At 67.8% G+C, this 57,671-nt stretch carries 49 protein-coding genes and 1 tRNA gene (2 of these 50 running past the window's edge); 41 read left to right on the forward strand and 9 right to left on the reverse strand.

Annotation, left to right across the window (positions count from 1 at the left end):
- Nucleotides 1-899, forward strand: partial view of a tyrosine-type recombinase/integrase gene (locus GGR48_RS01660; protein WP_183950163.1) — the 3' portion only. The gene continues 187 nt to the left of window position 1, outside the view; only the last 899 of its 1,086 coding nucleotides appear in the window; its start codon lies beyond the left edge, outside the window; the stop codon is at nt 897-899.
- Here the strand turns inward: GGR48_RS01660 and GGR48_RS01665 are convergent.
- Complete coding sequence (locus tag GGR48_RS01665) at nt 892-1,404, reverse strand: hypothetical protein (RefSeq protein WP_206362538.1); 513 nt, start codon at nt 1,402-1,404, stop codon at nt 892-894. The two genes, GGR48_RS01660 and GGR48_RS01665, sit on opposite strands and share 8 nt — an antisense overlap.
- 342 nt (nt 1,405-1,746) lie before the next feature.
- Here GGR48_RS01665 and GGR48_RS01670 point away from each other — a divergent pair, with 342 nt between their 5' ends.
- The 19 genes from GGR48_RS01670 to GGR48_RS01760 all read left to right on the forward strand — a co-directional run bounded on the left by GGR48_RS01670 (nt 1,747) and on the right by GGR48_RS01760 (nt 17,388).
- Nucleotides 1,747-2,220 (forward strand): hypothetical protein, encoded by a 474-nt coding sequence (locus GGR48_RS01670; protein ID WP_183950165.1) that lies wholly within the window; start codon nt 1,747-1,749, stop codon nt 2,218-2,220.
- Nucleotides 2,220-3,530, forward strand: coding sequence for a DNA-packaging protein (locus tag GGR48_RS01675; RefSeq protein ID WP_183950166.1), 1,311 nt, complete (start codon nt 2,220-2,222; stop codon nt 3,528-3,530). Before GGR48_RS01670 ends, GGR48_RS01675 begins: the two co-directional genes overlap by 1 nt.
- Before the next feature lie 151 nt (nt 3,531-3,681).
- Nucleotides 3,682-4,785 carry a phage portal protein gene (locus GGR48_RS01680; protein WP_183950167.1) on the forward strand — a complete coding sequence of 368 codons (1,104 nt, stop codon included), beginning with the start codon at nt 3,682-3,684 and terminating at the stop codon, nt 4,783-4,785.
- On the forward strand, nt 4,782-5,102 hold the full coding sequence (locus GGR48_RS01685; protein WP_183950168.1) for a DUF6127 family protein: 321 nt from the start codon (nt 4,782-4,784) through the stop codon (nt 5,100-5,102). Before GGR48_RS01680 ends, GGR48_RS01685 begins: the two co-directional genes overlap by 4 nt.
- A complete protein-coding gene (locus GGR48_RS01690; RefSeq protein WP_183950169.1) occupies nt 5,099-5,479 on the forward strand; it encodes an HK97 family phage prohead protease in 381 nt (126 codons plus the stop codon). The genes GGR48_RS01685 and GGR48_RS01690 overlap by 4 nt, the downstream gene beginning before the upstream one ends.
- Before the next feature lies 1 nt (nt 5,480).
- Nucleotides 5,481-6,479, forward strand: coding sequence for a phage major capsid protein (locus tag GGR48_RS01695; protein ID WP_183950170.1), 999 nt, complete (start codon nt 5,481-5,483; stop codon nt 6,477-6,479).
- Between the two features lie 198 nt (nt 6,480-6,677).
- Nucleotides 6,678-7,172 carry a hypothetical protein gene (locus GGR48_RS01700; RefSeq protein ID WP_240456150.1) on the forward strand — a complete coding sequence of 165 codons (495 nt, stop codon included), beginning with the start codon at nt 6,678-6,680 and terminating at the stop codon, nt 7,170-7,172.
- On the forward strand, nt 7,169-7,558 hold the full coding sequence (gp17, locus tag GGR48_RS01705; RefSeq protein ID WP_183950171.1) for a tail completion protein gp17: 390 nt from the start codon (nt 7,169-7,171) through the stop codon (nt 7,556-7,558). Before GGR48_RS01700 ends, gp17 begins: the two co-directional genes overlap by 4 nt.
- Nucleotides 7,559-7,570: 12 nt before the next feature.
- Entirely contained in the window at nt 7,571-7,978 is a 408-nt protein-coding gene (locus tag GGR48_RS01710) for a phage major tail protein, TP901-1 family (protein ID WP_183950172.1), read from the forward strand.
- The gene (locus tag GGR48_RS01715) at nt 7,975-8,283 is read left to right on the forward strand and encodes a gene transfer agent family protein (RefSeq protein WP_183950173.1); all 309 of its coding nucleotides are present in this window, start codon (nt 7,975-7,977) and stop codon (nt 8,281-8,283) included. The genes GGR48_RS01710 and GGR48_RS01715 overlap by 4 nt, the downstream gene beginning before the upstream one ends.
- Entirely contained in the window at nt 8,280-8,477 is a 198-nt protein-coding gene (locus GGR48_RS01720) for a phage tail assembly chaperone (RefSeq protein WP_183950174.1), read from the forward strand. Before GGR48_RS01715 ends, GGR48_RS01720 begins: the two co-directional genes overlap by 4 nt.
- Complete coding sequence (locus GGR48_RS01725; RefSeq protein WP_183950175.1) at nt 8,470-9,009, forward strand: tail tape measure protein; 540 nt, start codon at nt 8,470-8,472, stop codon at nt 9,007-9,009. The genes GGR48_RS01720 and GGR48_RS01725 overlap by 8 nt, the downstream gene beginning before the upstream one ends.
- A 170-nt stretch (nt 9,010-9,179) precedes the next feature.
- Complete coding sequence (locus tag GGR48_RS01730; protein WP_183950176.1) at nt 9,180-11,453, forward strand: DUF2460 domain-containing protein; 2,274 nt, start codon at nt 9,180-9,182, stop codon at nt 11,451-11,453.
- Nucleotides 11,450-12,256 (forward strand): DUF2163 domain-containing protein, encoded by an 807-nt coding sequence (locus GGR48_RS01735; RefSeq protein ID WP_183950177.1) that lies wholly within the window; start codon nt 11,450-11,452, stop codon nt 12,254-12,256. The genes GGR48_RS01730 and GGR48_RS01735 overlap by 4 nt, the downstream gene beginning before the upstream one ends.
- Complete coding sequence (locus GGR48_RS01740) at nt 12,253-12,621, forward strand: peptidoglycan endopeptidase (RefSeq protein WP_183950178.1); 369 nt, start codon at nt 12,253-12,255, stop codon at nt 12,619-12,621. Before GGR48_RS01735 ends, GGR48_RS01740 begins: the two co-directional genes overlap by 4 nt.
- Nucleotides 12,621-14,753 (forward strand): phage tail protein, encoded by a 2,133-nt coding sequence (locus tag GGR48_RS01745; RefSeq protein WP_183950179.1) that lies wholly within the window; start codon nt 12,621-12,623, stop codon nt 14,751-14,753. Before GGR48_RS01740 ends, GGR48_RS01745 begins: the two co-directional genes overlap by 1 nt.
- On the forward strand, nt 14,750-15,253 hold the full coding sequence (locus GGR48_RS01750) for a DUF2793 domain-containing protein (RefSeq protein ID WP_183950180.1): 504 nt from the start codon (nt 14,750-14,752) through the stop codon (nt 15,251-15,253). The genes GGR48_RS01745 and GGR48_RS01750 overlap by 4 nt, the downstream gene beginning before the upstream one ends.
- Nucleotides 15,254-15,369: 116 nt before the next feature.
- Nucleotides 15,370-16,497 (forward strand): OmpA family protein, encoded by a 1,128-nt coding sequence (locus tag GGR48_RS01755; protein WP_183950181.1) that lies wholly within the window; start codon nt 15,370-15,372, stop codon nt 16,495-16,497.
- Nucleotides 16,498-16,809: 312 nt separating this feature from the next.
- The gene (locus GGR48_RS01760) at nt 16,810-17,388 is read left to right on the forward strand and encodes a hypothetical protein (protein WP_183950182.1); all 579 of its coding nucleotides are present in this window, start codon (nt 16,810-16,812) and stop codon (nt 17,386-17,388) included.
- A gap of 43 nt (nt 17,389-17,431) precedes the next feature.
- Here the strand turns inward: GGR48_RS01760 and ygfZ are convergent, their stop codons facing one another.
- On the reverse strand, nt 17,432-18,211 hold the full coding sequence (ygfZ, locus tag GGR48_RS01765; protein WP_240456151.1) for a CAF17-like 4Fe-4S cluster assembly/insertion protein YgfZ: 780 nt from the start codon (nt 18,209-18,211) through the stop codon (nt 17,432-17,434).
- Nucleotides 18,212-18,258: 47 nt separating this feature from the next.
- Here ygfZ and GGR48_RS01770 point away from each other — a divergent pair, with 47 nt between their 5' ends.
- Nucleotides 18,259-19,578: a dihydroorotase gene (locus tag GGR48_RS01770; RefSeq protein ID WP_183950183.1), complete on the forward strand. Its 1,320-nt coding sequence runs from the start codon at nt 18,259-18,261 to the stop codon at nt 19,576-19,578.
- The gene (locus GGR48_RS01775; RefSeq protein ID WP_183950184.1) at nt 19,575-19,976 is read left to right on the forward strand and encodes a hypothetical protein; all 402 of its coding nucleotides are present in this window, start codon (nt 19,575-19,577) and stop codon (nt 19,974-19,976) included. Before GGR48_RS01770 ends, GGR48_RS01775 begins: the two co-directional genes overlap by 4 nt.
- A 120-nt stretch (nt 19,977-20,096) precedes the next feature.
- Here GGR48_RS01775 and GGR48_RS01780 read toward each other — a convergent pair whose 3' ends face one another.
- Nucleotides 20,097-20,858: a DUF1134 domain-containing protein gene (locus GGR48_RS01780; protein ID WP_183950185.1), complete on the reverse strand. Its 762-nt coding sequence runs from the start codon at nt 20,856-20,858 to the stop codon at nt 20,097-20,099.
- Between the two features lie 165 nt (nt 20,859-21,023).
- Between GGR48_RS01780 and GGR48_RS01785 the strand changes: the two genes are divergently transcribed.
- The 9 genes from GGR48_RS01785 (at nt 21,024) to GGR48_RS01825 (ending at nt 36,491) form a co-directional block, all read left to right on the forward strand.
- Nucleotides 21,024-21,113: transfer RNA gene (locus GGR48_RS01785), tRNA-Ser, on the forward strand.
- A 294-nt stretch (nt 21,114-21,407) separates the two neighbouring features.
- Complete coding sequence (locus GGR48_RS01790) at nt 21,408-22,346, forward strand: helix-turn-helix domain-containing protein (protein ID WP_183950186.1); 939 nt, start codon at nt 21,408-21,410, stop codon at nt 22,344-22,346.
- 346 nt (nt 22,347-22,692) lie between these two features.
- Entirely contained in the window at nt 22,693-30,459 is a 7,767-nt protein-coding gene (locus GGR48_RS01795; protein WP_183950187.1) for an Ig-like domain-containing protein, read from the forward strand.
- Between the two features lie 15 nt (nt 30,460-30,474).
- A complete protein-coding gene (locus GGR48_RS01800) occupies nt 30,475-30,924 on the forward strand; it encodes a hypothetical protein (RefSeq protein WP_183950188.1) in 450 nt (149 codons plus the stop codon).
- A gap of 201 nt (nt 30,925-31,125) precedes the next feature.
- Entirely contained in the window at nt 31,126-32,715 is a 1,590-nt protein-coding gene (locus GGR48_RS01805; protein ID WP_206362540.1) for a TolC family protein, read from the forward strand.
- Nucleotides 32,712-34,445, forward strand: coding sequence for a type I secretion system permease/ATPase (locus tag GGR48_RS01810; RefSeq protein ID WP_240456152.1), 1,734 nt, complete (start codon nt 32,712-32,714; stop codon nt 34,443-34,445). Before GGR48_RS01805 ends, GGR48_RS01810 begins: the two co-directional genes overlap by 4 nt.
- Nucleotides 34,445-35,761 carry an HlyD family type I secretion periplasmic adaptor subunit gene (locus tag GGR48_RS01815; protein ID WP_183950190.1) on the forward strand — a complete coding sequence of 439 codons (1,317 nt, stop codon included), beginning with the start codon at nt 34,445-34,447 and terminating at the stop codon, nt 35,759-35,761. The genes GGR48_RS01810 and GGR48_RS01815 overlap by 1 nt, the downstream gene beginning before the upstream one ends.
- A gap of 161 nt (nt 35,762-35,922) precedes the next feature.
- Nucleotides 35,923-36,075, forward strand: coding sequence for a hypothetical protein (locus GGR48_RS01820; protein ID WP_183950191.1), 153 nt, complete (start codon nt 35,923-35,925; stop codon nt 36,073-36,075).
- A 47-nt stretch (nt 36,076-36,122) separates the two neighbouring features.
- Nucleotides 36,123-36,491 (forward strand): DUF4440 domain-containing protein, encoded by a 369-nt coding sequence (locus GGR48_RS01825; protein WP_183950192.1) that lies wholly within the window; start codon nt 36,123-36,125, stop codon nt 36,489-36,491.
- Between the two features lie 96 nt (nt 36,492-36,587).
- On the opposite strand, the gene GGR48_RS01830 is transcribed toward GGR48_RS01825, so the two are convergent.
- Nucleotides 36,588-37,970, reverse strand: a complete 1,383-nt coding sequence (locus GGR48_RS01830; protein WP_183950600.1) for a TonB-dependent receptor domain-containing protein — start codon at nt 37,968-37,970, stop codon at nt 36,588-36,590.
- On the reverse strand, nt 37,930-39,459 hold the full coding sequence (locus GGR48_RS01835) for a TonB-dependent receptor plug domain-containing protein (RefSeq protein WP_183950193.1): 1,530 nt from the start codon (nt 39,457-39,459) through the stop codon (nt 37,930-37,932). The genes GGR48_RS01830 and GGR48_RS01835 overlap by 41 nt, the downstream gene beginning before the upstream one ends.
- 232 nt (nt 39,460-39,691) lie before the next feature.
- Between GGR48_RS01835 and GGR48_RS01840 the strand changes: the two genes are divergently transcribed.
- The 4 genes from GGR48_RS01840 (at nt 39,692) to GGR48_RS01855 (ending at nt 45,159) form a co-directional block, all read left to right on the forward strand.
- Nucleotides 39,692-40,648, forward strand: a complete 957-nt coding sequence (locus GGR48_RS01840) for a ferritin-like domain-containing protein (protein ID WP_183950194.1) — start codon at nt 39,692-39,694, stop codon at nt 40,646-40,648.
- A 32-nt stretch (nt 40,649-40,680) separates the two neighbouring features.
- Nucleotides 40,681-41,724, forward strand: a complete 1,044-nt coding sequence (locus tag GGR48_RS01845) for a ferritin-like domain-containing protein (protein ID WP_183950195.1) — start codon at nt 40,681-40,683, stop codon at nt 41,722-41,724.
- A gap of 237 nt (nt 41,725-41,961) precedes the next feature.
- Nucleotides 41,962-42,456: a nucleoside deaminase gene (locus GGR48_RS01850; RefSeq protein WP_183950196.1), complete on the forward strand. Its 495-nt coding sequence runs from the start codon at nt 41,962-41,964 to the stop codon at nt 42,454-42,456.
- A 159-nt stretch (nt 42,457-42,615) separates the two neighbouring features.
- Entirely contained in the window at nt 42,616-45,159 is a 2,544-nt protein-coding gene (locus GGR48_RS01855) for a PAS domain-containing protein (protein ID WP_183950197.1), read from the forward strand.
- A gap of 14 nt (nt 45,160-45,173) precedes the next feature.
- Here the strand turns inward: GGR48_RS01855 and GGR48_RS01860 are convergent, their stop codons facing one another.
- The gene (locus GGR48_RS01860) at nt 45,174-46,445 is read right to left on the reverse strand and encodes an MFS transporter (protein ID WP_183950198.1); all 1,272 of its coding nucleotides are present in this window, start codon (nt 46,443-46,445) and stop codon (nt 45,174-45,176) included.
- A gap of 163 nt (nt 46,446-46,608) precedes the next feature.
- Between GGR48_RS01860 and GGR48_RS01865 the strand changes: the two genes are divergently transcribed.
- Complete coding sequence (locus tag GGR48_RS01865) at nt 46,609-49,107, forward strand: PAS domain-containing protein (protein WP_183950199.1); 2,499 nt, start codon at nt 46,609-46,611, stop codon at nt 49,105-49,107.
- A 23-nt stretch (nt 49,108-49,130) separates the two neighbouring features.
- Nucleotides 49,131-49,481: a VOC family protein gene (locus tag GGR48_RS01870; protein WP_183950200.1), complete on the forward strand. Its 351-nt coding sequence runs from the start codon at nt 49,131-49,133 to the stop codon at nt 49,479-49,481.
- Nucleotides 49,482-49,643: 162 nt separating this feature from the next.
- Here the strand turns inward: GGR48_RS01870 and GGR48_RS01875 are convergent, their stop codons facing one another.
- Nucleotides 49,644-49,823, reverse strand: coding sequence for a hypothetical protein (locus GGR48_RS01875; RefSeq protein ID WP_007403839.1), 180 nt, complete (start codon nt 49,821-49,823; stop codon nt 49,644-49,646).
- A gap of 156 nt (nt 49,824-49,979) precedes the next feature.
- Here GGR48_RS01875 and GGR48_RS01880 point away from each other — a divergent pair, with 156 nt between their 5' ends.
- The 4 genes from GGR48_RS01880 (at nt 49,980) to GGR48_RS01895 (ending at nt 55,958) form a co-directional block, all read left to right on the forward strand.
- Nucleotides 49,980-52,115 carry a TonB-dependent receptor gene (locus GGR48_RS01880; protein ID WP_183950201.1) on the forward strand — a complete coding sequence of 712 codons (2,136 nt, stop codon included), beginning with the start codon at nt 49,980-49,982 and terminating at the stop codon, nt 52,113-52,115.
- Nucleotides 52,116-52,309: 194 nt separating this feature from the next.
- On the forward strand, nt 52,310-53,608 hold the full coding sequence (locus GGR48_RS01885; RefSeq protein WP_183950202.1) for an MFS transporter: 1,299 nt from the start codon (nt 52,310-52,312) through the stop codon (nt 53,606-53,608).
- Complete coding sequence (locus tag GGR48_RS01890; RefSeq protein WP_183950203.1) at nt 53,605-54,711, forward strand: metallophosphoesterase family protein; 1,107 nt, start codon at nt 53,605-53,607, stop codon at nt 54,709-54,711. Before GGR48_RS01885 ends, GGR48_RS01890 begins: the two co-directional genes overlap by 4 nt.
- Nucleotides 54,708-55,958, forward strand: a complete 1,251-nt coding sequence (locus GGR48_RS01895; protein WP_206362561.1) for an SLC13 family permease — start codon at nt 54,708-54,710, stop codon at nt 55,956-55,958. The genes GGR48_RS01890 and GGR48_RS01895 overlap by 4 nt, the downstream gene beginning before the upstream one ends.
- A gap of 160 nt (nt 55,959-56,118) precedes the next feature.
- Here the strand turns inward: GGR48_RS01895 and GGR48_RS01900 are convergent, their stop codons facing one another.
- Together GGR48_RS01900 and GGR48_RS01905 are read right to left on the reverse strand one after the other, a co-directional pair.
- Complete coding sequence (locus GGR48_RS01900) at nt 56,119-57,342, reverse strand: threonine synthase (RefSeq protein WP_183950205.1); 1,224 nt, start codon at nt 57,340-57,342, stop codon at nt 56,119-56,121.
- A 59-nt stretch (nt 57,343-57,401) separates the two neighbouring features.
- Nucleotides 57,402-57,671: the 3' end of a DUF2238 domain-containing protein gene (locus GGR48_RS01905; RefSeq protein WP_183950206.1), read on the reverse strand. The gene runs 360 nt beyond the window's last position; the window shows 270 of its 630 coding nt (coding positions 361-630); the start codon falls outside the window, past its right edge; its stop codon occupies nt 57,402-57,404.

Below are 57,671 nucleotides of genomic sequence, written 5' to 3' on the forward strand. Positions count from 1 at the left end.
GCCTGTACGAGGACAAGGCGGGCGATCTGCCATCGTGGCCCGACGCCGAACGGACGATCAAGATCCTGATCGCCGCGATCGGCGAGGGCAATCTGCTGTCTGAGATAACGCAGCGCGATCTGCTGTCCCTGGTCGCCAAGCGCCGCCCCAATCTGGAAAACTCCTCGGTCAACCGAGAGGTAGAGGTATGGCGCGCCATCTGGCGCTGGGCGGATAAGAACCGCTATGACGTCGGCGAGATGCCCGATTGGGGGGCACTCATGCTGAAGGTGGTGACCAAGGCCCCGCGCGAGTTGAGCGCGACCGAGGAAACCTCCCTGTTCGAAGAAATCCGCGACGACTTATATTCGTTCTGCGAATTTGCCTTGAAGACCGGCTGGCGCAAGAGCGAGGTCATGGGCCTGCGCTGGTCGGACGTCGACCTCGGCGCCCGCACAGCCGGCACCAAGATAAAGGGCGGTGACATCGTCCGTCGGCCGCTGACCCAGGACATGCTGGTCATTCTCGCCAACCAGCCCAAGGTCGGGCCGTTCGTCTTCACCTATAAGGCGGTGCGCACAAAACCAGAATTCGTCGACAAGCTCGGTCGCAAACAGCCGGGCCGGAAAAAGGGCGATCGATACCCGATGACCGCGACCGTGATCCGCAAGCCCTGGGCGGCCGCGCTGGCGGCGGCCGGCGTCGAGAACTTCCGCTTCCATGATTTGCGGCACACACGCGGCACCCGCATCCTGCGCGCGACCGGCAACCTGAAGGCTGCCCAGCGCGCCCTGGCGCACAAGTCGATCAAGACGACCCTGCGCTACGCCCACGCCACCGATGATGACGTGCGGCAGGCACTCGACGCCAGCGAAAGCAGTGTCCGTTCACCCCAGGGGAAGCGACGAACCTCTACGTGATGACGGGCACCCCGCCGATAAAAGGATGCATTCCGTTGGGCCTCATCTGCATCATGCCGTCGATACGACCCCGCTTCTCTTCGGATTGTTCGGCGGCTTTCAACCACTCCTCTGCACCACTGAGGATCGCAGGTGCCAGCTTATCCAACATGACGGTGTGAGCTGGTTTGGTGGTGGGGCCGATGATCGAGATATTGTGAATGCCCGTATTCTGCGGGTTGGGCGGCATAACGAGAAGCCGATCGGTATCGAAACCGCTGGTCCGCCAGTTCATCGCGCTTTCGTGGATCAGTGCGTTTCGCACCATCCAAGCCAACTGCCCGTCCATGCCTGCTTCCAGGGGCGTCACATATTCATCGAACCACCTCGTATAGCGGTCGACGTTCTTGTCTTTCGGATACTCGATCGCGCCAGCGATATCCGGGACCGCAAACAGGCTGATCATCGCCGGCATGTACAGCCTGATCTTTAAAGCTGCTCGTATCTCGCTGATCAAAATGCGCACAAATGGACCTCCCACGGCCTATTCGACCGGATAGTCCCGAACTATTCCCGAACCGCAACCGTCAGTAAACCAAAAAACCTAGCATTTCTGCGGGTTTGAGCGCGTCTAGAAAACTCGGTGTAAACGAGACGCTCTACCAACTGAGCTAATCGCCCCCTCTCGGGAAGCCATGCCTAATGCCGATGCGCTTGGCGTCTGGCAAGCCGCTTTTATGCGGCCAACCCATCTGGTTCGTTTGTTGGATACAAACCCCACCGCGGATGGTACATAACAGGAACATCGAGAGGTGGATGCGACCGGGGGAGCGGTCGGGTTCGCGCTCGATGCTTCGGGGGAGTGGGAATGGCCGGAACGGGGGAGGGCGCGCGATGGACGCTGGCGCGGCGACGGCAATTCCTGGCGGCGCTGGCGGTCAGCGCCGATGCGGGGGCGGCGGCACGGGCGGTGGGAGAGACGCTGCGTACCGCCCGCACCTTGCGGGCACGCGACCGAGGCTTTGGCGAGGCCTGGGACGCGGCGATCGGCGCGGCACATGTGCTGGTCGAGGAAGGGCTGTTGCGCCGGATGCTCGCCCTGTTGGCCGGGGAGCAGGAGGGGGGAGAGGTCGGTGCGGGGGCCACCGGCCTCTCCATCACCCCGCCGCTCTCGGCCACCGAAGTCCAATTCTATCTGAAGCTGCTCGCCCGCCGCGATGCGCTGGCCAAGACCGGTGATGGCGTGAGCGAGGCGGCGCGGGCCGATGCGGCCGAGACCGATGCGGCGCTGGAACGCGCGCTCGATGGCTTGGCGCGGCGGCGGTTGAAGGGGATGGCGTGATGGCGGGACAGGATGCGGCAACGCGGCTCGCCACGCTGGCGATGCTGGAACCGGGCGCGCGCGAACAGGCGCTGGCCGCGCTGACGGCGGCGCAAAAGCGCGAGCTGGTCGAGCGATGGGAATTATGGGCGCATGACGGACAGATCGCGCCGCCGGGCGACTGGCGGGTCTGGCTGATCCGGGCAGGGCGTGGCTTCGGCAAGACGCGCGCGGGGGCGGAATGGGTGAGTGCGCTCGCCCGCGACAATCCGGCGGCGCGGATCGCGCTGATGGGCGCGACCTGGCGCGATGTCGAGCGGGTGATGGTGCGCGGCGAAAGCGGGCTGCTGGCGGTGGCGCGCAAAGGCGAGACGCCGAAATGGATCGGCAGCTTGGGGCAGCTGCATTTCGCGTCCGGCGCGATCGGTTTCGCCTATTCGGCCGCCGCGCCCGAGGCTTTGCGCGGGCCGCAGCATCACGCCGCCTGGTGTGACGAGCTGGGCAAATGGAAGGGGGAGGCCGGGTGGGACAATCTGATGATGACGCTCCGGCTGGGCGAACGGCCGCGCGTGCTGGTCACGACCACGCCGCGCGCCACGCCCTTGATGCGCAAGGTCATGGCGCTGCCCGATTGCGTCGAGACGATCGGGCGGACCAGCGACAATGCGCATCTGCCCGACAGTTTTCAGGACGCGATGCTGGCGCAATATGGCGACACGCGGCTGGGGCGGCAGGAACTGGACGGCGAGATGGTCGACGACCGCGAGGGGGCCTTGTGGACCCGCGCTTTGCTCGACCGGCAGCGGGCGAAGACGGTGCCTGCGCTCGACCGGGTGGTGGTCGGCGTCGACCCGCCCGCGACCAGCAGCGGCGATGCCTGCGGGATCGTCGCGGTCGGGCTGGGGCGCGACGGCCATGGCTATGTGCTGGAGGACGCCAGCGAGGCGGGATTGTCGCCGGAGGGCTGGGCGGCGCGGGTGGCGGGCTGTGCCCGGCGCAACCGCGCGGACCGGGTGGTGGCGGAGCGCAACCAGGGCGGGGATATGGTCGAAAGCGTGCTGCGGCTCGCCGACCCGAGCCTGCCGGTGCATCTGGTCTATGCCTCGATCGGCAAAGCGGCGCGGGCGGAGCCGGTGTCCTTTCTCTATGCGCAGGGGCGGGTGTGGCATTCTCGCGGGTTCCCGGCGCTGGAGGATGAACTCTGCGGGCTGGGGGTGGCGGGGGCCTATGACGGGCCGGGTCGCTCGCCGGATCGCGCCGATGCGCTGGTCTGGGCGCTGACCGAGCTGATGCTGTCCGGGCGGGGCCCGCCGGGCATACGGAATTTGTGAGCTGATCCTCCCCGCTCGCGGGGAGGGGGACCGCCGCGCAGCGGTGGTGGAGGGGGATCGCCGCTGGGCGAGTCCCGTGTGGAAGCCCCCCTCCGTCAGCGCTGCGCGCTGCCACCTCCCCGTGCCGGGGAGGAGCTAGAGGAGTTCGATCATGAGGATGTTCGGTCGCAAGGCCGGGCGGGGGGCGGCGCGTCCTTTGCTCGGGCTGGGGTTGGCGCGGTCTGGGGTGCCTTTGACGGGGGCGGCCCCTTCCTATGAGACGCAGGTGCGCGAGGGGTATCTGCGCAACCCGGTGGCGCAGCGGGCGGTGCGGATGGTCGCGGGTGGCCTCGCCGACGCGCCGTTGATCGCCTCGCACCCCGACCTGATCGCGTTGGTCGCCGCACGCAGCGAGGGGCAGGCGCTGCTGGAGACGGTGGCGACGCACATGCTGTTGCACGGCAACGCCTATGTGCAGGTGCTGCGCGATGCCGATGGCGTCGTGGCGGAGCTGTTCGCGCTACGCCCCGAGCGGGTGACGATGGAGCTGGACGCGAGCGGCTGGCCCGCCGCGTATCTCTACCGCGCGGGCGGTCGCGTGACGACTTTGCCGGTCGATCCGGTGAGGCCATCGGTGGTGCATTTGAAGAGCTGCCACCCGCTCGACGATCATTATGGGCTGGGCTGTCTCGGCGCGGCGGCGGGGGCGATCGCGATCCACAATGCGGCGGCCGCTTGGAACCGCGCGCTGCTCGACAATGCGGCGCGGCCTTCGGGGGCGCTGGTCTATGATCCGGGTGACGGCTCGACGCTGACCCCGGACCAGTTCGAGCGGCTGCGTGCCGAGATGGAGGGCTTTGCCGGGAGCGGCAATGCGGGGCGTCCGCTGCTGCTGGAGGGCGGGCTGAAATGGCAGGCGATGAGCCTGACGCCCGCCGAACTCGACTTCATCGCGGCGAAGGCGTCGGCGGCGCGCGAGATCGCGCTGGCCTTCGGGGTGCCGCCGATGCTGCTCGGCCTGCCGGGTGACAATACCTATGCCAATTACCGCGAGGCCAATCGCGCGCTGTGGCGGCAGACGATCCTGCCGCTGGCGGGGGGTATCCTCAGTGGCCTGGCGCAGGGACTCACGGGTTGGTTCGAGGGGGCGAGCCTGTCGGTCGACGTCAACCGCGTCACCGCGCTGGCCGAGGAACGCCAGATGCTGTGGGCCATGGCGGCGAGCGCCGACTTTCTCGATTCGGCGGAGAAGCGCGCCATGGTCGGCCTGGCATGAGCGGGCCCCAACTTGACACCAACGTTCTGGCGCGGCTGCTGGCGCAGGCGGCGGATAGCGGGGCGGATCTCGTGACGCTGCGCGCGGTCGCCGAGGAGGCAGGTGAGCTGGGTGCGACGCGGGCGCTGACCCGGCTGGGCCTGTCGGATGCCGATGCCGCCGAGGATGTCGCGGAACTGCGCGAGCTGTTGTCGGCGTGGCGCGAGGCCAAGTCGTCGGTGTGGAAGAGCGCGGTCGGCTGGCTGACGCGGCTGCTCGGTGCGTTGCTGCTGGCGGGAATCGCGATGCGGCTGGGGATGGAGGACTGGCTGAAATGAGCCTGACCTTCACCGGCTATGCCGCGATCTGGGACCGGATGGACCGGGCGGGCGACGTCATGCGGCGCGGGGCCTTTGCGGGGGCGGGCGATGTGCCGCTCCTCTGGCAGCATCGCGGTGGCCCGATGGGGCGGATCGCGACCTTGACCGAGGACGACAGGGGCCTGTCGGTCGAGGGGCGGGTCGACGACCCCGCACTCGCCGCGCTGGTTCGCACAGGCTCGGTCGCCGGGCTGTCGGTCGGGTATCGGCCGCGCGTCGTCCATCAGGGGGCGGCCCGCGCGATCCTGTCGGCCGAACTTCTGGAGATCAGCCTGGTGACGGTGCCGATGCAGCCGCTCGCCCGCGTAACTCATGTTTTGACCAAGGGGGACTGATATGGACGTGATCGAACGACCTGTGCTGGACGGCGCGCGGACGACGACGAACGGGGCTTTCGACGGCTATGTGCGCAGCGGCACCACCGTCGAGCTGAAGGCCTTTACCGGCACCACCGGCGACAGCGGCGGTTTCGCCGTGCCGCGCGAGATCGATGCGGCGATCGCCTCGGTCTTGAAGAGCGTTTCGCCGATCCGGGCGATCGCCAACGTCGTGACGGTGGGCTCGGCGGGCTATCGCAAGCTGGTGACCACCGGCGGCACGCCCTCGGGCTGGGCGAGCGAGACGGCGGCGCGGCCCGAAACGGCGACGCCCAGCTTCGTCGAACTCGCGCCGCCGATGGGCGAGCTCTACGCCAATCCCTCCGCCAGCCAGGCGATGCTCGACGATGCGGCATTCGACGTCGAGGGCTGGCTCGCCGGTGAGATCGCCACCGAGTTCGCGCGTGCCGAGGGGCAGGCGTTCGTCGCCGGCTCGGGCGTCAACCGGCCCAAGGGGTTTCTGACCAACCCGGTCTCGGCCGCCAGGGACGGGGTGCGCCCCTTCGGCACGCTGCAATATCTGGCGAGCGGCGCGGCGGGCGCGTTCGGGGCGAACGCCGACGAGCGGCTGGTCGATCTGGTCCAGTCGCTGCGTGCGCCCTATCGCCAGGGGGCGTGCTTCGTGATGAACGCCGCGACCTCGGCGCGCATCCGCAAGATGAAGTCGGCGGACGGCCAGTTTCTCTGGGCACCGGGTCTGGTCGCAGGACAGCCCGCCACGCTGCTCGGCTATCCGGTGGTCGAGGCGGAGGACATGCCCGACATCGCCGCCGACGCCCCCGCCATCGCCTTCGGCAATTTCCAGGCGGGCTATCTGATCACCGAGCGCGTCGAGACCGCGATCCTGCGCGATCCGTACAGCAACAAGCCGTTCGTGACCTTCTACGCCACGCGCCGCGTCGGCGGCTGCGTCAGCGATTCGGAGGCGATCAAGCTGATGAAGTTCGCGGCGAACTGAAGGTCCTGAAAAGTCGGGGCAGCCCTTCACAGGCTGCCCCGTAGTTCAGGGAGGATGCCGGACCCGGCCGGGGGGCGCGGGGTCGGCATGGCCGGTGCCCAGGGGGGGCGGGCAGCGGCTGATCCCGTCTCTGCGCCCCGAGTGTGACGCCCGTGTGTCGGACCTGTCGCAACCTGTATCGGTGAAGGAGAATTCATGATGAGCGGGACGAGGGAGCCCATGCCGCCCGCGACCGTCGCAGGCGCGGCCGGCGCGGTGCGCGCGCTGTTGCGGCTGGAGGAGGGGAATGAGGCCGCGCTGGTCGCGCAGGTGGCGGGCGTCGCGCTGGGACTGGCCGAGGCCTTTTGTGGGCAGATGCTGATCGAGCGGGGGGTCGAGGACTCGTTGCCCGGCTCGGTCGCGTGGCAACCGCTGTCGGCGATGCCGGTGCGCGCGATCCTGTCGGGTGGCGAAGGGGCGGTGGACCGTGACGGGTGTGGCTGGGTGCGTACCGGCGACGCGCTGACCGTGCGCTACCGCGCGGGACTGGCGGTGGATTGGGCGGGCCTGCCGCCAGAGATCGCGCATGGCGTGGCGATCATGGGCGCGCATCTGTTCGACAATCGCGATGCCGCCGCCGTGCCGCCCGCCGCCGTCGCCGCCTTGTGGCGGCCCTGGCGGCGGATGCGCCTCGATAGGGCCAAGCGGGCATGACCGCGCGCGAGGCCCTGCGGGCGGGGCTGATGGCCGGACTGCGCATGACCTTGCAGCCGCTGGGCGTAGCGGTGTTCGACGCAGTGCCGGTGCGCGCGAGCGTGCCGCAGGCGGTGCTGGGCGAACCGGGCGACAGCGACTGGGGGGCGGCGGGGATCGAGGGGCGCGAACTGCGCGTGACCGTGAGCGTGAGCGACGAGGGGGAACAGCCCCGGCGGCTGCGCGCCTGTATCCAGGCGGTCGAGGCGATCAGGCTGCCGGAGGTGCTGGCCGATGGCTGGCGGGTCGTTGGGCTGAGCGTGATCGCGACGCGCATGGCGAAGACGGGCGTGCGCTGGACCGCGAGCGTCGAATGGCGCGCCCGGCTGTGGCGCGTGGGACAATAGGGGGAAGCAAACATGGCAATCGAAAAGGGAAGCGCCTTTCTGCTCAAGATCGGCGACGGGGCCGAGCCGCCCGCCTTCGCGACGATGGCGGGGCTGCGCACCACGCAGCTGTCGATCAATGGCGAGACGGTGGTGGTGACCAACAAGGATTCGGGCGGCTGGCGCGAACTCTTGTCGGGCGCGGGTGTGCGGCATGTCAGCGTGGCCGGCGCGGGCGTCTTCACCGGATCGGCGGCCGAGGCGCGGATGCGCGGCCATGCGCTGGCGGGCACGATCGAGACCTATCGGCTGAGCTTCGAGAGCGGCGGATCGATGACCGGGCGGTTCCTGGTCACGCGGCTGGATTATAGCGGCGATTTCGGCGGCGAGCAGACCTATACGCTGGCGCTGGAAAGCTCCGGCGCGGTGGTGTCGGCATGAGCGCGAATCCGGTGCGCGGCGAGGCGGCCTTGCAGGTCGGCGGTGCCGAACTGGTCGTGCGGCCGAGCTTCCAGGCGCTGGTCGCGGCGGAGGGCGAACTGGGGCCGTTGTTCGAACTGGTCGAGCGGGCGGGCGAGGGCAAATTGTCGCTGGCCGAAGCGGCGGCGCTGATCTGGCACTGCCTGCGCGAGGTGCCCGAGGGGCTGAGCCGCGAGCAGCTGGGCGAGGCGCTGGTCGAATTGGGGCTGGCGGCGCTGGCGCCCGTGCTGCGCCAATTGCTGCGCCAGATACTGGGCGGCCAATGACCTTCGCCGAGGAAGCGGGGCGGCTGGCGGGGATGGCGGGGGCGATGCTGGGCTGGTCGCCCGACCGCTTCTGGCGTGCCACCCCCGCCGAGCTTCGGGGAATCGTGACGGCGATGACGGGTGGAGACGGCGGCAGCGAACCGCCTTCGTCCGCCACGCTCGCCCGGTTGCGGGAGATGTATCCGGATGGATGAGCAGGATGTCGCGCCGCGTATCGATATGCGCGGCTTCACCGCCGACATGGCGGCAATGCGCGCCGAATTGTCGCGCGGGCTGGGCGATGCCGCCGAACTGGGCGCGCGTTCGGTCGAGGGCGCGCTGCTGCGCGCGGCGCGGACCGGCAGGTTCGGTTTCGAGGAGCTGAAGGCGACCGCTTTGTCGGTGCTCGACCAGATCGCGCGGGCCGCGTTGCGGCAGGGCGTCGGGGCGGTCGGCGGCGGATCGGGGTTGGCCGGGTTGCTCGGCGGGCTGGTGTCGGGCCAGCCCGGCCGGGCGACCGGGGGACCGGTATCGCCCGATCGCCCCTATCTGGTCGGCGAGCGTGGGCCGGAGGTCTTCGTGCCGACCAGCAGCGGGCGGGTCGAGACGCTGCGCGCCGGGGGACCGCCGCGCGAGGTGCGGGTGGCGATCACGATCAATGCCGGGGCGGGCGAGGCGGGCGGCGTGCTGCAACGCTCCAGCCGTCAGGTCGCACGCGCGGTGCGTGCGGCGCTGGCCGAGGATTGAGGGCGCGGGGGCCTTGCCCCTCCACCACGTCCTGCGGACGCGGTCCCCCTCCCCATCAGAGATGGGGAGGATTTGAAGGACCCATTCCTCCCCAAGCTCGGCTTGGGGAGGGGGACCGCCGCGAAGCGGTGGTGGAGGGGCGGCAGCCTCGCAGTTTGGGAGACGAACCCATGCCATGGTGTCTGCACGACCAGCGTCGCGACCAGCGGAGCGACGTGTTGTCGCGCTTCGATCCGCGATACTGGACGGTCGATTTCCCGCGCCCGATGATGGCGTCCGTCGTCGCGACCGCGCCTGACGCCTTGCGCGTCGATACGGTCTTCTATCGCACCGACGATCTGGCGGGGCTGATCTGGGAGTCCGCCGACCGGCACGACCATGTTCTGCTTCGCTATGACACCGTGCGCGACTATCGGGACTGTCGGTTGCGGTTCCGCTGGCGCTCGGGCGGGATCAAGCCGCTCGATGCGCGGCACGGCCCGACGCTGACCATCGAGGGGCGCGACGAAAGCGGCAAGGCCCGGGCATGGTATGTTCGGTTGTGGAACTATGCGAGCGGTACGCCGGAGGATGCCGAGGTCGCGATCGACTTCGCCGACCTGGCCGGCGGGTTCCGCTTTCCCGAGGATCGCGATCCCGTCTGGGCGGGCGATGTCGACCGGATGTTCGTCTCGCTGGTCGCGCCCGATTATGACGCGGGTGCGGGTTTCCTGACGCAGCCGCAGGAGGGTTGGGTCGAACTGACCGGCATCGCCTGCGACGGTCCCGGCGCGGTGATCGGCATCGGCGCGGCGGTGTTGCCCGAACAGGGGTTCCGGATCGCCAGCGGCTATGACGACAGCTATCACCTGACGCCGCAGCGTCTGCTGCGCAACATGCTGCATCTCGGCTACCGTGACGCCATCGTCCATTATGTCGGGATGAGCCATTACTTCCGGCTCGAACGCAGCGGCGACGGGTTGTACGCCAGCCTGAACGGCGGGGTGCTGAACGTCGCCTGTGCGGCCTGGCAACGCGCCTTCGCGGGCGAGGCGAAGGCGCTGGGCTACGACCTGATCTGGTCGCTGTCCTATGAGCTGTTCGACGCGCATTGCTGGGGCGACTGGAAACAGCGCTCGTTGGACGGGGCGCCGGCATTGACCGGCTGGGAGCCGCCCTCGACGCTGCTCAGCCCCGCGCATGGCGGCGCGATGGCCTATCTTCAGGCGGTGGCACGCGCGTTTCTGGCGATCGGCCAGGCGGCGGGCTTGGCCCCGACATTCCAGGTCGGCGAGCCATGGTGGTGGGTGCGCCCCTCGGACGGCGCGCCGTGCCTCTATGACGCGGCGGCGGTGGCGGCGTTCGCGCCGGTGCCGATGGCGAGCATCGCGGGCGCGAAAAGCCAGGCGCAGCGCGACACGCTCGACCGGGCGGGGGCGTGTCTGGCGGCATCGACAGCGGCCTTGTGCGCGGCCGCGAAGGCGGCGGCGCCGGGCTGCGTCACGCATCTGCTGACCTATCTGCCGACCGTGCTCGATAGCCAAGCGCCCGAAGCCAAGCGCGCCAACATGCCGGTCGGCTGGGCGAGTCCCGCTTTCGATGTGCTGCAACTGGAGGATTATGACTGGGTGACGGCGGGCGACACCGCCTCGACCCGCAAGGGCATCGCGCTGGCCGAGGCGCGGCTGGGCTATCCGCCCGAGCGGCAACATTATTTTTCGGGCTTCGTGCTGCGCGGCGATCAGCGCGGGCAATGGCGCTGGATCGCCGATGCCGCGCAGGTCGCGCGTGCGCGGGGCGTCGCCGCGACCTTCCTGTGGGCGATGCCGCAGGTGATGCGCGACGGGTTCGTCTGTTGGGATGGGGGAGAGGACGCGGTGCAGGCTTTCGACGATGTGCTGTTCCCGCTGGCGCTGGGGCGCGAGGCGGAGGTGACGCCCAGTTTCTCCACCGCGATCCTGACCGGCGCGGGCGGGCGCGAGGCGCGCAATGCCGCCTGGGCGGAGGCGCGCACGACCTATGATGTCGGCCCCGGCATCCGTTCGGCGGCGGACATCGCGGCATTGCTGTCCTTCTTTCGCGCCCGGTTGGGGCCGGCGCGCGGGTTCCGGCTGCGCGATCCGTTCGACAGCATCGGCACCGACGAGGCGATCGGCACCGGCGACGGCACCACCCGCCGCTTCGCGCTGGTCCGCCATTATGGCGATCAGGCCCGGCGGATCACCCGGCCGGTGGCGGGCAGCGTCTCGGTCACGGTGGCGGGGCGGAGCGTGACCGGCTTTGTCGTCGAACCCGGTGGCTGGCTGCTGCTCGATCCCGCGCCCGCCGATGGTGCCGGCATCACCGCCAGCTTCACCTTCGACGTGCCCGTCCGCTTCGCCGAGGACCGGCTGAGCGTGACGCTGGCGGGATTCCAGGCGGGGGCCGCCGCGTCCGTCCCGCTGGTCGAGGTGCGCGAGGCATGAGCGGCGACACGCTGAGCGGCTGGGTGTTGTGCTGGCGGATCGACCGGCGCGACGGGGTGACGATCGGGCTGACCGGGCACGACCATGACCTGTGGATCGACGGCCTCCACTATCGCGCCGCGCCCGGTCTGACGCCCAGCGCGATCCTGCGCGGCGATGGCTTGGACGCCGATCTGATGGAGGCCTCGGGCGCGCTGACGAGCGAGGCGATCGGCGAGCATGACCTGCTCGGCGGTCGCTGGGACGGCGCGCGGGTGTCGGCGTTCGCGGTCGACTGGGCGGACAGGACGGCGTCGGTGCCGCTGGGCGAAGGCACGATCGGCGCGGTGCAGCTGGGCGAGGGCGGCTTCAGTGCCGAGCTGCGCGGGATCGGCGCGTCGCTCGACCGGCCGGTGGCGGAGGAGACCTCGCCCGATTGCCGCGCGACGCTGGGCGACCGGCGCTGCCGCGTGGCGATGGCGGGGCGACGGCGGTTCGCGCGCGTGACGGGGTGGGACGGCGCGGTGATGCTGACCCTCGATACCGCAGAGCCGAGCGCCAATGCCTATGGTCAGGGCCGCCTGGTCTGGTTCGGCGGGGCCAATGCCGGGCTGGAGACGGTGATCGCGCGGTCGGACGGCAAGGAAATCTGGCTGTCCGCCGCGCCGTCCTTCGCGATCGAGGGGCAGCCGCAGATCGAATTGGTCGAGGGCTGCGACAAGCGTCTGGACACCTGCCTGTCGCGCTTCGGCAATGTCGTGAATTTCCGCGGCGAGCCGTTCCTGCCCGGCATCGACCTGCTCACCCGCTATCCCGGCGCATGAGTGCGGTGGAGGCGGCGGCGCGGGCGCTGGTCGGCACGCGGTTCCGGCTGCACGGGCGCGATCCCGCGCACGGGCTGGACTGTGTCGGGCTGGTCGCGGCGGCGACGGGGCGGGGCGCGCCGACCGGCTATGGCTGGCGCAGCGGGGATGCGGGGCGGGTGGCGGCGCTGCTCGACGCGGCGTTCGCGCGCGGCGGGGATGCGCCGGGCGCGGTGCTGTTGCTGCGCGCCGGGCCGGGGCAGCTGCATCTGGCGATCCGGGTGAGCGACGGGATCGTCCATGCCGATGCGGGGCTGCGCCGTGTCGTCTGGCGGTCGGGCGTGCCGCCCTGGCCGGTGCTGGGATATTGGAAGGGGGAGGGGTGATGGCGACCTTGGTCTTGGGGACGGTGGGCCGTGCGCTGCTGGGACCGGTGGGCGGCGCGATCGGGGCGTTGATCGGCAACAGGGTTGATCATGCGGTGCTGGGCTCACCCGGCCGGCAAGGCCCGCGTCTGGCCGAGCTGTCGGTGCAGACATCGACCTATGGCACGCAGATGCCTGCCATCTTCGGCACGATGCGCGTCGCCGGACCGGTGATCTGGGCGACCGATCTGATCGAGGCGCGGGGGACGACCGGCGGGGGCAAGGGGCGGCCGGGCACCGAAAGCTACAGCTATTCGGCCAATTTCGCGGTGGCGTTGTCGGGACGGGCGATCCGGCGGGTGGGGCGGATCTGGGCCGATGGTCGGCTGCTGCGCGGGGCGGCGGGCGACTTCAAGGTGGCGACGGGGTTCCGCCTGCATCCGGGCACCGAGGATCAGGCGGTCGATCCGCTGATCGCCTCGGTCGAAGGGCCGCGCGCCTCGGCCTTTCGGGGCATCGCCTATGCGGTGTTCGAGGGGCTGGCGCTGGCCGAATTCGGCAATCGTATCCCGCAACTGACCTTCGAGGTGGAGGCCGATGCCGGCCCCCTGTCGTGCGAGGCCATCGCGCAGAGCCTGTCGCCCGGCGTGCGGCCGGGCAATGGCGGGACCATGGTCGCGGGCTTTGCGGCGAGCGGGGGCAGTGTGCGTGCGGTCCTGGCGATGCTGGCCGATATGAGCGGCGGGCAATGGGTGGCCGAGGGCGATGGCCTTCGCCTGTCGGTGCCGCCGGGTGAGGCGGCCGCGCGCATGATCAGGGACGAGGGGATGGCTGCGCAAGGAGCCGGCCGTCGCGGCCAGCGGGCGATCGCGGCCGATGCCAGCCTGCCCGCCAGCGTGACGATCGCCCATTACGACCCGGCCCGTGATTACCAGATCGGGATGCAGCGCGCGTCGTGCCCCGGTGGTGTGCGCGACGAGCGGCGCGATCTGGCGGCGGCACTCGATGCGACGACCGCGCGGACGATGGCACAGGACCGGCTGGCGCGGCTGGCGGCCGAGCGGGTGCGGCGCACCGTGACGCTGGGGCCCGACGCGCTGGCCATCGCACCGGGCACTGTCGTCGCGATCGACGGCGAGCCGGGGCGCTGGCGCGTGATCGAGGCCGCCTGGGAAGCGATGGCGGTGCGGCTGACCTGCGTGCCCATCGGCCATGCCGGGCCGATCCAGCCCGCTTCGCCCGGCCGGATCGCGCGCGACGACGACCGGGCGGTCGGCGCGACCCGTCTGATCGCCTTCGAGCTGCCCCCGCTTGACGATCAGCCGCTGGCCGGTCCCCGCCTGTCGGTCGTCGCGGCCGGCGGCCCGGGATGGCGACAGGCCGGCCTGTCCTACAGCCTGGATGACGGCGCGAGCTGGATCGCCTTGGGCGGGACGGCGATGCCCGGCCTGATCGGTCGCCTGGTGTCGGCGGTCCCTGGCGGGGGCGCCGCGCTGCTCGATCGGCGCGGGGCCTTGGTCGTGGCGCTGGCCGGGGATCTCGCCGATGCGGATACGGCGGCGATCGACGCAGGCGGCAATCTGGCGTGGCTGGGCGGCGAGCTGCTCCAGTTCGAGCGTGCCGAGCCCTTGGGGGACGGCCATTGGCGGCTCACCCGATTGCGGCGCGGCCTGCGCGGGACCGAGGCGATGATCGGTGGCGCGAAACCGGGCGACCCCTTCGTCCTGATCGACGCGGCCAGCATGCGATTGGTCGACCTCCCCCCGACCATGGTCGGCCGGACGGTGCGCGTCCTGGCCCATGGCGTGGGCGACGGGATCGACGGGGTGCAGACGCTCGCGGCGGTGACCGGCCAGTCGGTACGACCACCGGCACCGGTGCACTGGCGCTGCATGCGCGGCGCGGATGGCCGGGTCACCATCGGCTGGACCCGGCGCAGCCGGATCGGCTGGCGCTGGATCGACCGGGTCGACGCGCCGCTGGGCGAGGAGGCGGAACGCTACCGGCTGACTATCGGCGCGCGGGAGGAAGAGGTGTCGGTGCCCGGCTGGATCGGCACGGCACCCGACGGGACCCGCGTGACGGTGCGACAGATCGGCACCTGGGCGGAATCGCCGCCGCTGATCGGGATCATTGGGGGAGAGATGGAATGACCGATGCGACGCCGCGCTGGCGGCTGCCGTTCCTGGCGGCCGGACAGGCGCAAAAGGAATTGACTCATAACGAGGCGCTGATGCTGCTCGACCTGTTGTCGAACCCTTGTGTCGAGGCGGTGGGGGTGAACGCGCCCCCCGCCGACCCGACGCCGGGGCAATGCTGGGTCGTCGGGGACGATCCGATGGGGGCGTGGGGCGGGCAGGCACGGACGCTCGCCGCATGGACCGATGGCGGGTGGCGGTTCCTGTCGCCGCATGCCGGGCTGAGCGTGTGGAGCCGGGCGGATCGCTATCGCTGCCACTGGGACGGCGATGGGTGGCGACGGGGTTTGGTTCCGGCCCTGGCTATTCATATCGACGGAAAAAAAGTTGTTGGCGCGCAACAACCCGCCGTGGCGATCGGTGGCGGCGGTCAAGTCGTTGATTCTGAAGCGCGTTTGGCGCTCAAGGCGGTGATCGGGGCGCTGCAGGCGCATGGTTTGCTGGCGTCGGGGTAGGCCGAAATCTGTGCTCTTAATGCAACACCGGCGGGCTTTTGTTTCCTTGCGTGGAAACCAACGCTCCGATAGTGGGTTTGCGCTGTCCGTAGTGACAACCAAGAAAGGGGACTATGATGCGGAAGATTGCCATTGTTCTGGCACTCGCCTCCACCGCTCTGGCTTCGCCTGCCCTCGCCCGCGACAAGTCGTGGTACGTCGGCATCGAAGGCGGCGGGATGATCGTCGAAGACATCGATTATGATGTCGTCGGCACCAACCGCACTGGCGTTGCCAGCGTCGATCACGACTATGGCTACGACGTCGACGCCGTGATGGGCTATGACTTCGGTGGTTTCCGTCTGGAGACCGAAGTCGGCTACCGCCGCGCTACCGTTGACGGCTTCAGCTCGACCACGCTGACCAACACCGGCATCGGTGCTGGCACCGTTGCGGCTGGCAACTACGACTATGCCGGTGGCTCGACCTCGGCGCTCAGCTTCATGCTGAACGGCCTGCTCGACTTCGGTGCCGATGACGGCATCCAGGGCTTCGTCGGTGGCGGTGTCGGTGTGGCTCGCGTCAAGGCGAACTATGCCCTCAACAACCGTGCGGACTTCCTGAACGACTCGGACACCGTGTTCGCGTGGCAGGCTCTGGCGGGCATCCGTGCTCCGCTGACCGACCACATCGACGCGACGCTGAAGTATCGCTTCTTCAACGCCGAGAACGTCAAGCTGGTCGACGTCGCGAACAACACGTTCGACGGCCGCTTCCGCTCGCACTCGATCTTGGGTGGCGTGGCGTACAACTTCGGCGAACCGGCAGCTCCGCCGCCCCCGCCGCCGCCCCCGCCGCCCCCGCCGCCTCCTCCCCCGCCCCCGCCGCCGGCTCCCGAGCCTGTGGTCTGCTCGCCGGGTCCGTTCATTGTCTTCTTCGAGTGGGACAAGTCGGACATCACCCCGGAAGCAGCGTCGATCCTCGACAACGCGATCACCCAGTACCAGAGCTGCGGCAATGCCCGCGTGATGGTTGCCGGCTTCACCGATACCTCGGGTACGCCGCGCTACAACCAGGGTCTGTCGCAGCGTCGTGCCGACGCGGTGAAGGCGTACATGACGTCGCGTTCGATCCCGGATGGCTCGATCACGACCGAAGCGTTCGGCGAGCAGCGCGACAAGCTGCGCGTTCAGACTGCGGACGGCGTCCGCGAGGTCCAGAACCGTCGCGTCGAAATCACCTACGGTCCGGGCGCTGGCCAGTAAGCCACGCTCAGCCAAGGCTGATTGTAGAAAGAGGGAGGTCGGCGAAAGCCGGCCTCTCTTTTTTTGTGCGAATTCCGGGCGGAAAGGCGTGGCCGCTACGCAGGCTCTGCCAAGGGCGCTATCACCGGTCGTCCCAACCCCGGCTCCTGACGGAATGGCATCAGGATCGTGGTGGACTCCTGTGAAGGCCGGCTCCCGATCGCAGCCCATGCATGCGCTCGATGTCATGCGGCTCTACCTCGCACCCGTGATTCATCTTTTATTGGCGGCTTGTCCGATATGGGCATCAGGCTTGGGCACAGGGAGAGTCGGATGCCACTTGCAACGCAGTACTTCAAAGCGCGCGAAGCGCGGCGGCAAGTGCTGATCGCCTGCCGGATGAAGTCGGCCACGGGATGGGGGGATGTGTGCATCCACAACATCTCGTCGCGCGGGATGATGATCGCCTCCGATGCCGCGCTTTTCCCCGGTGCCTATATCGAGATCCGACGCGGTCAGCAGACGGTGATCGGGCGCGTCGTCTGGCAGCGCGAACGGTTTTCCGGCGTGCGCACCCAGGACGCCATCGACATCGACGCCCTGTTGCGCGAACCGCGCCTGCAACAGGCGCCCTCGCAGGAAAACGGTGGCGACCGCCGCCGCGACGCGGATCGCCAGCCTTTGCCCAAGCCCGCCAACGACCGGATCGCGATCGAGATCGATGCGGCCCGACGGATCGAACGCAGCCAGGCGATTTCCAGCCGGCTGCAGTTCAGCGCGCTGTGCCTGTTCGGACTGGTCGCGGCGATCGCTATCGCCATGCAAGTGGCGCAGATGCTGGGCAATCCGGCGCAGCGACTGGACGCCGCCCTGTCGATGGACAAGCCTGAGGCCGCCGCGCTGGTGAACTGACCCGGACAGACCAAGCGCCGGCGCATCGAAAGGCCGGCCCGGCTTATTCCGACCCGGGTGCCTGAAGCGCCTGTTCCAGCCATGCCGGCCGCAGCGCATCGCCCAATGCCTCGACCCGGCGATGTTCGACCATCAGCCCCAGCGCGGGATAGCGCGCGCGTGTCCGGTCGCCCGCCTCGGCCAGCGGAACCACCACGAGCCGCCGGTTGACCTTCGAGCGGTGATGCATCCGCGCCGTATTCTCCTGTCCGACATAGCAGCCCTTGGTGAAGCTGACCCCGTTCAGCTCGCGCGCATTGCACTCCAGCCACAGCGTCTCGCCCGACCCCAGTTCGCCCACGCCCTCCGTGACGCCCAGCGACAGGCGGTGCGCGGTCCAACCGGTCGTTACCTCTCCGGCCGGGGCCAGCCAGCGCTTACCCAGCTCCGCCAGGCGCGGATCGTCGGGGCGTCCCTCCGCCGCCTTGCTCCAATGCACCGCCAAATCCGCGACCGGATCGATCGTGATCGCGCGGCGCAGGCGATAGATGGCCAGCCGCCGCGCCAGCCCCTCGGCCTGGGCCGCCTCGGCATCGATCAGCACCGCGTCGCCGTCCGCCCACAGGATGAAGTCGAACAGCGCCTTGCCCTGCGGAGTGAGCAGCCCGGCCCAGCGTGGATGGTCCGGCGCCAGCCCGATCACGTCCTGCGTCACCAGACCCTGCAGAAAGCCGCGCACATCCTCGCCCGCGACGCGGATCAGGCGGCGGTCGGGCAGGGTGGTGGCGCCCAGGGTCGTGCCGGACATGATGTCGGGCTGCGTCGTCGGGGTGGTATCGGTCATTCCGGCAAGGTAGGAGGGCGCGACCCCATGCGAAAGGCCCGTTTGCCATGACCTTCGATCTGCTTCTCTCCGGCGGCACCGTTCACACCCCCGGCGGCCCGGTTCGTGCCGATGTCGGCGTGCTGGGCGGCCGGATCGTCGAGATCGGCGCGAAAGGCGATGCGGGCCGGGTGATCGACTGTACCGGGCTCGACATCCTGCCCGGCGTCATCGACAGCCAGGTGCATTTCCGCGAGCCCGGCCTGATGCACAAGGAAGACTTGGCCAGCGGCAGCCGCGCGGCGGTGATGGGCGGCGTGACCGCCGTCTTCGAGATGCCCAACACCAAGCCGAACACCGATTCGGCCGACGCGATCACCGACAAGCTGACCCGCGCCCAGACGATGTATTGCGACCACGCCTTTTACGTCGGCGCGACCAACCATAATGCGCGCGACCTCGCCGAACTGGAGCGGATGCCCGGCACGGCGGGCGTGAAGATCTTCATGGGCGCCTCGACCGGCGATCTGCTGGTGTCGGAGGATGCGCGGCTGGCCGAAGTGCTTGCTTCGGGCCATCGTCGCGTCGCCATCCATGCGGAGGACGAGGACCGGATGAACGCGCGTGCGGGCGAGCGGATCGAGGGCGATCCGTCCTCGCACCCCGTCTGGCGCGATGATGAGAGCGCGCTGCTCGCCACCCGCCGCATCCTGCGGCTGGCGCGCGCGGCGAACCGCCGTATCCATATCCTGCACGTCACCACGCCTGCCGAGCTGGAATATATTGCGCAGCATAAGGACATCGCCACCTGCGAAGTCACGCCGCAGCATCTGACGCTGGCGGGCGAGGAGGCCTATCCGCGCCTGGGCACGCTGGCGCAGATGAACCCGCCGATCCGCTCGGGCGCGCATCGCGACGGGCTGTGGCACTGGTTGAACCAGGGCGTGCCCGACGTGATCGGCTCGGACCATGCGCCGCACACGCTGGAGGAAAAGGCCAAGCCCTATCCGGGCAGCCCCAGCGGGATGCCGGGCGTGCAGACGCTGCTGCCGCTGTTGCTCGACCATGCGGCGAACGGCCGCCTGTCGCTCCAGCGCGTGATCGAGCTGACCAGCGCCGGCGCGCAGCGCATCTTCGGCATCGTCGGCAAGGGGCGGATCGCGGCCGGTTACGACGCCGACTTCACCATCGTCGACCTGAAGAAGCGCTGGACCATCGAGGATCAGTGGCTCCAGTCCAAATGCGGCTGGTCGCCCTTCACCGGTATGGAGCTCACCGGCAAGCCGATCGGCACGATCGTGCGCGGCCAGGTGGCGATGTGGGAGGACCAGCTCGCCGATGCGCCGACCGGCCAGCCGATCCGCTTCGAGGCGGTCGACTTCGGATGAGCGACAGCCGCTGGGTGCGCGACATCCGGGTCTATTGCCCGGTCGCGCCCCCGACGCTGGCCGCGCTGATCGCCGGCGATCCGGGCGCGGTGGAACGCGACGCCACCGCCGCCCCGCTGCTGGCGATCCTGCGCACGCCGCCGCTGGGCGATTTCGGGCGGTATCGCGAGGTCGTCGAACTCGCGATCGGTTATGAGGGGTTCCGGCCGGACGAGGGCGCTGTGCCGACGCTGGGCGCGGTGGGCGAGGCGAGCTGGTCGCCGACCGTTATTCTGACCGCGATCTATGATGCGGAGGCGGATGTGGCGGCGCTGGCGGATGCCCTGCTCGCCGCGCATCCGTGGGACGTGCCGGTGATCGCGGTCAGTGAGCCGTATCGGTTGCTGGTGCGGAGATAGGTTGGGGCGTGGGCTTCGACTTCGCTCAGCCTGAACGGCTGTTTGAGCGCAGCTCCAATCCCAACCTCCGTTCAGCCTGAGCGAAGTCGAAGGCCAAGGGAAAACCTCAGCCTCGAAACCTCAAAACGGCAACCACCGCGCCTTATGCGTGAAGTTCATATACCCCACATTCACGCCCGCACGCCAACCGACGCCCAGCCGCACCGGGATCAGCACGACATTGCCGCGCCGCAAATAGGTCGCCGCGAACCCGCCGACGAAATACAGCCGCCCCTCGGCCGCCGGGAAGCGGTGGAACAGCTCCTCGGTGTCATAGAGATTATAGACCAGCACGAACACCTTGTTCGCATCGCCACCAATGTCGAAGCCCAGCGACGGCCCGGTCCAATAGACCGGCATCTGCCCCTCGACCTTGTGCGTCATGATGCCCGAGCCATAGCGCAGTCCGACGACGAACGCGCCCGAGGCCTCGCGCCCCGCGATATAGGCGTTGGGGCGACCCTGTTCGCGCAGGATGCGCTCGATGATGCCGCCCAGGCCCTCGGCGCCCTTGCCGAACACGCCCTCGCCGGCGGCCAGCAGATCGTCGCGCTCGAAGGTATCGGCGGCCTGGCTGGTCTGCGTCGCGCGGCTTTCGGGTGTCTGCGGCGTGGTGACGGGCGGGGGGGCGCTATCCTGCGGCGTCTGCGATTGCGGGTAGGAGGGCACGGGGTCGGCCGGCACCTGCTGGCGCGGGGCGGGGCGCGAGGGCTGCGTCGCCAGATCGCTGTCGATCCCCTGATTGGGGTCGATCGTGCGAACCTGCGCCAGGGACGGCGAGGCGGTCGCACCCGCGACCGACAGACCGCAGAGGACCGACAGGCCCAGACAGACGAAACGCATGAACTTCAACTCCCCCGGCGAACCGATGCCGCAACGTTAACCAGTCGCCGCCTTGCAGCGCAATGAATGACACGGCAGGCTCTAGTCGATTTTCTGTGAAAAATCGCGCGCAGACCCGGTTGATTGCCTCCGCCGGCCCCGCTATAGCCGCACCTCGCCGCAGCCGGAGACGTGGGTGAGTGGCTGAAACCAACGCTTTGCTAAAGCGTCGTACGGGAAACCGTACCGAGGGTTCGAATCCCTCCGTCTCCGCCATATCGCGCCTCTGAGCTTTAGCGCGGCTCTTCCAAATCGATCGTCAAACGCTCAGCTTTCCCACCTGCAAACCGCATCGCCACACCGGCCGTACCAAAACGATGCTGCGCCGTCTCACCGCGCGGCTTTGCTTCGGGATCGATCCATGGCAGCAGCCTGTGTTAATAAACGGGGTGAATGAGCTGAGGGGATGATGCTCGCGGCGCGCATGGTTGGGCAGTGCGCGGCGAGGGCGTTATGTCCGATCGAAGGCTGGCGCCCCGAGGAATTCCTCGAAGGTGGCGGCCCATTTCCATGACCCAAGGCGTCCTGACCAAGTCGCTGGTGCAAACCGATACCGTGCCGCCCGAGCGGCGCGAGGCGGTGTATCAGGGCGGCATCAACAACACGCTGGCCACCACATTCCTGAGCCAGCCGGTCTTCGCCGATCTGCGGTCCTGCTTCGTCGGGCCGTTCCACATCATCGAACTCGTGGCGTCGCCGCGGCGGTCGGAGCGGACGGCGGCGCAGATCGCGCACGATCGGCATGACGGCATCAGCGTCCAGCTGGCGCGTCGCGGCGTGTCGCGCGGCGAGGCGGGGCGACGCAAGGTTCTCAGCACGCCCGGCACGGTCATGCTGCTCGATTTCGCGCAGCCCTTTTATATGGTCGACGAGGGTGAGCGTGACGTCATCAATGTCTCGGTCCCGCGCGTCATGCTGGCGGAGCGGGTGGACGATGTGCGGGCGCTGCACGGGCGGGTGCTCGATGCGGAGGACAGCACGCTGCTGGCGGTCCATCTGAACGCGATCGCGCCCCGGCTGGAGACCATGCCGACCAGCGCCGCGCCCGTGCTGGCGGATGTGCTGATGCAACTCGTCACGCTGGCCATCGGCCAGCCCTCGGGGCCGCCATCGGCCACCGACCGGCGCACGGCGCTGGCGCAACAGGCACGGCGGCAGATCGAGGCGCGACTGGGGTCGAGCGACCTGAGTCCCGAATGGCTGTTCGCGCGCCTCAACATCTCACGCTCCGAACTTTACGCTTTGTTCGAGGAGGAGGGTGGCGTGGTGCGCTATATCTGGCGACGGCGGCTGGAGGCGGCGCGCGACGCGCTGCTCGACGCGAGCGAAAAGCGGCGTATCGGCGAGATCGCCTTTCACTTCGGCTTTTCCAGCGAGGCCCATTTTGCCCGAGCGTTTCGCAGCGCGTTCGGCAAGACGGCCAGCGAAACGCGGCGCACACGCGGTTAATGTCTTCGAAAGGGACAAAGCGGCGCCGGCTGAACGGTCAGTCAAGTAAATTGGACGCCCGGCCAATTGCGGCTCGGTGAACGAACCTTAAAAAGATCGTCATCGGCAGGGTTCGATCGATTGGCGGTCGAGCGGTCCGGGGGAACAGGGACGAGCGCGCCGCGGGCGCGCCAAGGGGACGGAACGCCGCTGATCCGGGGGGATGAGCGGTGGTATCACAGCTTTTGACGAACGCGGTCGCATCGTAAGGTGCGGCACCGATCGCTGGCACGCGCCCGATACCGGTCGGGCGTGACCCCTTGTCGTTTCCAAACACCCGGACGCCTCGCCCTTTGGGAGACGCGCAGTGACCATCAATCTCGGCCTTGGCATCAGCATCGGCAACGGTACCAGCAACGCGAACCAGACGATCACCGGCAACGACGCCTCGAACGTCCTGCGCGGCGGCAATGGCAATGATCGGATCACCGGCGGCGCCGGCAACGACGTGATCCATGCCGGCGCGGGCAATGACCAGGTCGATGCGGGGGCGGGCAACGACCTCGTCTTTGGCGGCGACGGCAATGACAGCATCCTGGGCGGCACCGGCAACGACTCGCTCTATGGCGACAGCGGCAACGACATGCTCGACGGCGGCGAGGGCAATGACACCCTGTCCGGGGGCGAGGGCAACGACACGCTGCTGGGCGGGGCGGGCAACGACCTGCTCGATGGCGGTATCGGCAACGACTATCTCGATGGCGGCGCGGGGCTGGACACCGTGCTCGGCGGGCTGGGCAACGACACGCTGGTCTATCGGCTGGCCGATCATGGCCCGGCGTCCAAGTCATGGTTCGCGCCGCAGGATTCCTATGACGGCGGCAGCGACACCGACACGCTGCGGCTGGTCTTCACGCGTGACGAATGGCTGCGCAGCGACATCCAGGCCGATGTCGCGCGCTATGTCGCGTTCCTGAATCAGGAGGCGAACAGCGTCCTCGCGCGCGTGTCCGCCAAGCTGGGCACCAACGAATATTATGGCACGTTCCAGTTCGACGCCTTCGACCTGACGGTCAGCCGGGTCGAGAAGTTCGAGGTCATGATCGACGGCCTGCTGCTCGATCCGCGCGACGAAGCCGTGATCGCGCGCGCCGATGCGATCACCACCGACGAGGATCACGCATCGCTGGCGTTCAACCTGCTCGCCAACGACTCGGTGCCCGATCAGGTGCGCTCGGTCTCGGTCGGCAATCCCGCGCATGGCACGGTGACGCTGACCCAGAATTATGCCGATCCCGCCAATCCGGTCGCCAATGTCGTCTACACGCCCAACGCGGCCTATTATCAGTATCTCGCGCAGGGCGAGAAGGCGGTCGACAGCTTCACCTATACGGTGACCGATGCGGACGGCGACGTGTCGACCGCGACCGTCACGGTGACGATCACCGGCCAGAATGACGGCCCCGCGATCGTCTCGGGCCGTTACCAGGGCGCGGTGGTCGAGGATGCGGCGGCGACGCTGACCAGCGACGGCACGATCACCTTCCGCGACATCGATCTGACCGACACGCACAGCGTCAGCATCGGTGCCGCGCGCGTCGCCATCACGGGCGGCGTTCCTTCGGGCTTCGCGCCGGCGGGCGGCTTCGGCACGCTGAGCGCCCAGGTCGTCGAGAACACCGCCGACCAGAATGCGCAAGGGACCATCAACTGGCGCTTCACCGCCGACAATGCCAGCGTGCAGAGGCTCGCGGCCGGCCAGATCGCGACCCAGGTCTATATGCTGACCCTGACCGACAAGTTCGGCGCGACGACGACCCAGGACGTGACGGTCACGCTGACCGGCACCAACGACGCGCCGACCGTCACCGCCGCCGTGGCGAGCGGCGAGGTCATCGAGGATGCGACGACCGCCATCGCCGGCACCATCGCCTTCGCAGATGCGGACCTGATCGACACGCATAAGGTGAGCGTCGCGGCGCAAGAGGATTATTATCGCGGCCATTTCGCGACCGTCATCGACGATACGGCGACGGGCGACGGCGCGGGCAAGGTCCGCTGGACCTTCGCGGTCGACAATGCCGACCTGCAGGACCTCGCCGAGGGCGAGACGATGGTCCAGCACTATGTCGTCACGGTCACCGACCAGAATGGCGCCAAGGTGGACCAGCAGGTGACGGTGACCCTGATCGGCACCAACGACGCCCCGGTCGCCATCGCCGATGTCGCCGATCCGGCGATCGAGGACGGCGCGGTCGTCACCGGCTCGGTCGCGGGCAACGACCATGACGTCGATTACTACGCGCAGCTCACCTACGCCCTGAACGCGCCGGTCGCGGGCCTGACGCTGAATGCGGATGGCAGCTACAGCTTCGATCCCAGCAACGCGGCCTATCAGGCGCTGGCCAAGGGTGAGGTGCAGACCGTCGTCGCGGCCTACACCGTGACCGACGAATATGGTGCGACCGCCACGTCGACGCTGACCTTGACGATCACCGGCACGAACGACGCGCCGGTTGCGGTCGTGGACACTGGCGCGGTTGTCGAAGATGCGATCCTGACGGGTTCGGTCGCGACGAACGACAGCGATGTCGATCATGGCGCGAAGCTGGCGTACACGCTGAACGCACCGGTCGCGGGGCTTACGCTCAACGCCGACGGCAGCTATAGCTTCGACGCTGGTCATGCGGCGTATCAGGCTCTGGCCAAAGATGAAGTCCAGACCATCGTCGCGAACTACACCGTCGCCGACGAACATGGCGCGACGGCCGTCTCGACGCTGACGTTGACTATCACCGGCACGAACGATGCGCCGGTCGCAGTCGTCGACGCCGGTTCTGTTATCGAAGACGCGATCCTGACAGGCTCGGTTGCTATCAATGATAGCGACATCGATCATGGTGCCAAACTCGCCTACACGCTGAATGCACCGGTCGCGGGGCTGACGCTGAACGCGGACGGTAGCTACAGCTTTGACGCTGGTAATGCTGTCTATCAGGCGCTGGCCAAGGACGAAGTCCAGACCATCGTCGCAAGCTATACCGTCACTGACGAACATGGCGCGACGGCCACGTCGACGCTGACGCTCTCAGTGACCGGCACGAATGACGCGCCGATTGCGGTCGTGGACGCCGGTTCGGTTGTCGAAGATGCGGTGCTGACGGGTTCGGTGGCTACGAACGACAGCGACGTCGATCATGGCGCCAAGCTGGCGTACACGCTCAACGCACCGGTCGCGGGGCTGACGCTCAACGCCGACGGCAGCTACAGCTTCGACGGTGGCAATGTGGCGTATCAGGCACTGGCGAAGGACGAAGTGCAGACCGTCGTTGCAAGCTACACCGTCACCGATGAACATGGGGCGACGGCTGTCTCGACGCTGACGCTGACGATCACCGGCACGAACGATGCGCCGGTTGCGGTCGTGGATGCTGGTTCGGTTGTCGAAGATGCGATCCTGACGGGTTCGGTGGCGACGAACGATAGCGACGTCGATCACGGCGCGAAGCTCGCCTATACGCTGAACGCACCGGTCGCAGGTCTGACGCTGAACGCGGACGGCAGCTACAGCTTCGACGCTGGTAACGCGGCCTATCAAGCGCTGGCCAAGGGCGAGGTGCAGACCGTCGTTGCGAGCTACACCGTCACCGATGAGCATGGCGCGACCGCCACTTCGTCACTGACGCTGACGATCACCGGCACGAATGACGCGCCGATTGCGGTCGTGGACGCCGGTTCGGTTGTCGAAGATGCGGTGCTGACGGGTTCGGTGGCTACGAACGACAGCGACGTCGATCATGGCGCCAAGCTGGCGTACACGCTCAACGCACCGGTCGCGGGGCTGACGCTCAACGCCGACGGCAGCTACAGCTTCGACGCTGGTAACGCGGCCTATCAAGCGCTGGCCAAGGGCGAAGTGCAGACCGTAGTTGCGAGCTACACCGTCACCGATGAGCATGGCGCGACCGCCACGTCGGCGCTGACGCTGACGATCACCGGCACGAACGATGCGCCGGTTGCGGTCGTGGATGCTGGTTCGGTTGTCGAAGATGCGATCCTGACGGGTTCGGTGGCGACGAACGATAGCGACGTCGATCACGGCGCGAAGCTCGCCTATACGCTGAACGCACCGGTCGCCGGTCTGACGCTGAACGCGGACGGCAGCTACAGCTTCGACGCTGGTGATGCCGCGTATCAGGCGCTGGCGAAAGACGAAATTCAGACCGTCGTTGCCAGCTACACCGTCACCGACGAACATGGGGCGACTGCCACGTCGGTGCTGACGCTCACGGTGACCGGCACGAACGATTCGCCGGTTGCGGTCGTTGACGCCGGTTCGGTTGTCGAAGACGCGATCCTGACGGGTTCGGTCGCGACGAACGACAGCGACATCGATCGTGGTGCCAAGCTGGCGTACGCGCTGAACGTACCGGTCGCGGGCCTGACGCTCAATGCGGACGGCAGCTACAGCTTCGATGCCGGCAACGCCGCCTATCAGGCGCTCGCCAAGGACGAGGTCCAGACCGTCGTCGCGACCTATACCGTCACCGACGAGCATGGTGCGACCGCGACGTCGACGCTCAGCATTGCCGTCACCGGCACCAATGACGCGCCGACCGCCGTCGCGGACACGGTGAGCGTGGTCGAGGACAAGATCGTCGCCGGCTCACTGGCGGCCAATGACGGCGATCCGGATCATGGCGCCGTCCTGACCTACACGCTCGATGCGCCGGTCGCGGGCCTGACGCTGAACGCCGATGGCAGCTACAGCTTCGACGCCGGCAACGCCGCCTATCAGGCGCTGGCCGAGGGCGAGGTGCAGACGATCGTCGCCGGCTATGGCGTATCGGACGGGCAGGGCGGCACCGCCGCCGCGACGCTGACCATCACGGTCACCGGGCGGAACGACGGACCCGTCGCTGTCGCCGACACGGCGGTCGCGGTCGAGGACGGCGCGAAGGTGACCGGCAATGTCGGGGCCAATGACAGCGACGTCGATCACGGCGCGGTGCTGACCTATGCCGCGACCAACACCGTCGCCGGGCTGACGATCAACGCCGATGGCAGCTATGTCTTCGATCCGTCGAACGCGGCCTATCAGAACCTGGCCGCCGGCGCGACGCGGGTCGTCACCGGCACCTATTCGGTCACCGACGCCTCGGGCGCGGTCGCCAATGCCAGCCTGGCGATCACCGTCACCGGCACCAACGACGCGCCGGTCGTCGGCAATGTCGCACTGCCCGGCAACGCCACGGTCGTCGCCAACCGCCTGGTCAATGGCGATTTCAGCGATCCGACCGCGCTGAACGGCTGGACCGTCAATACGGCGTCCTCGGGCACCAGCTCGGTGTCGACCTCGACCGCGACGGTGCAGCGCAACACCAATATCATCCCGGGCGACAAGGATGTCGCGGCGCTGCGCTACAGCGCGACCGTTCCCACCGGCTATGGCACCGGGCAGGGGCCGAGCATCACCAGCACCGCCTTTTCGGGCAATGCGGGCGACACGATCCGCTTCGTCTATGTCCTGTCCTCGGGCAGCGATCAGGCGATCGGCACCGGCTATATCCGCGATGCGGCGACGGGCGCGATCGTCCAGACCATCTTCGACTATAAGGTGCCCGTCATCGGGTCGACCGGGGTCCAGACGGTCGAGCTGACGCTGGCCCAGTCGGGCAACTACACGATCGACTTCCGCGTCGGCTCCTATGATGCGACCGGCGGGCGGGCGATCGGCGCGACGCTGTATATCGGCACCGCGCAGATCATCCAGACCGGCATCACCGAGGATGGCAGCTTCGCCAACCCCAATGGCCGCAACCTGCTGCTGACCCAGGCGACCGATGTCGACACGGGCGACGTGCTGACCGTGCCCGCCTTCTCGACCACCAGCGCGCAGGGCGCGACCGTGGTGATGGCGGCCGACGGCACGCTGACCATCACGCCTGCCGGTTCTGCGGCGGCGCAGGCGCTGGCGCTGGGGGAGACGGCGACCGACACCTTCACCTATCAGGTCTCGGACGGGCATGGCGGACTGACCAGCGCGACGGGCAGCTATACGCTGGTCGGCCAGAACGACGCCCCCGTCGCCCTCGCCGATACCGCGGCGGTGGCCGAGGATGCCACGATCAGTGGCAGCGTCGCCGCGAACGACTATGACGTCGATCATGGCGCCAAGCTGAGCTTCGCGCTGACGGCGCCGGTCGCCGGGCTGACGCTGAACGCCGATGGCAGCTATGTCTTCGACGCCGGCAACGCCGCCTATCAGGCGCTGGGCGAGGGCGAGACGCGGGTCGTCACCGCGACCTACACGGTCACCGACGAGAACAAGGCCAGCGCGACCCAGACTCTGTCGATCACCGTCACCGGCACCAATGACGCGCCGGTCGCGGTGGGCGACACGCTGCGGGTCAGCGAGGACGGTGCGACGGTCGTCACGGCGGCGACGCTGACCGCCAATGACAGCGATGCGGACGACGACGCGCTGACCATCACCGGCGTCGGTGCGACGGGGACGATCGGCACCGTCGCGCTGGTCGACGGCAATGTCAGCTATGCGGCGGGCAGCGCCTTCCAGTATCTGAAGGCCGGCGAGACCGCGACCGACAGCTTCACCTATACGGTGTCGGACGGCCATGGCGGCGTATCGACCGCCACGACCACGGTGACGATCACCGGCGAGAATGACGCGCCCAAGGCCGCCGACGACACGCTGTTCGCATCGCCCGGCGTCGCAGCGACGGTGGCGGTGCTCGCCAACGACTCCGATCCGGAGGGCGACGCGATCACGGTGCAGAGCGTGACCAACGGCGCGCACGGCACGGTGTCGATCAACAGCGACGGCACGCTCAGCTATACGGCGGCGGCCGGCTATTCGGGCAATGACAGCTTCACCTATACCGCGACGGACGGGGCCGGCCTGACCTCGACCGCGACGGTGGCGGTCGTGGTCGGCGTGCTCGACCATGACACGGTCGGCAACGACGTGTTCCTGCAGGGCAATTATATGGAGATCGGCGTATCGAGCGCGGGCTCGCTCGGCACCGCCAGTGCCGCGCCGGCCAATTATCACCCGACCAACGGCGCGCGCCGGATCTCGTACGTGGTCGACACCGATGGCTGGAATGCGGGGGCGGCGCCCAAGTCGGGCGATTTCACCCTGCCGGGCTCGCCGGTCGACACGATCGGCTTCGGCTTCAACGGCCGCTCGTTCATCCAGGACCAGCGCAGCGGGCGCAACGACATCGCCACCACGACCGTCGACACGACGGTGGGCACGACCCTGTCGACGACCACCACCGGCACCGCCAGCTATAATGGCGGGACCATGGCGGTGAAGCAGGTGATCGAGCTCGACGCCAACGCCACCTATTACAAGACCACGATCACGGTGACGAACACCGGCAGCTCGACGCTGAGCGATGTGCGCTTCCTGCGCAGCTTCGACCCCGATCAGGACGTCGACAAGGGCGGGTCGTTCGCCACCTATAACGACGTGCTGTCCAATCCGACGGCGGGCAATGCGCTGGCGATCTCGCGGGCGACGGGGCCGATGTCGGGCGTGTCGGTCAACCTGGTGTCGTTCGATGCCGCCGCGCGCAGCTCGAACTATGGTTTCGCCAATTACGACGTCTATGCCGGTTCGGCCTATGCCAATCCGGTCGACCGCAACGGGACGATGGCGGACGAGGCGATCACCCTGGCCTTCGGCTTCGGCAATCTGGGCGTCGGTGAGACGATGACCAAGACCTTCTACACCAGCCTGAACGGCAGTTCGGGGGCGAACGACATGCTGATCGGCGGCAACGGCAATGACGTGCTGAATGCCGGTGCGGGCGACGACATCCTGCTGGGCCTGACCGGCAACGACACGCTGACCGGCGGCACGGGCAACGATACGTTCGTGTTCACCAAGGGTAGCGGCGCCGACACGATCACCGACTTTACCGGCGGCGCCGGGACCAGCGACGTGATCGAGTTGCGCGGCATGGGCTTCACCAGCTTCGCCGACGTCAAGGCCTCGGCCTTCCAGGCGGCGGACGGGGTGCATATCGATCTGCACAATGGCGACTCGCTGGTGCTGTCGGGCGTGTCGCTTGCCTCGCTCAACGCCGACGACTTCCTGTTCGCCTGAGCCGGAGGCACCGTCATGGCATGGATTCCGTCGAACATCTTCGGGCTGGCGGGGCGGTCGGTGACCGTCCCCGTCGACAGCCTCTGGGCGCCGCGCGAGGGGGACGGGCCGATGGCCCTGCCCGAACCGGCGGCGCCGGTGATCCGTCCGGGCCGTCCGCAATGGGCGGATCATGAACTGATCGCGCATGGCGACGGTGCGGCGGCGGTCGATCTGGCGCTGCTGCTCGGCGCTCAGGACGACGTGCGATCGGATACCGCCGTTCCTCAGGTCGCGGTCGAGGGGACGGCTCCGGCACAGGCGGTGATCGTCTCGGCGGTCGCGGAGGATGCCGGCGATTTCGCGCAGGTTCCGCTTGCCGCGTTCCAGGCGGCGGACAATGCCCGGATCGATCCGCACGAGGCGTTCACGATGCTTCTGCCCGAGCAGGTCGCGATGGATAGCGGTATGTTCATGATCGTCTGATAGGAATGATCCAAACTCGGTTCGGGGGAGCTGCACCATGGTCGGTGCGGCTCCCCTCGGCCGTTTGCGGCGGCCGGGGGGCCGGCGGGGCTTTCGCCGAACAGGGTATATGGGGTGGGTGCGCGTAGGATGAGGGGGTGTCAGCAAAGGGCCGGAACGGGCGGCCGCGCCATGTGGCGAGCGATGCCGATGCTCGTCATCATGGCCACGTCCGCCACCGCGCAGACGACCGGCGCGCCGGGCCCGTCGACGCTGCAACAAAATCCCCAGATCGGCGCGACGCCCACCCGCTTGCCGCCGTCGCCGACGCTGGCCCCGACGGGCGACCCGGCATCGCTTCCCGCACCATCCATCCCGGCGGGGTCGCCGGTGCGCATCGGTGGCATGCCCGCGCCGCCCGCCGCCCCGGTGGCGTCCCCGGCACCGGTGATCCCGCGCAGCGGCTTGTGGGTGCAGAATGTCCCCGGCGGCCTGCCCGCGCCCAGCGAGGACCCGCTGCGCATCGATCCCGCCACCGATCCGATCCTGCGACTGGCGCGGACGCAGACGCCGCTCGACGGCTTTCGCCAGGCGGTGGCGCAGGCGGTGCGCCGCAACCCGTCGCTCGCGGAAACGGCGGCGCAGGCCGAGGAGGCCGCCGCCGCGCGCGACGAGGCGCAGGCGCGGCAATATCCCACCGCCGACCTGTCGCTCTCGACCTTCAAGATCGTCAGTCGCGCCTTTTCCAACGATCCGGGCAATGTGCTGGAACGCTCCCGCCCCGACAGCCGCACCGATGGCCTGATCCGCATCCAGCAGCCGGTGGTCGACTTCGGTGCCAGCAACAGCCGCATCGCGGCGGCCGAGGCGCGGATCAAGGCGTCGCTGGCCGGCCAGGACGATGTCAGCGCGCAGATCGCGCTGCGCACGATTTCGGTCTGGTACAATGTCTATGGCTATCGCGCGCTGGTCCGACTGGGCGAGGTGTTCGCCGACAGCCAGCGCGATCTGCGCGCGCGGATTCAGGAACGCGTGGGGCAGGGCTATGCCGCACAGGGCGATGTCGCGCAGGTCGACAGCTATGTGGCCGCCTCCGACGCGCAGCTCGCCGATTTCCGCCGCGCGCTCGCCAATGCCGAGGCGCAATATCTGGGGCTGGTCGGCGCGCCGGCCCCCGCCGATCTGGGCCGCGCCCCCGTGCTCGACGCCGGACCGATCGCGGCGACAGGCCTGCGTGACGACATCGCCGTCCTGCCGACCGTGCGGGTGGCCGCGGCGCAGGCCGGGGCGGCGCGCCGCGATGCCGATGCGCTGCGCTCCGACCGGTTGCCGCAGCTGACCGCGGGGGTCGATGCCGGCCGTTACGGCGTGATCGAGAATCGCCGCGACTATGACGTGCGCGCCAATCTGACGCTCAGCATGCGGCTGGGCGGCGGTGCCGCCGAGCGGGTCCGCCAGGCCGAGGCGCGGGTGCACGGCGCCGACGCGCGGCTCGACCGCATCCGCCAGGATGCCGAGCGCGACGCGCGCATCGCCTTGTCGGACATCGCCGCGCTCGAGCAGGCGCGGACCGCGATCGAGCGCAACTACATTGCCAGTCGCCAGTCGCGCGATGTGCTGGCCGAACGCTTCCGCGTGTCGCGCGGGACGCTGTTCGACCTGCTGTCCGCCGAGAACAACTATTTCGGCGTCGCGGCGCGCTATATCCAGACGGTCACCGAGCTGGATACCGCCCGCTATGTCCTGCTCGCCCGCACCGGCCGCCTGTTGCGCGCCCTGCAGATTGATCCCGCCACGATGGACACGCCATGACCCCGCCCGCCGACATGATCGATCACCCGCGCCCGCGCTTCGCGCCGTGGCTGCTCGAACCGATGCTGCGCAACCGGCGCATCTATCTGAAGGTCGCGCTGGCGGCGGCGATGATCAACCTGTTCGGGCTGATCACCTCGCTGTTCACGATGACCGTCTATGACCGCGTCGTGCCCAACAACGCCTATGCGTCGCTGGTCGCGCTGTCGATCGGGCTGCTGATCGTCGTCGTCTTCGATTTCGTGCTGCGTATCCTGCGCGCCTATTTCGTCGATCTGGCCGGTGCCGACATCGACCATGACATCGGCACCCGCGTCTTTCAGCGGCTGGTCGGCATCCGCCTGGACCTGAAGCGTGGCTCGACCGGATCGCTGACCGGCATGATGCGTGAGCTGGAGACGCTGCGCGACTTCTTCGCCTCGGCGACGATGACGGCGATGGTCGACGTGCCCTTCGTGGTCGTCACCCTGGTCTTCATCGCGATCATCGGCGGCGCGGTCGTCTGGGTGCCGCTGGCCGCGATCCCGGTCGTCATCGGCGCCGGCTGGCTGACGCGGCCCGCGCTCGATCGCCTGTCCGCCAAGTCGTTGAGCGAGGGGCAGAGCAAGCAGAGCGTGCTGGTCGAAACGGTCGGCGCGCTGGAGATGGTGAAGACCAGCGGCGCGGCGACCCTGCTCGGCCGACGCTGGAGCAAGGCCAATCGCGCGCATTCGGACAGCGCGATGCGCCAGCGGCTGGTGTCGACGATCGCGACCACGGTCGCCGCCTCGGCCAACACCCTGTCCTATGCCGGCACCGTCGTCGCCGGCGTATTCCTGATCGCCGATCACCAGCTGACTACCGGCGCGCTGGTCGCCTGTTCGATCCTGTCGGGCCGCGCGGTGCAGCCGCTGGCGCAGGTCGCGACGCTGCTGACCCGCCTGTCGGCGACACGCACCGCCTATCGCCAGATCAACACCATGATGGACCAGCCGACCGAGGGACCGCAGAACGAGGCGTTGAAGCCCGCGCGCTTCGCCGGCCGGATCGAGTTGCGCGGTGTCGAATTCCGTTATCCCGGCGCGGCGGAGAAGACGCTGGACGGCCTCAACCTCGTCATTCCGGCGGGGCAGCGCATCGGCCTGCTCGGCCGGGTGGGATCGGGCAAGTCGACGATCGCGCGGATGATCTTGGGGCTGTATCCGCCGCAGGAGGGGCTGGTGATGATCGACGGCACCGACATCCGCCAGTTCGACCCCGCCTATATGCGCGCGCGCATCGGCACGGCGCTGCAGGAGAGCGTGTTGCTGAGCGGCAGCGTGCGCGAGAATATCGTGCTCGACCGTCCCGGCATCGACGATGCCGAGATGCTGCGCGCCGCCGAGCTGAGCGGCACGCACCAGTTCATGGGCCAGCTTGCCAATGGCTATGACCTGATCCTGGCCGATCGGGGCGAGGGCCTGTCGGGTGGCCAGCGCCAGTCGATCGCGCTCGCCCGCGCGCTGGCGGGCAGCCCGCCGGTCGTGGTGTTCGACGAGCCGACCAGCGCGATGGACCAGCAGACCGAGGCGGCGCTGATCGACCGGCTGGCCGCCGAATTGGAGGGCCGGACCTTCGTTCTCATCACCCATCGCCCCGCGCTGCTCCGCCTGGTCGAGCGTATCGTCGTCATCGACGCCGGCCGTGTCGTCAATGACGGGCCGCGCGATCAGGTGCTCCAGCAACTCCAGCGTCCGCGAGCCGTCGCCTGATGTCCGCCACCGACACCGCCGAACCCCGCCTCGAGGATTATGTCGACCAAATGCGGCCCGGCCGCGCGTCCAGCCTGCTGCTCTGGCTGATCCTGGCCTTTGTCGTGATCTTCATCCTGTGGGCCAGCCTGGTCCAGCTCGACCGGACGATCCACGCCTCGGGGCGCATCGTGCCCAGCAACCGGTTGCAGATCGTCTCCAATCTGGAAGGGGGGATCGTGTCGGCGATCCTGGCGCATCCGGGCGACGTCGTGCGGCAGGGGCAGGTGCTGGTGCGGCTCGACCAGACGCAGACCGGCGCCGAGCTGGGCAGCAGCGCGATCACCGTCGATGCGCTGACCGCCAAGATCGCGCGACTGGAGGCCGAGATCGCGGGTCGCGAACCGGTCTATGGCGCGCCTGCCAATGCGGCGATCGCCGAGCAGATCGGGATCGAGCGCGCGCTGCACGCCGCGCGCATGGCCGATCTTGCCAGCCTGACCTCGGCGGGTGCGGCGCGCGAAGCCCAGGCGCAGCGCGCGGTGGTGGAGGCGGAGGCCGCCTATCGTTCGCGCCAGTCGGCACGCGATGCGGCGCAGCGGCAACTCGACCTGATGCGGCCGCTCGTGGCGCGGGGGATCGAGCCGCAGGTGTCGCTGATCCAGCTGGAGAATGGCGCGGCCGTGGCGGCCAGCGATGCCGAACAGGCGGCGGCGACGATCGCCCGCGCCCGCTCCGCCGTGGCCGAGGCGCGCGCGACCCAGTCCCAGGTCCGCCAGGCCTGGCGCGCGCAGGCGGGGACCGATCTGGCCGCGGCGCAGGCGGAGATGGCGGCGCGCCGCCGCACCATGCCCGCGCTCGCCGCGCGCGACAGCCGCGCCGTCGTCCGCGCGCCCGTGACGGGCCGCGTCAACCGGGTGCTGGTCTCCACCGTCGGCAGCAGCGTCGCGCCCGGCCAGCCGATCGTCGAGGTCGTGCCCAGCGCCGACGCGCTGACCGTCGAGGCCATGGTCACGCCCAAGGACATTGCCTCGGTTCATATCGGCCAGCATGCGCGGATCAACGTCACCGCCTACGACTCGGCGGTCTATGGCGGGATGGAGGGCGAGGTGGTGACGATCAGCCCCGACGCCACGGTCGACGAACGGACTGGCGAGAGCCATTACACCGTCCGCGTCCGGGGGCGGGCCGACAGCTTCCGCGACCGCGACGGCCGCCGCCTGCCCATCGGTCCGGGCATGACCGCCGACGTCAACCTGCTGGGCGACCGCCGTTCGGTGATGGCCTATATCCTGACCCCCTTCACCCGGCTGAGCGAGAGCGCCTTCCGCGAATAGCGTGACGCGTTCAGGCCGCATCCGACCGGAGCGAGGGACGTGATCCCGCTCCGGTCGAGTGCATGGAATAATTTCCTGACGCATCATGGCTCTGACCCCACCGGTCGGCGTTCTAAGACGGTGCCGGCCCGCAAGAGGTCGGTCGACCGTCTGGAGCCGTCATGCCTGATCACCCTCGGCCCGCCGCCGATCCCAAGCCGATCACGCTCGATGAACCGGCCTCGGCCGACCGGGACGTCGCGTCGACCACCGACGCGGATGCCGTCGCCCGACGCGCCGAAGAGGAAGCCGCCGATCTCGGCGACTTCGCCTGAGCCGGCCCGCCGTCCACCCATTTGATGTCCAACCGGGAGCCTATGCCATGGAAGACGAACGCCTTTGGAGTTTCGAGGAAAGCCTGTGGACCGAGGGTCCCGACAATTATCGGGAAAAGGTCGATCCCGAGGTCGTGATGGTCCTGCCGCACCCGCCCTTCGTCCTGCGTGGGGACGCCGCCATCGCGGCGGTGGCGGACACCCCGGTGTGGGACCGCGCCGAGCTGACCGAGCGGCAGGTGTCGCGCCCGCAGGAAGGGCTGATCGTCATCGGCTATCACGTCACGGCCAGCCGCGACGGGGAAAGCTACAAGGCGCATTGCACCTCCACGATCCGGCGGCTGGAGCACGAGGTCTGGCGCGTCGTCCAGCATCAGCAGACCCCGGCACTGGCCAAGCCCCTGGCGCAGGATTGATCGACAGCGCCTGATAGACCCCGGATTGCCCGGTGGCCGCAACAGAAAAGGGGTGGGACACGCGTCCCACCCCTGTTTGTGTTACGGACCGGCGTCTCAGAAGCGGGTGCGCACCGAGAGGCTGAAGTTGCGCGAGAAATAGCGCACGTCCTGCGGGGCCGCATAGGAACCCCAATAGCTGCGGTTGCCATCCGCCGTCAGGTTCGATCCCTCCAGGGCCACGGTCAGGTTCTTGTTGATGTCGTAATTGATCGAGGCATCGAGCCGTTTGACCGGGTCTAGAAACAGGTTGTTGTAAGGGTCATTGGTATCGACCCACCATTGGCGACGCGACTGCCAGTTATAGGCAACGCGCACGTTCAGGCCGTCCCTTTCGAAGAAGCCGACCAGATTGTACATGTACTTGGATACGTTGAGATACGGCCCGTAAATGAACTCGGCCTCGCTGATCAGCGTGCTATCTGGTTTGAAAACAGGATAGGCCTGGCGGGTCAGGTTCATGGTGCCATTCAGCTCGGCGCCAAAGCTTTTCAGGATGCCCGGAAGGAAGGTGAAGAAGGACGACAACCTACCTTCGATGCCGCGATGTCGGCCACGGCCCAGATTATAGGGGCGGGTTACCAGGACCGGCACGTTGGGCGACTCGGGCAACACCTCAGGCAACTGGCGATTGCCGACCAGGCCGTCCTGATTCCATTGCCAGACGGCAAGGCTGGCCAGGCCGGTCGGCCCGAAATACCATTCGAGCGAAGCGTCATATTTGTTAGTCGAAACGGCACCCAGTTTTGGATTGCCGCCTGATGCCATTGGTGCGCCACGGTTTAGCAGGTTCAGCTGCAGGCGCGGGTTGATCTGATATACGCTGGGTCGTCCGATTTCGGATGTCCAGGCAAGGCGCAATTGCAGCTTTGGCGTGAAATGCACGATCGCGTTCACGCTTGGCATGAAATCCAGATAGTTGCCGCGCGGATTGATCTGGGCCTCGTCCGTGGTTTCTACCAAGCGGTCGTCGACGTTCACGAACTGGGTCGTGCGCTGTATCGCACGTAGGCTCGTCAAGCTGTTGACGATGCGTGTACCAACAACGCCGTCGATCGGGAACAGTAGTTTGACGTTGTAATGCGCCATTACATAGGCGGCATAGCTGCCGTCCGCGCCGCTGAACCCTTCATAGGGAATATAGTCCGGATAATAGGATTTCAGTTCCGGATAAATGCCCGTGAGCATGCCGCGGATTTGGTTGAAGCTGCCTCGAATGGAGTCGGTGTCACCAATCAGCCATTCCGCATTGGCGGCGGATTTCGATCCCTGAAATCCTTTACCGCTGCTGACCAATTTATAATTGGGTAGACTGGCGATGGGAATGCGCAAGCCCGCATAGCTGCCCCGATAGCCCAGCGCGCGGGAATAGGTGCGATTGGCATAACGAAAACCGGTCTTAAAATAATCGATGAATTTCGAATCTGTATAGAGTTTCAGGCCCCCATTTGGCCTCTATCTCAGGGCTGTACGTGAATTCTTTTCTCTGAAGGAAGCCGTCGATATAAAGGTAGTTTTTGTGATCGAGAAGGTCGATATTCTTGAACGTCACATTTGATCCGCCAAGCGGGTCGGTCGTATCATTGAAGATGACGTCGAAGTCGGGCTGCTGGTTGAAACGAATCCAGTGGAACAGTTCGTTGGAATCGTTTTCGGCGCGGGCCCAGTTGATCCAGCTGTTAAACTCGAAGCGCTCGTTCTTGAAATCGACTTGAAAGCGGGCGTTGTAGTTGGTGCTTTCATGTTGATAGGAGCTTCGACCTGGGCCCATGGGATCAAGCGAGGTAGACGACAGGGATTTGACCAGGCGGCCATCGGGCCCGAGCACGATGTTGGACAGGACCGGCAACGGCGCGCTGGAATCCGAATAGGTCAGCGGAATGTCGAACCGGTTGTCGGACCACAGCATGCGCTGCTTGCGATAGCCACCCTCCAACGTGATGGCCCAGCGATCATCCGGCTTCCACTGCGTCGAGACGTTGACGTCGGCCCGCTTGGACCAGCCGTTCGGCCCCGAAAAGCCGATGCCCCAAGGCATGTAGATGTTGCGCGGTGTCGTGCTCGGCAGGAAGGTCAGGCGCGAGTCGCCTGGAATTTCCGGCTTTGCGTTCCACCGGATTGATTCATTGTACCGGACATTGTTGGCCGATCCGTTGACCGAAAAGCCGAGCTGGCCGATGTTCGTATCCGCGTTATACGCTACCAGTGCGCTGAAGTAGGGATTCACCTTCTTGATCTGGTCGGCATAGTCGCCGCGGACGCTGAAGGCATAGGTCGCGCCTTCCTTGAAATCGGTCGGGCGGCGCAGCGTCAGGTTGATCACGCCGGTCTGACTGCCCTCGACCTGATCGGGGGTACGCGTCTTATAGACCTCGATGCCTGCGACCATGTCCGATGAAATATCATTGAGATAGGTCGTGCGGTCGCCCGCCGAGAAGGTCGGCGATCCGTTGACCGTGGTCATCACTCCGCCCAGGCCGCGGATTTTGACTTCGCCGCCTTCGCCGCGATTGCGGTCGATCTGAATGCCAGGGATTCGCGCCAGCGCTTCGGGAATGTTTTTGTCAGGCAATTTGACAATGTCTTGCGCTACCACGACGTCGACGATCTGCGACGCCCGGCGCTTGGCGTTTCGCGAGGACTTCAGATTCTCGCGAAGGCCCATGACGATGATGTCGCCTTCCAGGCGACCATTGTCGTTGGATAGCTGCGGCTGCGATTCGGTACTTTTCGCCGCTTCCTTCGACAATCGTTCCTCACGCTTGGTACGCTTGCGTGATCGTAACTTGGAAGTCTTGCCTCCCGTCAAGACTTTCTGCGCCTTTTCAGTGGCATCCCCTGCTTGTTGCGCTGCCGCATCTTCCACTGGAAGAACGGCTATTAACGCAGCGAACGCAACCCCGCTCGCAAGTCCCCGCATGGACAGCATACCTACCTCCCCCAAAAAACGTTTGCGGCAATTTGTTGCTCGACGGTATACAATATAACTGGACGAATAAGGTCAGACAACTTAAAACTTGCCCATCGGTTGATTCCAGTGGAGCGGCAGGGGTGCCGCACATCGGGGGAAGCGCTTTGACGGGAGCTGCCGCGTACGGGGCCGGGCATCCCATGGCTCAGACGTGCGAAAAGACGCAGTGGCGATAGACAAGGGGAGGGACATGAAAGACTTCGAGACAATGCCGGACGAACGGTCCGGGCTTTCCGGGGCGGGGCGGCGCGAGTTCTTCGCGGCAATGCTGGCGGGGGTCGCTTTGGCCGGTGCGGCCGGATCGGCATCTGCACAGGTGTCGGCGTCGGTCGATACCGCGCCGCTGCAGTTCGCGCTGAACCTGCATTATCTGTCGACCAACATGCTGCAGCTGGCGATCTACGGAAAGGACCGGCAGTTGCCCGCGCAGTTCATCCGCGGCGGCGAGACGGTCGATCAACCCGGCGTGTCCGCTACCTCGGCCAAGCAGGTCGCCTTTCCGGAGGATGCCCGCGACATCCAGGCGCGCATCCAGGAGATCGCCGACTCGCTCTGGTATCGCACCCTGCTGCTGCGGTCGCTGCTACGCGCCGACTCGCCCGCGCAGAAGCAGATCGACATGACCGCCGAGCGTTTCACCGCCATGTTCCGGCTGGCGGGGGCGATCGGACCGAGCGAAAGCTTCGATCCTTATGCCTCGCCGGTCGATCTGGCTCTGGCGGCGGAAACGATTCTGGCGGTGCAGGCAACGGCGCTCAACGGGCTGGTGTCGCAATATACCAACAGCATCGTGAAGGCGGCGATGGTCTCGATGGCGGCGACCGCCGCGACCGATGTGACGACGGTGCGGACCATATTGATGGCCGCCTCGACCAGCCGGCCGGCGGTGCTGACGATGGTCGATCGCCTGGCGGCCTGGCGCAACGGCATCGATGGCGCAGGCATCACTGATCGCGGCATGTCGCCGGTCACGGTCAACGGCACGATGACGACGCGGTTTAGCCTGACCGATGATGACGGGCTTCACCTGTCGCGCACGCCGGCCCAGGCGCTCAACGTGCTGTTCATGACCTCGGCCGCGACCACACAGGGCGGGTTCTTCCCGACCGGGATCAACGGGTCGATCAAGACCAGCGCCGCCAACTGACCGCAACAGATCGCTTCCCAAAGGGGGATGACATGACGATTTCCGACAAGGAACCCGGCGCGTTCGATACCACACGCCGTCAGATGATCCGCTGGTTCGGCACCGCGTCCGTGATGGCGGGCGGGCTGGCGCTGCTCGAGGGCTGCAACGACGACGTCGTGGGTTCGGAGAATGTGAAGACGCCAACGCCCACCGCGTCCGCCAGCGCCACCGCGACACCGACTCCGCCGCCCAGCTATACCGCCACCGACAACGACCGGCTGAACTTCATGCTTCAGCTGCACTATCTCTATGGCAGCTATCTGGTGCGCGGCCTGACCGGCGGCACGCTGCCGGCCGCGAGCACCACCGGCAGCGGGACGGCCGGCGGCGTTTCGGGTGGCCGCGCGGTGACCTTTACCGACAATATGACGCGCGCGACGGTCGGTGAGGTCGCCAATGCGGTGCTGGGGCGGATCGGCTATCTGCGGCGGACGCTGGGCGGTGCCGTCACGGCACAGCCGGCGCTCAATATCGCCGGGGGCGACAAGGGACCGTTCGACATGATCGCGCGCGTCCCCTCAGACACGCCGCCGGCCAGCTTTTTCGATCCGTACAGCTCGCAGGAGGATTTCCTGCTCGGCGCGGTCGCCCTGTCGGCGGTCACGATGACGGCGTCGGTCGACCAGAGCTATCAGGTCAGCGCGGGGATGCTGGGGGCCGCCGGCGCCTTCGCCGCCGGGGTCGGCGCCAGCGACGGCGTGATCCGCAACGCGCTCTATCAGCGCGCACTGCTTCAGGCTCGCTCGCTGCCGGCGACCCAGATCCTGTTCGAACGCTCCTGGCGCATGGCGGAGGCGCGCAACCGGCTGGACGGTCCGCGCAATCTCGATGCCGGTATCGGCTGGTTCGCGGGCGACACCGACTTCGGTTCGGTCATCCAGTTGCGCGACGGCGGCAACTGGGTCGCCCTGCGCCGCACGCCCGAGGAAGCGCTGGGCATTCTTTACGCATCCGGCTCGTCGGTCGCATCGGGGGGATTCTACCCGAATGGTCTGAACGGGCTGATCAAGACCAGCGGTATCAATATCGTCTGATCCCGCCGGTGGCGGGCTGTCGGGGCCCCTCTCTGACAGCCCGCTCTATCCCCTCAACGAAGAGGGTGTACGCGCCCTCTTCGTGCTTTGTCGTCACGCGGGAGTGGCGGTCGTCATCTCCGCGATAGGACGCGCCGTATCCGCACGGCAAAAACCGCTCCGCAAATTTCGTTCGGGCGCAGGCGCTTGGCCGGGCGTCCATGCGTTCTCCCTTGCTGAACCAAGGAGAGGACGGGCATGGACAAGGCGACCGACGAGCGATGGATGCGCATGGCGCTGGAGGTGGCGCGCTCGAAGGGCAGCGACCCCTCGACCTCGCCGTTGGGCTGCGTGATCGTGCGCGACGGACAGGTGCTGGCGGCCGAGCGCAACCAGACGCACGAACTGCCCGATGCGACGGCGCATGCCGAGATGATGGCGATCCGCCGCGCCTGCGAAAGCCTGGGCGATCTCGAACTGCGGAACGCGACGCTCTATTCGACGCTGCAACCCTGCGGCATGTGCACTATGGCCTCGATCTGGTCGAAGGTCGGGCGGGTCGTTTACGGCGCGGGGCGTGACGATGTGCATCCCATGTATTTCGAGGCGCGGCACGTCGATACCCTGTCCTTCATCGCCAAGGCGTATCGTGACGATATCGTGATCGAGGGCGGGTGCCTGGCCGAGGAATGCGCCACGCTCTATTATGGCCCGGACGCGGATTTGCCCGAGGAGGAACAGGCCAACCTCTGACGGCGGAAACGGGCTGGCCGACCACCGCCGGGCATGGGATAAGGGGCCAAGCATCGGGCCATTCCCTGTCGCCCCTTCGGCGCAGCGCGAATCAGGAGAGGCGGGCGGTGCGCGTGTCGATCATCGAGTCTTTCCTGACCACCGCCTATGGTTCGCGCCATGGCTGACCGATCGGCCGCCTGTCGCCTGGATGACGTGATCATCACCGATGCGCTGGCGCATCGGCCCACGCGCGCACCCGACCATGGCCTCGAAGCCGATGCCATGGCGCGTCTGGCCGAGGAACTCGCGACCGATCCCGAACGGCTGTTGCAGACGTTGTGCGACCTGCTGGTCGAACACGGCGTGGCCGGGTCCGCCGGGATCAGCCTGTTGGAGGCGGAAAAGGACGGCGGGCGGTTCCAGTGGGTGGCGCTGGCCGGGGCCTGGGCGGCGATGCGCGGCGGGGTGATGCCGCTCGACGCCAGTCCCTGCGGCGTGGTGGTGGCGCGCGCGGCGATGCAGCTGTTCGACAATCCCGCGCGGTTCTTCGGGCATGGTGAGATCCAGCCGACGGTCCATGAACTGCTGCTGATGCCCTTCTTCCATCGGGGCACGCCGATCGGCACGGTGTGGATCGCCGCGCATGACCCGGATCGTAAATTCGACCAGGAGGATGGCCGGCTGCTCGAACGGCTGAGCCGGTTCGCGGCGGCGGGGTTCCAGATGACCCGTGCGCTGCGGGCGGCGCGGATCAGCCAGAACGAGCTGGAGCTGCGCGTCGAGGAACGCTCGCGCGCGCTGCGGGAAAGCGAGGAGCGGCAGGTGTTCCTGCTGCGGCTGTCGGACGCGCTGCGGCCCGAGACCAGCGTGGCGGGCGTGGTGCGCTGCGGCCTCGCGATGCTGAGCGAAAGGCTGTCGCTCGACCGCTGCTATATCGCTCATTTCCAGATGGCCGAGGACCGGGTCGATGTCGCCGAGCAGATCGGCAATACCCGCATTGCGCCACTGCCCGCGACCATCCGCCTGTCCGATTTCCCCCAGGCGGCGCAGGTGGCGTTCGAGCGGACGCTGGTCATCGACGACATCCCCGCCGATCCGTCGCTGTCCGACGCCGAACGGCGCAATTTTTCGGGCCTGGGGATCGGCGCGCTGGCGGCGGTGGTGCTGCACAAGGGCAAGGGCGATCCGATCTGGTCGCTGGGCGCGATCGCGGCCGCGCCCCGGTCCTGGCCGCGCGGTGAGATCGCGCTGATCGAGGACGTGGCCGAGCGCATCTGGACCGCGATGGAACAGGCCTGCATCCAGGCGACGCTGCGCGCGAGCGAAGAGCGGATGCGGCAGTTCGGCGAGGCGTCGCAGGACATTTTGTGGCTGCGCGATGCCGCAACGCTGCAATGGCATTATGTCACCCCGGCGTTCGAGGCGATCTATGGCCTGGGGCGCGACGCACTTCTGTCGGGCGATCATTATCGCAACTGGCTGGCCATGATCCTGCCCGAGGATCGCCCGCTGGCCGAGCGGCATATCGGCCGGTTGCGGGCGGGCGAGCATGCGGTCCTCGAATATCGCATCCGCCGCCCGGGTGACGGTGCGATCCGCTGGTTGCGCGACACCGACTTTCCGATCCCCGACGAACAGGGCGTCGTCCGGCTGATCGGCGGCATCGGCGAGGACATCACCGACACCAGGCTGGCGCAGGAGCGGATCGAACAGAGCGAGGAGCGGTTGCGCAGCGCGGTCGAGGTCGGTCGGCTGGGCCTGTGGGACTGGGATGTCGTCACCAACGAAGTGCACTGGTCGGACGAGCATTTCCGCATGGAAGGCTATGCCGTCGGCGAGGTGAAGCCCAGCTATGAGAGCTGGGTCGCGCGGGTCCATCCCGACGACCGCCCGGGGGCCGAGGCGTTGTTGCAGGCCGCGATGACCGAGCATCGCGAGTTCGACCATGAGTTCCGCGTCGTCCACCCCGATGGCTCGATCCACTGGCTGCATGGGCGGGGCCGCTTCTTCTACAGCGAAGGTCGGCCGGTCCGCATGGTCGGCGCGGTCGTGGAGACGACCGACCGGCGCATGTGGGAGGAGCGGCAACAGGTGCTGATCGCCGAGTTGCAGCACCGCACGCGCAACCTGATCGGGGTGGTCCGCTCGACCGCCGAGAAGACCGCGCGGTCGAGCGCCGATCTGGCCGAGTTCCATGAGAAGTTCGCGGACCGGCTGGACGCGCTGTCGCGGGTGCAGGGGTTGTTGTCGCGGCTGAACGACCATGACCGGGTGACCTTCGGCGACCTGATCCGCACCGAATTGTCGGCGCTGGGCGGCGGCGGGCCGGACCGGGTGACGCTGGACGGGCCGACGGGGGTGCGGCTGCGCTCCTCGACCGTCCAGACGCTGGCGATGGCGCTGCATGAGCTGGGCACCAATGCCGCCAAATATGGCGCGCTGGCGCATGCCACGGGGCATCTGACGGTGCGCTGGTCGCTGGAGCCGGTGGGGGCGGATGATCGGCCGTGGCTGCATATCGACTGGCGCGAAAGCGGCGTGCCGATGCCACCGGCGGGTGCCGCGCCGCAGGGCACGGGGCAGGGGCGCGAGCTGATCGAACGCGCGCTGCCCTATCAGTTGAGCGCGCGGACCACCTATCGGATGAAGGCGGACGGGGTGCATTGCACCATCGCCATCCCGGTATCGGCCTGCGGCGCGGCGCGTGCCGAGACCGGCTGAGGACCCGCCGCCGCTCAGTCCGGTCGCGGCAGGCGCCGTTCGACCAGGATCACGCCCAGCCCGGTTGCGGTCAGACAGGCGGCGAGGAACAGCATCGGCGCGGTATCGCTGCCCACCCAGTCGCGTAGCGTCGGCACGATCGCCTGGGCGATGAACCCGCCCAGATTGCCGACCGAGTTGATCGCGGCGAACCCCGCCGCCGCCCGTGCCCCCGTCAGGAAGCGCGGCGGCAGCGTCCAGAAGACCGGCTGGCCCGAAAAGATCGCCGCCGCCGCCAGGCTGAGACAGGCGAAACGCAACGCGACATGATCGACCAGCACGCTTGAGATCAGCAGGACCGCGCCGAGCAAGGCCGGCCCGGCGGCATGGCCGATGGGGTTGCGATAGCGCGCGGCGTGACGCGGCACGCCCCACAAGGCGATCGCCACCAGCGTCCAGGGAATGATGTTGAGCAATCCGTTGGCGGTGTTCGACACGCCGAACCCGCGCACGATCGTCGGCAACCAATAGCTGAGGCCGTAAGCGCCCAGCGGAAAGCCGATATAGACCAGACACAGCAGCAGCACCCGCCCGTCGCGCAGCGTCGCCCGGATGTCGCCATGTCCCGTCGTCGGCGCGACCGCCGGGGCGGCGAGTTCGTCCGCGAGCCAGCGTTTCTGCTCCGACGTCAGCCAGCGCGCGCTTTCGGGCGCGCGGGGCAGCAGGAAGAAGGCGACCGGCGCCAGCAGGACGGCGGGCAGGCCGGTGGCCAGGAACACCCATTGCCACCCCGCCAGGCCCAGCGCGCCGTCCTGATCGAGCAGCCAGCCGCCGATCGCGCCGCCCACCGCATTGGCGACCGCGCTGGCCAGCATGAACAGCCCGACCGCACGCGCGCGGTAGCGCGCCGGGAACCACAGGGTCAGGACATAGAGGACACCCGGAAAGAACCCCGCCTCCGCCACGCCCAGCAGAAAGCGCAGCAGGTAGAAGACCGGCGCGCTGGGCGTGAAGGCGAGCAGCAGCGTGACGACGCCCCAGCTCGCGATGATCCGGGTGAACCAGATATGCGCGCCCATGCGGTGGAGCAGGATGTTGCTCGGCACCTCGAACAGGAAATAGCCGATGAAGAACAGCGAGGCGCCCAGCCCGAACGCCGCCTCGCTCAGGCCCAGCGCATCGACCATCTGCAGCTTGGCATAGGAGATGTTCTGCCGGTCGATATAGGCAACCAGATAGAGCAGGCCGAGCAGCGGCATCAGCCGCCAGCCGATCCGGCGGATGGTTGCCCGTTCGATGTCGGCCATGACCTCTCCCTTTTACAATTGTCTCAACGCTACCGCGGGTTGCGGCGATAGGCGAGGGGGCGGGGGGCGGGCATGCGATGCGGCCGGCTATGGCTTGTGGCTTAAAATGAGTTATGATGACGCGGTCCATGGCCGGCTTGGCGGTGTGGGTCAGGGAATGTTCATGTCCGATCGCGGTGCCCCGACCTTCGCTGAATTGCTGTGCCGGGGCGGCGGCTGTGGCGACCTGATCGCCGCGCGCGACTGGTCGGGCAGCGTTTTGGGGCCGATCGACGGCTGGTCGGCCAGCCTGCGGACCGCGACGCTGATGCTGCTGCACTCGCCTGCACCCATGGTGATGCTGTGGGGCGAGGACGGCATCATGCTCTATAACGACGCCTATTCGCTGTTCGCCGGCGGGCGGCATCCCGATCTGCTGGGCTCGCCCGTGCGCCAGGGCTGGCCCGAGGTCGCCGATTTCAACGACCATGTCATGCGCGTTGGGCTGGCCGGGGGCACGCTGCGCTACCGCGACCAGGAACTGACGCTCTATCGCCACGGCGCGCCCGAACAGGTGCTGATGAACCTCGATTACTCGCCGGTGATCGACGAGAGCGGGCGGCCGGGCGGCGTGCTGTGCGTACTGGCCGAGACGACCGAGCGGATCGCGGCGGAACGGCGGCAGAAGGTGGCCGAAGGCGCGCTGGTCGAGAGCGAGGCGCGCTTCCGCCTGATGATCGACACGGTGCCGCAGATCGTGTGGATTGCCGATGGCGAGGGGCGGATGGAGTTCCTGAACCAGCAATTCTCCATCTATACCGGCGAGGGCTTCGCGGCGCGCACCCCCGGCGAGATGGCCGGCGCCTTCATCCACCCCGATGACGGCCCGCAGGTGGTGGCGGCGTTCCAGGCGGCACGCGACGCGTCGGGGCCGCATGTCTTCGAGCATCGCATTAAATCGGCGTCGGGCGAATATCGCTGGTTCCTCGACCGGGCCAATCCCTACCGCGATCCCGACACCGGGCGGATCGTGCGCTGGTTCGGCGTGTCGGTCGACATCCATGACCGCAAGCTGGCCGAGGACCGGCTGCGCGAACTGAACGCCACGCTGGAGCAGCGGGTCGCCGAGCGGACGGCCGAACGCAACATCCTGGCGACCCTGGTGGAATCGACCGACATCATGATGATGGCGATCGACATGGATTTCACTATCCTGGCGTTGAACGCGGCCAATGCCGCCGAATTCGAACGCGTGTTCGGCGTCCGGCCAAGGGCGGGCGACAATCTGCTCGAGCTGCTGGCCGATCATCCCGCCAATTGCGACGAGGTGCGTCGCGGCTGGATGCGCGGCATGCAGGGCGAGCGGGTGACCTTTATCGACCAGTTCGGCGATCCCGACCGCGATCGCCCCAGCTACGAGGTCATCTTCCACCCGCTGTTCGACGAGCAGGGCCGGCAGAACGGCGTGTTCCAGTTCGTCACCGACGTCACCGAGCGGTTGCGGCGCGATGCGCAACTCGTCGAGACGATGGGCGCGCTGCGGCAGGCGCAGAAGATGGAGGCGATGGGCCAGCTGACCGGCGGCGTCGCGCACGACTTCAACAATCTGCTGACCCCGATCGTCGGCACGCTCGACCTGTTGCAGCACAAGGGACTGGGCGGCGCGCGCGAGCAGCGGCTGATCGCCGGCGCCGCGCAATCGGCCGAGCGCGCGCGGACCCTGGTGCAACGCCTGCTCGCCTTTGCCCGGCGCCAGCCGCTGCAACTGATCGCGGTCGATATGGGCGCGCTGGTCGCAGGCATGCGCGATCTGGTCGACAGCACGACCGGGCCGCAGATCCGCGTCGATATCGACATCGCGCCCGACCTGCCGCCCGCCGATGCCGACCCGAACCAGGTCGAGATGGCGCTGTTGAACCTGGCGGTGAACGCGCGCGACGCGATGCCCGGCGGCGGCACGCTACGCATCACACTGGCGCTCGAACATCTGGGCGAGGGGCGGCGGATCGGCAGCCACGGCACGGTGCTGCCCGCCGGCCGCTATGTCCGCCTGTCGGTCGCCGATACGGGCAGCGGCATGGATGCCGAGACGCTGGCGCGCGCGGTCGAGCCGTTCTTCTCGACCAAGGGGATCGGCAAGGGCACCGGGCTGGGCCTGTCGATGGTGCATGGCCTGGCGTCGCAGCTTGGCGGCGCGCTGACCATCCGCAGCGCGCCGGGGGCGGGCACGCGCGTCGACCTGTTGCTGCCATCGGGCACCGCCGCGCCCGACGACATGGTGCTGGGCGAGCCGCGCGTGGCGGAGCGGATGCGCAGCGGCCGCGTGCTGTTGGTCGATGACGAGGACCTGGTGCGGCACAGCACCGCCGACATGCTGCTCGATCTGGGCTATGAGGTGGTCGAGGCGGCTTCCGCGCAGGAGGCGCTGCGCATCATCGAGGATGGCGGGCATTTCGACCTGCTGGTCACCGATCATCTGATGCCGGGCATGACCGGCACCCAATTGGCGGCGCGGGTGCAGGCGCGGCGGCCGGACATGGCGACCCTGCTGGTGTCGGGCTATGCCGAGACCGAGGGCGTCGCCGCCCATCTCGCCCGGCTGACCAAGCCCTTCCGTAAGGACGAACTGGCCCGAAGCCTGACCCAGCTCGCCGCCAGCCGCGACATCGCGCCGGTCGACTAGCCTTTACAACGGAAGGACAGGGGATGACGCATCATGTCGTCGCGATCGTGCCGGCGGGCGATCTGGACGAAAGCACCGCCTTCTACGCATTGCTCGGCTTTTCGGTGGCGGCGGATTTCGGCCATTACCGCATCCTGGAGGACGGACGCGGCTGGCATCTCCACCTGAACCACATGCCCGGCTGGCCGGCGCGGGTGGAGGACAATCCCTTCGGCCTGTATCTCTATGTCGAGGATGTCGATGCCGTCGCCGCGCGCGTGCGCGACCGGATCATCGAGCCCGGGGCGCCGCACGCCAAGCCCTGGGGCACCTATGAATTCGCAGTCAGCGATCCCAGCGGGGTGCTGGTGCGGATCGGGCGGGTCATCCGCTAAAAGGGGATGACCAGGACGAAATCACCCCTCCCCTTCAGGGGAGGGGACGGGGGTGGGGCGCTTCCGCAATCATGGCGTTCGTGGAAAGGCCCCACCCCAACCCCTCCCCTGAAGGGGAGGGGCCTGCTTCGATCCATAGTTCGCGGCCGCTCGGGCCGCCCCTCAGTGCAGCTTGGCGATCGACAGCCCGTCTTCCTTGGCGCGCGCCTTCACCGACTCCTCGCTGCGGGTCAGCGCCTTGGCGATCGCCTTCAGCGCCATGCCCTTCTTCGCCAGCGTGTGGAGTTTCTGAATCTCGTCGGGCCGCCAGGGCTGGCGGTGTCTTTCAAAACGTTCGGCCATATCCGCATGATAGCGCGATCCCGCCGCGCTGACCATCGCGCCGGTCGCATGATGGCCGGCTTACAAATGCGTCATGGAGCGCCAACTCGCTTGCCTTCGGCCCGTGCTGCGGCAAAGCAGGCCTTCCGGGAGACTTTGTATCATGCGAGTGTTTCTATGCGCTTATCCGCCCTCCTGTGTTGTGTCGCGTCCACCGCGATAGCTGTCCCGGCCCTGGCGCAGACGCGGGGTGTCCCCAAGCCCGATGCGGCGGCCTCCCAGACGGACAGCGACAGCAGCGACATCGTCGTCACCGCCAAGCGGCTCGACACCGCCCGCGCGCATATCCAGCCGAGCCTGGGCGCCTCCAACTATGAAATCACCAGCGACACCATCAAGGCGCTGCCCGGCGGCGAGAACCAGCAGTTCAACCAGATCCTGCTCCAGGCGCCCGGCATCGTGCAGGACGGTTTCGGCCAGTTCCATGTCCGCGACGACCATAACGGCCTGCAATATCGCATCAACGGCACCATCCTGCCCGAAGGGCTGGCGGTGTTCGGCCAGACCCTGTCGCCGCGCCTGATCGACAAGGTCAACATCCTGACCGGCGCGCTGCCCGCGCAATATGGCTTGCGCACGGCGGGGGTGATCGACATCACGACCAAGAGCGGGCTGTTCCAGAATGGCGGCACCGCGTCCATCTATGGCGGCAGTCACAACACCATCCAGCCCAGCCTGACCTATGGCGGCTCGTCCGGCAGCACCAATTACTTCGTGTCGGGCGATTACCGGCATAGCGGGCTGGGCATCGAGAGCGTCGATGGCCGCTCCAACCCGGTGCATGACGATACCGACCAGTATCAGGGCTTCGCCTATGTCGACCATATCCTGGACGACCAGAACCGCGTGTCCTTCGTCGGCGGCTATTCCAACCAGTGGTTCCAGATTCCCAACCCCGTCGGCCAGCAGCCGAGCGCCGGATGGAGCGTCGGCGGGCAGACCGTCTTTCCCAGTGAGACGCTGAACGAGACCCAGCTGGAAAAGACCGGCTTCGGCCAACTCGCCTTCCTCCACGATGCCGAGCCGCTGACGGTGCAGGCCTCGCTCTTCGCGCGCTATTCCTCGCTGCGCTATCGCCCCGACATATTGGGCGAGTTGCTCTATAACGGGCAGGCGCAGCAGGCGTATAAGCGGGACTTCGCGATCGGCGGGCAGGTGGATGCCGTCTATCATCTGGGCGACGCGCACACGCTGCGCGGCGGCCTGCTGGTGACGCGCGATCGTTCGACCAGCGATACCACGACGCAGGTCTTTCCCGTCGACGCCACTGGCGCCCAAACGGGCGAGCCGATCGCGATTCCCGACAATAGCGGCAAGACCGCGACCAGCGTCAGCGCCTATCTGCAGGACGAATGGAAGTTGCTGCCCCGGCTGACGCTCAACTATGGCGCGCGTTACGACCTCTACAATGGCTATCGGCGCGAGGGGCAGCTGTCGCCCCGCGTCAATCTGGTCTGGCAGCCGGGTGACATCTATACGCTGCACGCAGGCTATTCGCGTTACTTTGTGCCGCCGCCCTTCGAGCTGGTCGGCAATAGCAGCATCGCCAGGTTCGTCGGCACGAGTGCCTATCCGGCCGTCACCGTCAACGACGTGCCCTATGCCGAGCGGCAGGATTATTTCGATGTCGGCTTCCAGGCCAAGCTCAGCCGCTACTTCACCTATGGCATCGACGCCTATTATCGCATTTCGAAGAACCTCATCGACGAGGGGCAGTTCGGCGCACCGATCATCCTGACCCCGTTCAATTACGCCCAAGGGCGGATCGGCGGGATCGAGGCGAACATGAGCTATGCGCGCGGGCCGCTGCTCGCCTATGCCAATTTCGCCGCCGCCAAGGCCAAGGGGCGCGGCATCGTCTCCAGCCAGTTCAGCTTCGGCCAGGACGATCTCGATTATATCGCGCGGCATTACATCTATCTGGATCACGACCAGAGCTTCACCGGATCGGCGGGCCTGTCCTATGCCTTTGACGGGGGAACGAAGCTGGGCGGCAGCATGATCTATGGCTCCGGCCTGCGCCGTGACGACGACGTCAATGCCATCCCCAACGGCGCCAAGCTGTCGCCCTATGCGCAAGTGAACCTGACCGCGAGCCAGCATCTGGCCGGGCCCAATCTCGACATTCGCTTCGATGTCATCAACGTGCTCGACCATAAATATGAAATCCGTGACGGGACCGGGGTGGGCGTCGGCGCGCCACAATATGGCCCGCGTCGCGGCGTCTTCATCGGGGTGGCAAAGTCCTTCTGACGCGAGCGGGCGGCGGCCCTCGGGTCGCCGCCCGTTCAAGATGACGGCGAATTCACCTTCGCAAAAATCCACCCTTTTCAATCGAATGCAGGTCGGGGGTGGCGTGCGGTGGCGAAATGCCGCCGTCAGGGGCTTTAACCTGGGATATTTCAAACTGTTGCTGGGTTGGGCCGCGCATCATCTGGAGACGGTGCATGGCGACAGCTGCAGTTTCGAGTCCCCCGGCAAAGGGTTCGCCGGACAGGGGTCAGGATGCCGACCGCCGCCGTGCGACACGGTGGCTTCAGGCGCTGAATTTCTTCATGGCCGATATGCAGGCCGGGATCGGCCCCTTCCTGGGCGTCTTCCTGCAACAGCGCGGGTGGCAGACGGGGCCGATCGGCTCGGTCATGACGCTGGGTGGTGTCGCGGGCATGGTGATGACCGTGCCGGCGGGCGCGTTCATCGACCATACCGACAAGAAGCGTTGGGTCGTCGTCATCACCGGCATCTGCACGGTGCTGGCGTCCTTCCTGATCCTCTGGTCGCAGGCGGGGATCGTCGTCGGCATCAGCCAGGTGGCGACCGCGATCGCCGGCGCGGCGATCGGCCCCGCCGTCACCGGCATGACGCTGGGCGTGGTTCGGCAAAAAGGCTTCAACGCGCAGAATGGCCGCAACCAGGCGTGGAACCATGCCGGCAACGTGGTCGGCGCAGGGTTGTCGGGCTATCTCGGCTGGAAGTTCGGGATGCCGGCCATCTTCTTCCTCGCCGCCGCCTTCGGGGTGCTGGCGATCATATCGGTCCTGTCGATCCCCGAACGCGCCATCGACCACCGCGCCGCGCGCGGGCTGGAGGATGAGGATGGCGACGCGGACGAAGGCGGTCAGGCCGAGGGGTTCAAGGCGCTGCTCGCCAACAAGCCGATGCTGGTCCTGGCGGCGGCGCTCGCCTGTTTCCATCTGGGCAATGGCGCGATGCTGCCGCTTTATGGTCTCGCGGTGGTCGGCGCGGGCAAGGGCGATGCGGCGATGTTCACCGCCACCACCGTCGTCGTCGCGCAGGCGGTGATGATCGTCGCCAGCCTGATCGCGATGAAGGTCGCCGCCGGGCGCGGCTATTGGCTGGTGCTGCTGATCTCCTTTGCGGCACTTCCCCTGCGCGGGTTCCTGGCGGGCACCTTCATCGAGCATTGGGGCGTGTGGCCGGTACAGGCGCTCGACGGTATCGGTGCCGGCTTGCAGAGCGTCGCGGTGCCTGGCCTCGTCGCCTGCCTGCTGAACGGCACCGGCCGGGTCAATGTTGGGCAGGGCGCGGTGATGACGATCCAGGGCGTCGGCGCCTCGCTGTCGCCGGCGATCGGCGGCTGGCTGGCGCAGGAACTGGGCTATCAGACCGCCTTCTACATTCTGGGCGGGTTCGCGGTCGCCAGCCTGGCGCTGTGGATCGGTTTCGCCGGCACGCTGCGCCCCGCCTGCGCCGGCGGCGCGAAGCCCGAGGAGGCCATGGCATGAGCGGCATTTGCTGGGTTCATATCGGCGATCTGCATCTGGACGAGGCGGATGACTGGCAGGGGCTTGGCCGGCTGAAGACCATCGTCGCCCAGGTGAACGCGCATCTCGGCGATGCCGATTTCGTCTTCGTCCCCGGCGACAACGCCAATCATGGTACGCCCGCGCAATATGCCTGGATGATGGACGCGCTCGCGCCGCTTTCGCTGCCCTGGCGGATCATCCCCGGCGACCATGATTTCGAGCCGGGCGACCTGTCCCATTACGACGCCGCGATCCCCGAGGCGAATCGGCCCGAGGTGGAGGTGATCGCCGGGCATCGCTGCCTGTTCCTGGACGTCGTGTCGGCGGGGGCGGGCGGTCCCGATTTCCGGCTGACCATGCATCATCGCAATCGGCTGGCCGAGGAACTGGCGCGGGCCAAGGCGAGCGGACAGGTGCCGCTGGTCTTCATGCACGCCTATCCCGGCGATCTGGCGGCGGACGGAGACCTGATCGCGCGCCAGTTCATCGAGGGCGAGGTCGCCTTCGTCGACACCGGGCACACCCATTACAACGAGCTGCTGAACGACGGCCGCGTCGTCTATGGCGCGACCCGCTCCACCGCGCAGATCGAGGAGGATGGCGGCGCGCCGGGCTTCGCCATCGTCTGTGTCGAGGACCGGGTGGTCAGCTGGCGCTTCCGCCGGCTCGATGCGCCCTGGCCGCATGTTCAGATCGTGTCACCGGGCGATGTCCGGCTGATCACGCGGCCGACCGATCCGTATCAGGTGCCCCGGCCCGGCGTGGTCGAGGTGGTGGCGCGGCTGTTCGGCGCGGATACGCCGCCCGTCGCGCGCGCCGGTGAAAGTGATACGCCGATGACGCAGGGCGAGGATGGCCTGTGGCGCGCGGCGGTGACGCTCATCGAAGGACTGAACGTGATCGAGGTCCGTTGCGGTGAAGGTTACGACCGGATCGACTGTCTGGTGCGCGGCGTCCATGCCATCCCCAAGCGCCGCCTGCCCGTCGCGCCGGGCGAGGATTGTCACGCCATCGGCGCCTGGCCTATCGCCGGGATCGATGGCGCCCGGCTCGGGCCGAACAAGAATGGGTGCGGATGGTGACGCTGGCTTATGGGGCCACCTGGGCGATTGCGGGGCTGGCGACGGCCGGGGTGATCGCGCGGCCGATGCGCTGGCCCGAATGGATCTGGGCGGTGACGGGCGCGGTGCTGCTGATCCTGCTCGGCCTGATGCCTTGGCACGAAGCGGGGCAGGCGGTGGCCAAGGGGCTGGACGTCTATCTCTTCCTGATCGGCATGATGCTGCTCAGCGAGACCGCGCGCGAACATGGCGCGTTCGACTGGATCGCCGCCACCGCCGTCAACATGGCGGGGCGGTCGCGCGCGAAGCTGTTCGCGCTGGTCTATGCGACGGGCGTCATTGTCACGACCTTCATGTCGAACGACGCCACCGCCGTCGTGCTGACGCCGGCCGTGTTCGTCGCGGCCAAGAAGGCCAAGGCCGACCCGTTGCCGCTGCTCTTCGCCTGCGCGCTGATCGCCAATGCGGCCAGCTTCGTGCTGCCCATCTCCAACCCCGCCAATCTGGTCCTGTACGGCGGGCACATGCCGCCGCTGGGCGCGTGGCTGGCGGCGTTCGCACTTCCGTCGCTGGCGTCGATCGCCGTCACCTTCGCGGTGTTGCGCGTTGCCCAGCGGGCGCGGATCGCCGGGGGCTGCGAATGCGACGTGGCGCGCGATGCGCTGTCGACCGGCGGCAAGCTGGCGATGGCGGGGATCGGGCTGACCGCGATCCTGCTGCTGATCGTGTCGGCGCTGGACATCGAACTGGGCCTGCCGACCGCGCTGGCGGGGATCGCGACGGCGGTGATCGTCTCGCTGCTCGCGGGGCGTTCGCCGTTGACGCTGGCCAAGTCGGTCAGCTGGGGCGTGCTGCCGCTGGTCGCCGGGCTGTTCGTGCTGGTCGAGGCGCTGGACCGGACGGGCGTGATCGCCTGGGTCGCACGCGGGCTGCGCGCAATGTTGAACGACCCGATCCGTGCGGCGGCGATATCGGGCACCACGCTCGCCTTTGTCAGCAACGCGATGAACAACCTGCCCGCCGGCCTGATCGCCAGCAGCGCGATCGCGCAGGCGCAGCCACCGCAGATCGTCACCGACGCGCTCTTGATCGGTGTCGATCTGGGGCCGAACCTGTCGGTGACGGGGTCGCTGGCGACGATCCTGTGGCTTCAGGCGATCCGGCGCGAGGGGGAGGATGTGAGCTTCCTCGCCTTCCTGAAGGTCGGCGCGGTGGCGATGCCGCTGGCCTTGCTGGCGGCATTGGGGGTGCGGTTGTTGATCGGGTGAGGGTGGTTGGAGCGCGTGGGGCGTGGCCTTCGACGTCGCTCAGGCTGGACGAGGTTCGGGGGTGAAACCCAACATCCGTTCGCACTGAGCGAAGTCGAAGTGCACGCGGCGCGCTCGCCCCTTGGCCTTCGACTGCGCTCAGGCTGAACGGAGGTGGGGATCAAAGCGCCGCCAGATCGATCGCCCCATCCTTGTCCAGCCACTGATCCGCCGCCGGCATCGGGTATTTCAGCCCGGTGGCGCAGTTGAACAGCACCACCCGCTCATCCTCATCGACCAGATTGTCGCGCACCGCCTGTTTATAGGCCGCCAGGGTCGCCCCGCCCTCGGGGCAGAGCAGCAGGCCGTCCCTCTTCGCGCAATCGTCGACGGCTTTCAGGATCGCGGGATCACCCACCGCCAGCGCCGCGCCGCCCGACTCGCGCACGGCGCGCAGGATCAGGAAGTCGCCGACGGCCTTGGGCACGCGGATGCCCGCCGCCACCGTCGCCGCATCCTCCCAGCGGGCCGCATGCTCCTCGCCCGCCTCATAGGCACGAACGATAGGCGCGCAGCCGCTGGCCTGCACCGCGTACATGCGCGGGCGCTTCGCGCCGATCCAGCCCAGCCGCTCCATCTCGTCGAACGCCTTCCACATGCCGATCAGGCCGGTGCCGCCGCCGGTAGGATAGAAGATCGCGTCGGGCAGTTCCCATCCCAGCTGGGCGGCGAGTTCGAGGCCCATCGTCTTCTTGCCCTCGATCCGGTACGGCTCCTTCAGCGTCGAGAAGTCGAACCAGCGCCCCTCGGCCGCGCCGCGCCCGACGATCGCGCCGCATTCGTCGATCTGGCCGTTGACCCGCCATACGCGCGCACCCTGTGCGGCGATCTCGCGCACATTGATCTCGGGCGTTTCCTCCGGGCACAGCACCACCGTCTCGATCCCGCAGCGCGCGGCATAGGCGGCGAGCGCAGCGCCCGCATTGCCGTTGGTAGGCATCGCGATGCGCGTCACGCCCAGTTCGCGCGCCATGGCGACCGCCATGACCAGCCCGCGCGCCTTGAACGATCCGGTCGGCAGCCGCCCCTCGTCCTTGACCAGCACCGAACCGCCGCCCGAACGCGGGATGGGGATCAACGGCGTCTCGATCTCGCCCAGCGACACGATGCTCTCCGTCCGGCGGACGGGCAGCAGTTCGCGCCAACGCCACAAATCGGTATCACGCGCGGCGATGGTGTCGCGCGATACCGCCTCGCCCAACGCCTCCAGGTCATAGCGGACCAGCAGCGGCCGGCCGGCGCGCGACAGGCCATGCAACTGGTCGGCCTCATAGCGCTCGCCGGTCAGCGAACATTCGAGATGGGTGACGAAGGTCGGGCGGTCTTCGGTGAGATTGCGGTTCATGGACGCCAGCCTATCGGCGCCCCCGTCGCGGCGCCATAGCCTTGCGGCGGCGCGACATTTTATCCCGATGCTGGGCCGAGCCGGTCGATCTGCCGGTCATGCACGCGCGACAGCGTCAGCAGCGCGGTCGCCGCGCCGATCAAGCACATCAGCATGTCCCACTGCGTGTCCCAGGGATCGCCCTGCGTTCCCAGAAACGCGTCCGCCCCCTGGCCCAGCGCCATGGCGGTGGCGAACTCGATCAGTTCGTAAGCGGCGCTGATCGCCAGGCAGCAGGCAAGGACCAGCACGACCAGCATCCCGCCACGCAGCCGCGCATGCCGGACCAG

The sequence above is a fragment of the Sphingomonas pseudosanguinis genome (assembly GCF_014196255.1).
In the GTDB taxonomy this organism is placed as follows: domain Bacteria; phylum Pseudomonadota; class Alphaproteobacteria; order Sphingomonadales; family Sphingomonadaceae; genus Sphingomonas; species Sphingomonas pseudosanguinis.

Coding starts and splice junctions, on each gene's coding strand:
- GGR48_RS01670 (WP_183950165.1), top strand. CDS start 1,747: ATGGCCGGAACGGGGGAGGGCGCGCGATGGACGCTGGCGCGGCGACGG.
- GGR48_RS01675 (WP_183950166.1), top strand. CDS start 2,220: ATGGCGGGACAGGATGCGGCAACGCGGCTCGCCACGCTGGCGATGCTG.
- GGR48_RS01680 (WP_183950167.1), top strand. CDS start 3,682: ATGAGGATGTTCGGTCGCAAGGCCGGGCGGGGGGCGGCGCGTCCTTTG.
- GGR48_RS01685 (WP_183950168.1), top strand. CDS start 4,782: ATGAGCGGGCCCCAACTTGACACCAACGTTCTGGCGCGGCTGCTGGCG.
- GGR48_RS01690 (WP_183950169.1), top strand. CDS start 5,099: ATGAGCCTGACCTTCACCGGCTATGCCGCGATCTGGGACCGGATGGAC.
- GGR48_RS01695 (WP_183950170.1), top strand. CDS start 5,481: ATGGACGTGATCGAACGACCTGTGCTGGACGGCGCGCGGACGACGACG.
- GGR48_RS01700 (WP_240456150.1), top strand. CDS start 6,678: ATGAGCGGGACGAGGGAGCCCATGCCGCCCGCGACCGTCGCAGGCGCG.
- gp17 (WP_183950171.1), top strand. CDS start 7,169: ATGACCGCGCGCGAGGCCCTGCGGGCGGGGCTGATGGCCGGACTGCGC.
- GGR48_RS01710 (WP_183950172.1), top strand. CDS start 7,571: ATGGCAATCGAAAAGGGAAGCGCCTTTCTGCTCAAGATCGGCGACGGG.
- GGR48_RS01715 (WP_183950173.1), top strand. CDS start 7,975: ATGAGCGCGAATCCGGTGCGCGGCGAGGCGGCCTTGCAGGTCGGCGGT.
- GGR48_RS01720 (WP_183950174.1), top strand. CDS start 8,280: ATGACCTTCGCCGAGGAAGCGGGGCGGCTGGCGGGGATGGCGGGGGCG.
- GGR48_RS01725 (WP_183950175.1), top strand. CDS start 8,470: ATGGATGAGCAGGATGTCGCGCCGCGTATCGATATGCGCGGCTTCACC.
- GGR48_RS01730 (WP_183950176.1), top strand. CDS start 9,180: ATGCCATGGTGTCTGCACGACCAGCGTCGCGACCAGCGGAGCGACGTG.
- GGR48_RS01735 (WP_183950177.1), top strand. CDS start 11,450: ATGAGCGGCGACACGCTGAGCGGCTGGGTGTTGTGCTGGCGGATCGAC.
- GGR48_RS01740 (WP_183950178.1), top strand. CDS start 12,253: ATGAGTGCGGTGGAGGCGGCGGCGCGGGCGCTGGTCGGCACGCGGTTC.
- GGR48_RS01745 (WP_183950179.1), top strand. CDS start 12,621: ATGGCGACCTTGGTCTTGGGGACGGTGGGCCGTGCGCTGCTGGGACCG.
- GGR48_RS01750 (WP_183950180.1), top strand. CDS start 14,750: ATGACCGATGCGACGCCGCGCTGGCGGCTGCCGTTCCTGGCGGCCGGA.
- GGR48_RS01755 (WP_183950181.1), top strand. CDS start 15,370: ATGCGGAAGATTGCCATTGTTCTGGCACTCGCCTCCACCGCTCTGGCT.
- GGR48_RS01760 (WP_183950182.1), top strand. CDS start 16,810: ATGCCACTTGCAACGCAGTACTTCAAAGCGCGCGAAGCGCGGCGGCAA.
- ygfZ (WP_240456151.1), bottom strand. CDS start 18,211: ATGACCGATACCACCCCGACGACGCAGCCCGACATCATGTCCGGCACG.
- GGR48_RS01770 (WP_183950183.1), top strand. CDS start 18,259: ATGACCTTCGATCTGCTTCTCTCCGGCGGCACCGTTCACACCCCCGGC.
- GGR48_RS01775 (WP_183950184.1), top strand. CDS start 19,575: ATGAGCGACAGCCGCTGGGTGCGCGACATCCGGGTCTATTGCCCGGTC.
- GGR48_RS01780 (WP_183950185.1), bottom strand. CDS start 20,858: ATGCGTTTCGTCTGTCTGGGCCTGTCGGTCCTCTGCGGTCTGTCGGTC.
- GGR48_RS01790 (WP_183950186.1), top strand. CDS start 21,408: ATGACCCAAGGCGTCCTGACCAAGTCGCTGGTGCAAACCGATACCGTG.
- GGR48_RS01800 (WP_183950188.1), top strand. CDS start 30,475: ATGGCATGGATTCCGTCGAACATCTTCGGGCTGGCGGGGCGGTCGGTG.
- GGR48_RS01805 (WP_206362540.1), top strand. CDS start 31,126: ATGGCCACGTCCGCCACCGCGCAGACGACCGGCGCGCCGGGCCCGTCG.
- GGR48_RS01810 (WP_240456152.1), top strand. CDS start 32,712: ATGACCCCGCCCGCCGACATGATCGATCACCCGCGCCCGCGCTTCGCG.
- GGR48_RS01815 (WP_183950190.1), top strand. CDS start 34,445: ATGTCCGCCACCGACACCGCCGAACCCCGCCTCGAGGATTATGTCGAC.
- GGR48_RS01820 (WP_183950191.1), top strand. CDS start 35,923: ATGCCTGATCACCCTCGGCCCGCCGCCGATCCCAAGCCGATCACGCTC.
- GGR48_RS01825 (WP_183950192.1), top strand. CDS start 36,123: ATGGAAGACGAACGCCTTTGGAGTTTCGAGGAAAGCCTGTGGACCGAG.
- GGR48_RS01835 (WP_183950193.1), bottom strand. CDS start 39,459: ATGCTGTCCATGCGGGGACTTGCGAGCGGGGTTGCGTTCGCTGCGTTA.
- GGR48_RS01840 (WP_183950194.1), top strand. CDS start 39,692: ATGAAAGACTTCGAGACAATGCCGGACGAACGGTCCGGGCTTTCCGGG.
- GGR48_RS01845 (WP_183950195.1), top strand. CDS start 40,681: ATGACGATTTCCGACAAGGAACCCGGCGCGTTCGATACCACACGCCGT.
- GGR48_RS01850 (WP_183950196.1), top strand. CDS start 41,962: ATGGACAAGGCGACCGACGAGCGATGGATGCGCATGGCGCTGGAGGTG.
- GGR48_RS01855 (WP_183950197.1), top strand. CDS start 42,616: ATGGCTGACCGATCGGCCGCCTGTCGCCTGGATGACGTGATCATCACC.
- GGR48_RS01860 (WP_183950198.1), bottom strand. CDS start 46,445: ATGGCCGACATCGAACGGGCAACCATCCGCCGGATCGGCTGGCGGCTG.
- GGR48_RS01865 (WP_183950199.1), top strand. CDS start 46,609: ATGTCCGATCGCGGTGCCCCGACCTTCGCTGAATTGCTGTGCCGGGGC.
- GGR48_RS01870 (WP_183950200.1), top strand. CDS start 49,131: ATGACGCATCATGTCGTCGCGATCGTGCCGGCGGGCGATCTGGACGAA.
- GGR48_RS01875 (WP_007403839.1), bottom strand. CDS start 49,823: ATGGCCGAACGTTTTGAAAGACACCGCCAGCCCTGGCGGCCCGACGAG.
- GGR48_RS01880 (WP_183950201.1), top strand. CDS start 49,980: ATGCGCTTATCCGCCCTCCTGTGTTGTGTCGCGTCCACCGCGATAGCT.
- GGR48_RS01885 (WP_183950202.1), top strand. CDS start 52,310: ATGGCGACAGCTGCAGTTTCGAGTCCCCCGGCAAAGGGTTCGCCGGAC.
- GGR48_RS01890 (WP_183950203.1), top strand. CDS start 53,605: ATGAGCGGCATTTGCTGGGTTCATATCGGCGATCTGCATCTGGACGAG.
- GGR48_RS01900 (WP_183950205.1), bottom strand. CDS start 57,342: ATGAACCGCAATCTCACCGAAGACCGCCCGACCTTCGTCACCCATCTC.